We start from the raw sequence: 57025 nt of genomic DNA, 5'->3' as shown, positions 1-57025 counted from the left end.
ACCCAGATCACCAACCAGTTGCTGAATACGGCCCGTACCGACACGCTGGCCAACTATAGCGCCTCCGTCTATGGCAAGGGCGAGGCAAGCCTTTCGCGTGCCCTAGCTCCGCTGTCGATCAAGTAGCGGCACAGAATCGCAGGGTAACACTGGCATTCACCCAGCGGTTCTGGCCTACGTTTCAAGGGCCTCCGCGGCGCGCTTCATCAGCGCGTCGCGATCGGGCGCAAAACCCGCATCGATCCATTCCGCTTCGAGATTCTTGAGGATTTCGCCCAGCTTCGGCCCCGGCGTTGCGCCGAGCGCCGTTAGATCGGCCCCTTTCAGCGGAAACACCGGTTTTTCCCATTTGAGCGCAAAGGCAAGCAGGCGCGAAAAGCCGCCCGCTTGAAGCAATGCATCATTGTCCTCGACAGCGCGCACCCGCGCCGCGGCAAGCGAAAGCCGCAGGCGGTCGACAAACCCTTGCCGGTGGCCGCGATAGAGTTTTTTCGCCAGTTCGCCCTCGGTCGTCTTCGGCTCGACGGCCGTGGTGAGCGCCCAGTGGAGCATGCGATCGGCTTCGGCGGTCGAGAACCTGAGCCTCTCGGCCAGCGTCTTCATGCGCGCTGCATCCGGCGGCACGATCGCCTCCAGCCGCAGCATCGGATCCACCGCCCAGCCCAGGTCTTTCTCGGCCTTGGTCAACCCGTGGATCGCATCGATGCCCCATTTCTCGCTTTCCGGCAGCGCGGCGGTCAGGACACCGACCTGCCGCATCCAGAGCAGCGCCCGCGAGGGATCGGGCGCCGACAAAAGCTTCTTCAGCTCGGACCAGATGCGTTCCGCCGAGAGTTGGCCGAGACCCTCCTTCAGCCGGGCGCAGGCCTTCAGTCCCTCGGCATCCGGCCGGCCGTCGCCATACCAGGCAAAGAAACGGAAGAAGCGCAGGATGCGCAGATAATCCTCGCGGATGCGCGCCTCCGGGTCGCCGATGAAGCGCAGCCGGCGCGCCTTGATGTCGGCGATGCCGCCGACAAGGTCGACAACCCTGCCGTCGGCCTCCGCGTAGAGCGCGTTGATGGTGAAGTCGCGCCGCTCGGCGTCGAGCTTCCAGTCGCGCCCGAACGACACCCTTGCGCGGCGGCCATCGGTCTCGACATCGGCGCGCAAGGTGGTGATTTCGTAGGGTTTGCCGCCGGCGACCACCGTGATCGTGCCGTGCTCGATGCCGGTCGGCACCGCCTTGAAGCCTTCGGCCACGACGCGGCGAATGGTTTCCTGCGGCAGGCAAGACGTGGCGATGTCGATGTCGGTGACAGGCTGGCCCATCAGCACATTGCGCACCGCGCCGCCGGCGATACGCGCCTCTTCACCGCCTTCGGTGAGCACGGCAAGCAGTCGCTGCAAATGCTTGTCGGAGAGCCAGACAGCCCTGCCCGCGATCGAAACACTCACGCATAGAGCCTTTCATAGAGCGTACGGATGATACCGGCGGTGACGCCCCAGATGCGCCGGTCGCCATAGGGCATGTCGTAGAAGAACCATTCGAGATCGTTCCACATGCGGCTGTCGCGCTTGTGATTGGCGGAGTCCATCAGGAAGCGCAGCGGCACTTCGAAGGCGGCATCGACCTCGTCGACGTTCAGGGTCAGCTGGAAATGTGGCCGCACGATGCCCAGCACCGGCGCGATGCGGTAGCCGCTGCCAGCGACGTAATCGGGCATGCGGCCGATGATCTCGATGCGATCGGGGCTAAGGCCGATCTCCTCGAAGGTCTCGCGCAGCGCCGCCGCCTCCGGGCTCGCATCGGTCGCGTCGATCGTGCCGCCCGGGAAAGCCACTTGCCCGGAATGGTTGCGCAGTCTCTCGGCCCGTTTGGTCAGCAGAACCGTCGCCTCGCCGTCATGGTCGACCACCGGTATCAGCACCGCGGCGTTGCGCAGCGGCTTGCCCGGATTGAGGCGCGGATGGCCGGGATTGAAGCGGTGATCGCCATAGTCGTCGCCGGCATGCGCGTCCGGCTGCGCGGCGAAACGCGCGCGAAAATCCGCCGATGAGAACAGCGCCGGCGATATCTGGTCCATCACGCGCTCAACCGCTTCAACTGATCCGCCGGCATGATCGGAAACACGGCATTCTTCGAACGCACCGAAAACATCGTCCTGCCGTCGATCTCGATCTCCTCGCCGTGCCCGACCAGTTCGTACATGACCGGCCGCGCCACCAGCGCCTCCAGCCTGCCGCGCACCAGCAGATAAGGCTTCAAACCGCCGGTTCCGTTCTCGTCGACGAAGCGCAACGGCCGCTCCCGTCCGGCCTCGACCACGTCGCCGACATTGGTGCGGAAGGTGATAACCTGATCCTCGCCTTCGCCCGAAACATCCATTTCGACGGCGACGAACGGCGCATCGGCAACGCGAATGCCGACCTTTTCCGCCGGCGTCACCAGATAGGTCCTGCCGTCGGCGTCCTTGCGCAGCACGGACGAGAAAAGCTGCACCAGCGGCATGCGGCCGATCGGCGTGCCCAGGTAGAACCAGGTGCCGTCGGCCTTGATCTCCATATCGAGATCGCCGCAAAAGTCGGGATTCCAGCGTTCGACCGGCGCCGCGCCCTTGCCGGCGCGGGCCGCGCGCGAGATCAGCGCCTCGAGGCCTCGAGCCTCGGTGGCCTGCGTAAGGCTTTGTTGGCGATCTTCGTGGTGTTCCGTCATCGTCACGAAATAGTCACTGTTGTTCCGCTTGTCAGCCTAAGTCTGTGATTTAAGTTCAACCATAGGCGCTCCGCGAGGCCGAATCGCGGCAGTCTATGGTATGGTGCGAGCCAGTATTTCCAAACCATGGCATTCCAACCAAAGGGATCGATGCGGTATGAGCGTGATGGTCAAGGAAAGCCCGATCAGTGAAACGGACATGATCGCCGAGGCCGAGAAGGCGCTTGCCGACATCTCCAGGATCCGCGACGGGGTTGGCCGGGTGATCTTCGGCCAGGAGAACGTCGTCGAGCGGACGCTGGTGGCGCTGCTGGCCGGCGGCCACGCGCTGTTGGTCGGCGTGCCGGGCCTTGCCAAGACCAAGCTGGTCGAGACGCTGGGCGTCGTGCTCGGGCTCGATTCACGCCGCATCCAGTTCACGCCCGACCTGATGCCGTCCGACATCCTCGGCTCCGAGGTCATGGAGCAGGACGAGACCGGCAAGCGCTCCTTCCGTTTCATCTCCGGCCCGATCTTTGCCCAGTTGCTGATGGCCGACGAGATCAACCGCGCCTCGCCGCGCACGCAGTCGGCGCTGCTGCAGGCGATGCAGGAATACCATGTCACCATTGCCGGCGCGCGCTACGATCTGCCCTCGCCCTTCCATGTGCTGGCGACGCAGAACCCGCTTGAGCAGGAAGGCACCTACCCGCTGCCCGAAGCCCAGCTCGACCGCTTCCTGATGCAGGTCGACATCCTCTACCCCGAAATCGAGGCCGAGCGCCGCATCCTCCTGGAAACCACCGGCGTCGAGGACGCGAAGGCAACCAACGTGCTGCAGCCGGCGCGGCTGAAGGAGATCCAGACGCTGATCCGCCGCATGCCGGTGCCGGAAAGCGTCGTCGAGGCGATCCTTACCCTGGTGCGTTCGGCGCGTCCGGGCCAGGGCAATGCCGACACCGACAAGCATGTCGCCTGGGGTCCAGGCCCGCGCGCCAGCCAGGCGCTGATGCTGTGCACCAGGGCACGCGCGCTTTACGACGGACGGCTGGCGCCCTCGGTCGACGATGTCAGGGCGCTGGCCGAGCCGGTGCTGCAGCATCGCATGGCGCTGACCTTCGCCGCCCGCGCCGAAGGCACCAGCGTGCGAGACGTGGTGGCGAAGCTTGTGAAAGCTATTTGATGGCGCGTATCGGCGAAGTCCAGGGTCCGGCAGCGACGCGCGACGCGCTCGCCCGCGGCCGGTTGCGGGCTTCGCTTGTGCCCGACCTGCTGGTCGAGGCGCGCCGTATCGTCAACACCGTGATCGCCGGCTGGCATGGCCGCCGCAAGCGCGGCATCGGCGAGAATTTCTGGCAGTTCCGGCCCTATGTCGAAGGCGATTCCTCGCGTATCGACTGGCGCCGCTCGGCCCGCGACGACCACACCTATGTGCGCGACCGTGAATGGGAAGCCGCCCATACGGTCTGGCTGTGGGCCGACCCCTCGCCGTCCATGCTCTACAAATCGACGGGTGCCGGTGTTTCCAAGCAATCGCGCGCGCTGGTGCTGACGCTGGCGATGGCCGAGCTCCTGTCGCGCAGCGGCGAGCGCATCGCTTGGCCTGATCTGACCGATCCGTTCACCGCCCGCAACGGCGCCGAGCGTATCGCCGCCCAGCTCATGCATGCCGGCGATCTGCCGGCTAAACCCGATCTCTCCGATATCAGGCGCTTCTGCGACATCGTCATCGCCAGCGATTTCCTCGATCCCGTCGAAGAGACCATGGCCTGGCTCGACGTGCTCGCCCGACACGGCGTGCGCGCGCATCTGATCGAGGTCGCCGACCCGGCCGAGGAAACCTTCCCCTATGCCGGCCGCACCGAATTCACAGATCCCGAGACCGGCGACAAGCTGACCGCCGGCCGCGCCGAGATGCTGGCCGACGAATATCGCCTGCTCTACACCGCGCGCCGCCAGGAACTGGCCGGTTGGTGCAAGCGGCTCGGCTGGAGCTTTACCGTCAACCACACCGACCGGCTGGCTTCCGACGCGCTGGTACGCCTGCACATGGCGATGACCGCCGATGGCTCTTATGCCGGGCTGACCGCCGGTCATGCCGCCAAGGCCGCCGGTGGCGGCCTTGCCGAAAAGGTGGTCGGCGCATGAGCTGGCTGCCGCTCTCCTTCGGCGCCCCCATGGTGCTGTGGGGCCTGCTGGCGCTGCCGGTGATCTGGTGGCTGCTGAGGCTCACCCCGCCCAAGCCGCAGACCGAGGTGTTCCCGCCGCTGAAGATCCTGGCCCGTGTGCTGAGGCGTGAGGAAACCCCGCAGCGCAGCCCGTGGTGGCTGACGCTGCTCAGACTGCTGATGGCGGCCCTCGTCGTCGCGGCATTGGCCGAACCGGTCTTCAACCCGCGCGAAAAGCTGCCGGCCGAGGGCGCCGCACTTGCCCTGGTCATCGACAATGACTGGGCCAGTGCCGCCGACTGGAACAAGCGCGTCGCCACCGCCGAGCGGCTGATCAACGACGCCAGCTCGAGCGGCGTGCCTGTTATCATCGCCTTCACCGCGGAAAAGCCCAATGCGGAGATCGGTCCCTTCGATGCCGCCGCCGCACTCGACCGGCTGCGCGCCGCCAAGCCGCGGCCGATCCCGACCGACCGGCCCGCCGTCTATGCCCGCGTCGCCGGCGTGCTGGAGAGCTTGCCTGGCGCCAGCGTCGCCGTGCTGGCCGATGGCCTGGCGGCCAAGGGCGATGAGGCCGCCTTCAATACGTTGTTGTCGAAAAATGCCGCCCGCGTCGTCTGGGCGGTGGCCGACCGGCTTTCCCTGACCGGCCTGACATCAGCCGAAAACCAGATCGACGGCTTTGGTCTGACCGCCGTCCGCGCGCCCGGCGATCCCGCCCCGGCGCAGGTCACCGCCGGCGCCTTCGACGACAAGGGCCGCCGCATAGCCGATGCGACGCTGACCTTCGCCCCGGGCGAAGCCACGGCCACCGGCACCATGGCGGTGCCGTTCGAATTGCGCAACGACTTCGCCTCGATCGCGCTCGACGGCGAACGGCACGCGGGTGCCGTGCGCGTGCTCGACGAAAGCTCCAAGCGCCGCCGCGTCGGGCTGTTGTCGCAGGCCGAGGCCGACCAGGCGCAGCCGCTTCTGTCGCCGCTCTACTACATCAGGCGCGCGCTGCAGCCCTTCGCCGATCTGGTCGAACCCTCCAGCGCCGATCTCGCCGACGCTATCCCGCAGATCCTCGACCAGAAGCCGGCGATGATCGTCATGGCCGATATCGGCACCATTCCCAGACAGGTTCGGCAAAGACTGGTCGACTGGGTCGACAATGGCGGCACGCTGGTGCGTTTCGCCGGCTCGCGGCTGGCCGCCGCCGGCAATGACGACGATTTGCTGCCGGTCCGCCTGCGCACCGGCGAGCGTTCGCTCGGCGGCGCGCTGTCATGGACCTCGCCGCAGCCGGTCACCGAATTTCCCAAGGCCGGCCCGTTCGCCGACCTGGCGCCGCCGACCGAGGTCACGGTGACCAGGCAGGTGCTGGCCGAACCGACACCCGATATCGTCGAGCGCACCTGGGCGGCCCTCGCCGACGGCACGCCGCTGGTCACCGGGCTGAAGAAGGGCAAGGGCACGCTGGTGCTGTTCCACGTCACGCCCGAGGCGACATGGTCGAACCTGCCGATCTCGGGCAGTTTCGTCGAGATGCTGCGCCGCATCGTGCAGCTGTCGCGCAACCAGGGCGCGGCGATCGCCAATGCCGAAGCCGCCGCCACGTCGCTGGCGCCCTATCGCATGATCGCGGCCGACGGCTCGCTGGTGCCTCCGACACCGGATGCGCGACCGCTGGTGCCGGGTGCAGGCGCACTGCCGGTGACCTTCGAGAACCCGCCCGGGCTCTACGGCTCGGAAACCGGCGTCTTCGCCCACAATCTGCTCGACGCTGCAAGCACGTTCGAGCCGCTGGCGCGCCCGCAAGTGACGGTGCCGGTCACCACGGTCCAGTATGCCTTCGATGAATCGCACAACCTGAAGGGTACGCTGGTCGCGGCGGCTCTGTTGCTGATGCTGCTCGACACACTGGCGGTGTTGTGGATGGGCGGCCTGTTTTCGCGCCGGCCGCGCCGTGCTGGCGCCGCTGCAACCACCGCCGCCGTGCTGATCGCGCTTGGCGCCCTGTTCGGCCATGCCGATGTCGCGCGCGCCGACGATGCCAAGCCGGGTGACCAGGTCGCTATCGAGGCGATCTCAAAAACCCGCATCGCCTATGTGCTGACCGGCGTGCCGGGCGTCGATTCGATCAGCCGCGCCGGGCTCGAGGGCCTGACCCGCTTCCTGATCGAGAAGACGGCGCTCGAACCGGGCGCGCCGGCCGGCGTCGACATCTCGAAGGACGAGCTGTCCTTCTATCCCCTGATCTACTGGCCGATCGACCCGGCGGCACCGATGCCGAGCCAGGCCGCGATCGCCCGCATCGACGCCTACATGCAGCAGGGCGGCACCGTGCTGTTCGACACGCGCGACCAGTTCGCCAACGGCATCGGCGCCGATTCCACCAGCCCGGCGACCGAGCGGCTACGTGACATCCTCGGCAACCTCAACGTGCCGCCGCTGGAGCCGGTGCCGTCGGACCATGTGCTGACCAAGTCCTTCTTCATCCTGCCCGAGTTCCCGGGCCGTTTCGCCGGCAGCCCGCTCTGGGTCGAGGCGTCGCTCGATGCCAGCAATGCCGACAACCGGCCGGTGCGCACCGGCGACGGCGTGTCGCCGATCATGATCACCGCCAATGATTTCGCCGGCGCCTGGGCGGTCGACGAGAATGGCGATCCGCTGCTGCCGACCGTGCCGGCCGACCCGATGCAGCGGGTCTATGCGCTGCGCGCCGGCGTCAACATCATGATGTACATGCTGACCGGCAACTACAAATCCGACCAGGTGCATGTTCCCATCCTGCTCGAACGGTTGGGGCAGTAGGATGATGCTCTTTCTTGCACCGACGTCGATCGACGCTCCCCTGACGAGGGAGGATAAGGCATGAACTGGTCGATCTCCTTCGAACCGCTGATCTCCTGGCCGTTTTTGGCCCTGGTGCTGGTGCCGTTGGCACTGCTGGCGCTCGTCGGCCTGTGGTTTCGCCAGCGCGGCGCGGTCCTGCGCTTCGTCGCCCTGCTGGCGCTCGCCGCCGCCCTCTTCAATCCGGTGTTCCTCAATGAGGAGCGCGAGCCGCTGAAGAGCGTCGTCGCGCTGGTCGTCGACCGCAGCCAGAGCCAGGACATTGGCGACCGCACCAGGCAGACCGACGAGGCCGTGGCGGGGTTGCAGCAGCGTCTTGGCCGCTTCAAGCAGTTCGACGTCCGCGTCGTCGAGGCTGGCAAGTCCGACGCCGCCGAGGAGCGCACCGAAACGAGGTTGTTCGGCGCGCTGGAAGGCGCCTTCCGCGACGTGCCGCCCTCGCGCATCGGCGGCGCCATCATGATCACCGATGGCGAGGTGCATGACACGCCCTCGGGTGCGCCCGACTTCAACGCCCCGCTGCATGCCCTGATCACAGGCAACGACCACGAAAAAGATCGCCGCATTCGCTTCGAGAACGCGCCGCGCTTCGGCCTCGTCGGCAAGCCGCTCGACATGACCTATCGCGTCATCTCGACCGAAAACGAGACCGGACCGGTCGATGTGCGTGTCTCGGTCAACGGCGAGCAGGTTTCGGTCGAGCATGCCACCGTCGGCCAGGCCATGCCGCTGCAGGTGACCATTCCGAGCGCCGGCCGCAACATCATCGAACTTGCCATCGACCGCGAACCGGGCGAACTGACCGATACCAACAACCGCGCCATCGCGCTGGTCGACGGCATCCGCGAGAACCTGCGCGTGCTGCTCGTTTCGGGCGAACCGCATGCGGGCGAGCGCACCTGGCGCAATCTGTTGAAATCCGACGCCTCGGTCGATCTCGTGCATTTCACCATCCTGCGGCCGCCGGAGAAGCAGGACGGCACGCCGATCAATGAATTGTCCCTGATCGCCTTCCCGACCCGCGAGCTGTTCGTCGAGAAGATCAAGGATTTCGACCTCATCATCTTCGACCGCTACCAGCACCGCGACGTGCTGCCGATCCTCTATTACGACTACATCTCCGAATATGTCGAAAAGGGCGGCGCGCTGCTGATCGCCGCCGGTCCCGAATATGCCGGCGAGGCTTCGATCGCGCGCACGCCGCTGATGTCTGCCCTGCCGGCCATGCCGACCGGCGAAGTGGTCGACAAGGCGTTCTACCCGCGCCTGACCGAACTCGGCCAGCGTCACCCGGTGACGCGCGGCCTCGACGGTTCGGCCACCGAGCCGCCGCACTGGAGCCGCTGGTTCCGCACCATCGGCGTGCAGAATCCGCAAGGCGAAGTGGTGATGAAGGGCGCCGACAACCGGCCGCTGCTGCTGCTCGACCGCAAGGGCGAAGGCCGCGTCGGCATGCTTTTGTCCGATCAGGGCTGGCTGTGGGCGCGCGGCTTCGAGGGCGGCGGCCCGCATGTCCAGCTCTACCGGCGCATCGCCCACTGGCTGATGAAGGAACCCGAGCTCGAGGAAGAGCGGCTGACCGCCGAGGGACGCGGCATGGTGCTGGAGATCCGCCGCCAGACGATGGCCGACGATCCCGGCCCGGCGCAGATCATCACCCCGTCCGGCAAGACGCTCTCCGTCAAGCTCGACAAATCCGAACCCGGCGTCTTCCTCGGCAGCGTCCAGACCAGCGAGATCGGCCTCTTCCAGGTCGCCAATGGCGATCTCACCGCGCTCGCCCATGTCGGACCGGTCAACGCGCCGGAATTCGCTGACGTCGTGTCCACGCAGGAGCGTCTGAAGGCGCCGGCGGAAGCCACCGGCGGCAGCGTGCGCCGGCTGGCCTCGTCCACGGGCAGCGACGTGACGCTGCCTTCCGTCGTGCCGGTGCGCTCGGCCGGCGAAGCGTCGGGCAGCGACTGGATCGGCCTGCGCACCACCGACGACAGCGTCCTGAAGGCCGTGTCGCGCGTACCGCTGTTCGGCGGCTTCCTCGGCCTCGGCCTGCTGCTTCTGGCAATGGGCTCGATGTGGTACCGCGAGGGACGGTAGAGCGGGGCGCTACTCTTCCGGTTCCGTCGTGAACAGCAGCGGATAGCCCTTGGCCTTGCCGGCGTCGGTGGCCCGTGTCGCCTTGGTCTCGGCGACATCCCTGGTGAAGACCGCGACCACGCAGACGCCGTGCCGGTGCGCGGTGATCATGACCCGGTGCGCCTGGTCCTCGCTGAGCTTGAACTCGCCCTTCAGCACCGTCACCACGAATTCGCGCGGCGTGAAATCATCGTTGACGAGGATGACCTTGTAGAGCTTCGGCCGCTCGGTCTGCGGCTTGACCTTGACGCGCGGCTTTGTGGTGATTTCAGGCATTCGAACTGACTGTTTTGCGATCGAGCTTAAGTCCGCATTTTGCCACGGGCGGCAGCGATCGTCCACTTGCGGGCCGTCGGCGGCCGCGCCCGGTCCTTGACGATCATGTGGGGGATGGTCGGTAGCGGTTCAACGGCCCTGACGGCCGAAGATGCGGCGACTTGCGTCGGCATCCGCCCGGCGTTCCAGCCATGCCGCGATCGGCCATCCGGCAACGCAGATCAGCGTCACGCCCGCGAGCACGATCAAAAGCCACGCCTGCACGGGCGTGATGTAATCCCAGTTGCTGGAAATCGCCGGCGCGAACAACGAGGGCTCGGTGCGCCCGCTAGCAGGATCCGGTACGGGGCTCGCGGTGAGCAGAATCAACACCCTGGCGACGCCGGTGGCAACGAGGCCGCCGATCACCATGGAGCGAAAAATGGACGACGGCCGCCTCTTCATGCGGATTGTCCTACAGGACCGGCATTGCAAACGGGTTAAGCACGATCGAGATGCATGGCTGGAAGCCGCCGGTGTTCAGCTCATCGACCATGCCCTTGGCAGAAGGCCGCCCCAGCCGGTTTGCGGCTGGAGCGGCCTTGCCAGAACTGACCTCGAAGCTGATCAGGGCTTCTTCGGAGCGGCCTTCGCGGGGGCCATTTTCGCGGGAGCCATCTTCGCGGGGGCCTTCTTGACCGGGCACTTGTGCTTCTTGGTCACCTTGCAGGCGGTCTTCTTGGCGACCTTCTTCGGAGCAGCCTTGGCCGGAGCGGTGGTCGTGGCGGCAGCAGCCGGAGCGGTGGTCGTGGTGGCGGCAGCCGGGGCAGCGGTCGTGGTGGTGGCTGCGTTGCCGAGAACCGGCATCGAGAAGGCGAGAGCGACGGCGAGACCAAGGGCGGACAGGATGGACTTGTTCATGGCTTCATTTCCTTTTTATGCGGGTCGTTTTTGAGTGTCACTGGACCGGGTCGTTCGGTGTCACTCCAAGCAGCTTCAAAGCATTGGCGAGCATCCGGATGCCCTGCGCCTGTTTCTTGGCGGCGCAGTACCGGTTGCCCTTTCTCTGAAGTGCCTTTGCCGCGGTGACCTGCGTTGCCGTGGCATGGGTTTCGAGGGCTTCATCAAATTGGTGGCTGAGATTGGCGCACCGTTCGCTCCGGGTGAGCGGCGCCTTTGCATCCGACTGGTCGACAGCGGCAGTGAGCAGGCCAAGGCCCAGCAAAACTCCCAACAAACTGACCGACAATCTTGGCATTGGTTTATCCGTGAACCCCGGAGACTAGCGTCGCAGCCGATGACCTGACCGCCACGGCACCGTTATGCCGGCCTACCTTTTCAGGAGTTTTTCCCGATTGTAGAATTTTGTTTCTGGATTGTGTCTGGCCAGGCCGGGGCCAGGCTGGGCGTCGCTTTCCATGTGGAGAAGGCGGAATTCATTCTCCCTTGAAAAGCAAGGCACTGGCCAACATATGGCCCGAATTCTATCGTGTGGCTCACCAGCCAAGAATGGCTTGGCCGGCAAACCAGACAGGGCAGCTGTGAAATCCGATGCGCATATACTGATCGTCGACGACGACAAGGGCATCCGCGACCTGCTTCAGGAGTTCTTCCAGAAGCGGGGGCTGCACACCTCGGTCGCCGCCGATGGCACCGAGATGGAGGCCATCCTGCGTCGCTCGCAGGTGGACCTCATCGTGCTCGACGTGATGCTGCCCGGCAGGAGCGGGCTGGAACTGTGCCGCGATCTGCGCGCCCAGTATACGACGCCTATCATCATGCTGACCGCCGTCACCGACACGACGGACCGTGTCGTCGGCCTCGAGATGGGCGCCGACGACTATGTGCCCAAACCTTTCGACCCGCGCGAATTGCTGGCCCGCATCCGCGCCGTGTTGCGGCGCAATGGCGCCGCCGAGCCCAAGCGCGCCACCACCAAGCAGATATACCACTTCGCCGGCTGGACGATGGACTGCTCGCGGCGCCGGCTGACCGCGCCCGACGACGTCAGGGTCGAACTGACCATGGCCGAGTTCAACCTCTTGCAGACCTTCGTCAAGAGCGCTCAGCGCGTGCTGACCCGCGACCAGCTCATCGAACTGTCCGGCGGCGACAGCGACTATTCCTTCGACCGCAGCATCGACATCCTGGTCAGCCGGTTGCGGCGCAAGATGGAAGACGATCCCAAGACACCCAAGCTGATCCTTACCGTGCGCAGCGGCGGCTACCAGTTCCTGCCCGAGACGACCTCCGAATGAGACGCTTCCTGCCGCAGACCTTGCCTGTCTGGGTGCTGCTGATCGTCATCGCCGGCCTGTTGATCAGCCAGGTCGCGACGCTTTACATCGTGTCGCGCGACCGCGCCGCCACCAACGACGTGGTCGACCTCTACCGCCTCAACGACCGCGCCTTCTCGCTTGTGCAGTTGATGAGCGGCGCCACGCCGGAGGAGCGCAAGGCGACCGCCGCCGGCCTGTTCAACTCGACATATGCGCTCACCGTCTCGGACACGCCCGCCGTCACCTCTTCGATCGCCGGCGACGACGAACTGGCCGAGCTCGAGGACATCCTTGTCGGCCGGCTGTCGAAGTTCGGCATCACCGACGCGCGCGTGCGCCGCGATCCGGCGACGCGCGAAGCCGACGATGCCACCGGCGCGGCGCCGGGACCCGATATCGGCCAGGTCGAGCGGGACCTTCTGGTGCTGGCCGCCGATTTCGCCCAGAGCGAGAAGCTGACGGCCTCGCTGCGTTTTGCCGACGGCCAATGGCTGAACTTCACCGAACCGATCACGCCCGTCGGCCCGATACTGAGCGTCGACAGCCTGCCGCTCTATGCGCTGATCGCCGGGCTGGTGGTGATCATGTCGATCTGGTCGCTGCGCCGGCTGACCGCGCCCTACCGGATGATGGAAACCGCCGTCAACCGGATCGGCAATGACCTCAAGAGCCCGCCGGTCACCGAGAGCGGCAGCCGCGAGGTGCGCGCCGCCGCCAAGGCGATCAATGCCATGCAGGCAAGGCTGCGCGAGTATGTGGAGGACCGTGAGCACCTGGCGGCAGCGCTCGCGCACGACCTGCGCACGCCGATCACCAGGATGCGGCTGCGCCTGGAGCTGCTGCGCAGATCACCGGCGCGCCAGGCGCTCGCCCATGATCTCGCCGACATCGAAAGCATCGCGAGTTCCGTGATAGACTTCGCCAAATTCGAGGTCACGGAGGAAAAGCCCGAGCGTATCGATTTCTGGTCGCTCGTGGAATCGGTCGCCGACAGTTACGAGACCGTCTCCTTCGACAATGACGACGCCCGCCCCCGCGGCCTGATCTGCATGGCGCGGCCGGTGGCCCTTAAGCGCTGCGTCACCAATCTGGTGGAGAACGCCGTTACCTACGGCACGAAGGCGCATCTCGGCCTCAGCCGCTCGGAAGGCACGATCACGCTCGCCATCCGTGACGAGGGGCCGGGCATACCCCAGGCCCAGATCGACGCCGTGTTCGGCTCCTTCGTGCGCCTCGAACAGTCCCGCAACCGCCAAACCGGCGGCCTCGGGCTCGGACTGACCATCGCCCGCAACATCGCGCGCGCGGCGGGCGGCGAAGTGCGCCTGTCCAACCATCCCGACGGCGGCCTGCTGACGGAGTTGCGCCTGCCGCTGGCAGCTTGAGCCTTATCAGGCCGCGTCAAACGTCAACTTGTCGCGGTGATCTTCCAAGCCAGCAGCGCGACGATGACCGCCGCCGTGAGCATTGTCGCCCAGCGGTGCCGCCCGAACGCATGCAGAACGAGAACGGCCAGAGCCGCGATCGACGCGGCAAGTGCCCCTTCGACATAGAAGAGCTGTCCATCGCCGACCGGTCCGCCGCTTGCGCCTCCGACACGGAAGAACTCCAGGATCGACCGGATCGCGATCACGATCAGCAACCCGAGCGCCGCTTGCGCCGCGCGCGCCGTCGACAGCCAGTTCAAGATCCGTTTCAAGGCGCCTCCCGATGCGACCCGAAAGCCCCCGGTTGACGTCGCCGGCTACCGCCGCAGTACCGCGCTCAACACGTCGCGAATACCGATTGCGCCGACGAAGCGCGACTGGTCGTCGAACAGCGCCACGGGTGCGGTCTGCGAGCGGTGCATGGCCAGCATCACGGTCTTCAGCGAGGTGCCGGGATTGGCCCAGAACACCTGCGCCAACTCTTCCGGCTGGCCCTCGACATCCGCGCAGGACACCCATACGGCCGGCTTGCCGTCGCGCTCGGCCGCCGCCACCAGCCCGTGCTCGTCGATCTTGAAGCGCGTCGTCTTGCGCCGGTCGAGCCACACCCAGCCATTGTCGCCATGCTCAAGGTCGCGACGGTCGCGCATCACGTTCCAGGCGGTCAGCACCGACAGCGGGTTCACATTGGCGATGAAGTCGCGGACATAGTCGTTGGCGGGCCGCAGCACGATGTCTTCCGGCGCGCCGGTCTGGACGATGCGGCCGCCCTCCATGATGGTGATGTGGCTGCCGATCTTCAGCGCCTCCTCGAGATCGTGGCTGACGAAGATGATGGTTTTCTTCAGCTCCGCCTGCAGTTGCAGAAGCTCGTCCTGCAGCTTGGTGCGGATCAGCGGGTCGAGGGCCGAGAACGGCTCGTCCATCAACAGGATAGGCGCCTCGGTGGCGAAGGCACGCGCCAGGCCGACGCGCTGCTGCATGCCGCCCGAGAGCTCATGCGCGTATTTGTTCGACCATTGGTCGAGGTTGACCAGCTTGAGCTGGCGGTGCACCCGCTCCTTGCGCTCGGCATCCGGCACACCGGCGAGTTCGAGGCCGAGGCCGACATTCTCCTCCACCGTGCGCCATGGCAAGAGGCCGAACTGCTGGAACACCATCGCCACCTGCTTCTGCCGCAGCCGCCGCAAGGTCGGCTCGTCGCAGGTGACGACATCGACCGTGCGGTCGCCGTCCTTGACCAGCACCTGGCCGCGCGACACGACGTTGAGCCGGTTGACCGCCCGAAGCAACGTCGACTTGCCCGAACCCGACAGGCCCATGAGGACGGAAATCTCGCCTTCATGCACGGTCAGGCTGGCTCCGGCGCAACCCAGCACATTGCCGGTCTTCTCGAGGATTTCGGCCCGGGTCGCGCCCTTGTCGATCATCGCCAGCGAACCCGCCTGGTCGGCGCCGAAGACGATATCGACATTCCTGAAATCGACGGCGACGGTCATTTCTTGCCTCCAACGCCAATGCGGGTCATCCGGTCGAGCACGATGGCGAGCACGACGATGGCGAGACCGGCCTCAAGGCCAAGGTCGATGCGGCGCGAACCGAGCGCCCGGTTGATTTCCGTGCCGAGCCCGCCGGCGCCGATCAGCGCGGCGAACACCACCATCGACAGCGACAGCATGATCGACTGCGTCAGGCCCGCCATGATGGTGGGCAGCGCCGAGGGCAGCTCGACCTTCCACAACAGCTGGCTCTTGGTGGCGCCGAAGGCCTCGCCGGCCTCGATGATCGACTTCGGCACCGAGACGACGCCGAGATGGGTCAGCCGGACCGCGGTCGGGATGACGAAGATGATGGTGACGATCAGGCCGGGCGCGTTGCCGAGGCCGAACAGCGTCAGCACCGGGATCAGGTAGACGAAGGTCGGCAGCGTCTGCATCAGGTCGAGCACCGGCAGCATGATGCGGTAGACCTTCGGCTTGTGCGCGGCCCAGATGCCGAGCGGCACGCCGATGGCCATCGCCGCCGCGGCGGCCGCGACAACCAGCACCAGCGTCTGCACGGTCTGTTTCCAGAGATTCTGGTTGATGATGAAGATCAGGCCGAGGAAGACGCCGATGGCGAGCGGCCGCGAACGCTGCAGCAGCCAGGCGATCACGGCGACCACCAGGGCGAGCAGCACCGGCGGCACCATCAGCAGGATATTGACCAGCCCGTCGAGCAGGAAATTGAGGCCATTCGAAAAAGCCCTGAAGACGGTGTCGAAATTGTCGGTGAGGAAGCCGAAGAACGCCTTTCCCCAGGCGCCGATCGGGATCTTGTGATCGACCATGAATTTGGAAATCGGATCCATCTCACCCCTCGTTTGCCAGAGCTCTGCCTTCGGCCCCGTATTGTCGCAACGTCATCTTGTCACAGGATATGGAAAAGGGCAGCCTTTTCCAGCGGCTGCCCTTCTATTTCGGTCACGCCGAAATCAAAGTCGGCTCAGCTCCCGAGCGCGGTCTTGACCGCCGCCGCCGCGTCGCCGCCGTCGAAGGTGGTCACGCCGGCGATCCAGGGCTTGACCGCGTCCGGATTTTTCTTCAGCCAGTCGGTTGCCACCTTATTGGCATCGCTGCCCTTCAGGATGGCGTCCATCATCTGGCCTTCCATATCCAGATTGAACTTCAGGTTGGCGATGAACTTGCCGGCGTTCGGGCACTCGGTCATGTAGCCCTTGCGCACATTGGTCGAGACGGTGGCCGCGCCGAAACCGCTATCGCCCATGCCGTCGAGATAGGTGATCTTCATGGCGCCCATCACCGGATGCGGCGTCCAGCCGAGGAAGGCGATCCACTCATTGTTCTTCATCGACTGCTCGGCCTGCGTCAGCATGCCGGCCTCCGAGGATTCGACCAGTTCGAACCCGTCGAGATTGTCCTTCGGGTTCTTGATCATGTCGAGGATGATGCGATTGCCGTCATTGCCGGCCTCGATGCCGTAGATCTTGCCGTTGAACTTGTCCTTGAACTTGCCGAGGTCGGTAAGCGACTTGACGCCGGCATCCGCCACATAGGTCGGCACGACGATGCCGTAACCGGCGCCGGCCAGGTTCTGGCTGACGGTCTCGACCGAACCGTCGGCCGTGTAATCCTTGATGTCATTGGTCATCGACGGCATCCAGTTGCCGAGGAAAACGTCGAGGTCCTTGTTCTTCAGCGACGCATAGGTCACCGGAACCGACAGCTGGATCACCTGCGGCTCGTAGCCGAGCGCCGTGAGCAGCACGGAGGCCAGCCCGGTGGTGGCCTGGATGTCGGTCCAGCCGACATCGGAAAGACGCACCGCCTTGCAGCTTGCCGGATCGCCGGCGAAGGCGGCACTCGTAGACAGGAAAGCCGCCAAGCCTAGGCCGGCGACGAAGGAATTCATACGCGACATCTGTATTCTCCCATTTCGATTCTTTGGCGAAGCGAAGTTACGGTCTTGTGTCCGCCTTGTTTCGTCAGCCAAACACCATTCTGGAGTGGTTTCAAGCACTAAGACAATCACGATCAACGGCGCAGGCTGGCCAATCAGCGACACCGCTGACGCTTTCCGTGCCAAACCCAAGCGCAATCCGCCTCGGCAACGGCGGCTTTTTCAGGGGAATGCGGCGGCGGCCCCTCCCCGCGCGGCGGCAAGTCGGCTTAAGGTCAGTTTAGATTCAGGTCAGGCCGTGCCGAAAATGGTGGGCACCGAGAACCGGAGCGGAGCGTACTTTGAGTACGCGAGCACCGGAAGCGCAGGAACCGCCTTTTGCAGGCCGGCCTCACCTGAATATGAACAGACCTTAAAGGGCGGCATGGCCAAGCTTTACTTCCACTACGCGACGATGAACGCCGGCAAGACGACCATGCTGTTGCAGGCATCGTACAATTACCGCGAGCGCGGCATGACGACGATGCTGTTCGTCGCCGGCCATTACCGCAAAGGCGACACCGGCCTGATTTCGTCGCGCATCGGGCTGGAGACCGAAGCCGAGATGTTTCGCGACGGCGACGACCTGTTCGCCCGCGTCACCGAGCGTCACCAGCACACGGCGGTGCATTGCATTTTCGTCGACGAGGCGCAATTCCTGGAGGAAGAACAGGTCTGGCAGCTTGCTCGCATCGCCGACCGGCTGAACATCCCTGTCATGTGCTACGGCCTGCGCACCGATTTCCAGGGCAAGCTGTTTCCCGGCTCGCGCGCGCTGCTGGCGATCGCCGACGATCTGCGCGAAGTGCGCACCATCTGCCGCTGCGGCCGCAAGGCGACGATGGTCGTGCGCCTCGGTCCCGACGGCAAGGTGGCCCGCCAGGGCGAACAGGTGGCGATCGGCAAGGACGTCTATGTCTCGCTCTGCCGCCGCCACTGGGAAGAGGAGATGGGCCGCGCGACAGCCGACGACTTCATCGGCTTTGTCGGCGGCTGAAACGAAGGCCCGCTGAACGTCGGCGGAGCAGCCGGCTGCCACCTCTTGCAGTCGCGCCATTCCATGTTGCCTTTGTTAAGGTCGGCGCCCTATTTTCCCGCCCTCAGCCAGAACTCTCCGGGGTCAGCCATGCTTCGAGCCGTCTTGTCCGCCAGCCTTGTTTTGCTTGCTACTTCCGTTGCCGCCCGGGCCGGTGGCGATCCTGTGCTGGGCAAACATGTTTTCAACCGGTGCATGGCCTGCCATGAGGCGGCGACGGACCGCGACAAGGTCGGCCCGCATCTGATGGGCCTCATCGGTCGCACCGCGGGAACCGCCGAAAGCTTCCTCGGCCATTATTCGGATGCCATGAAGAGCGCGGGTGCTGCCGGTCTCGTCTGGGACGAGGCAAATCTTGCCGAATACCTCAGATCGCCCAAGCTGAAAGTGCCGGGCAACAGGATGGCCTTCAGCGGCCTGGGCAATGACGACGACATCGCCAATGTCATTGCGTATCTGAAGGCCGATCCCAAGCCCTGAGCAGACGCCGTCCGGAGTGCGGCGGACCGGCTTGCCCCGCCTGTGGGGCGGCAAGGATCAGTTGTTGTCGAGTTTTCGGAGCCATCCGCCTCGGCGTCGACTGATTGCTTTGCCGGCATGAAAGTTCAAAATCAGTTGAACCAGGCTTGGCCGGCCAATTGATCGCGCCATGACCACGGCTCCATTGCCTTTCAAGGGTTCGGCCGGATATTTGTTTTCGCGACGCGCACTGTCTTCACGTCTTTCAATCCCCTGGTACCCCACATATATTCGCCGCTGTTCGCAACCAGCGAGCGGAAGCCGAAGCGGGAGGGCCCTATGGCGACATTGCAGAATTTCGATGCCGAAATTGCCAGGACCAGGCAGGTCGTCCAGGACATGCGCACCAAGATCGAGCAGTCCGGCACCGTGCTCGACACGCTCGCAACCGCCGACAAGAAGATCGGCGACGCCAATTTCGACATCGAGAACGCCCGCATCGAGGATGTGCTGAAGCAGCAGAAGGTGATGGAAGGCAACATCGCCGACCTGATCATCGGGCTCGAGGACGCCACCAATGTCTTCGGCGCCGAGTTCGAGAGCATGAAGAACTACACCGGCTGGGAAAATTTCGTCGGCGTCTTTTCAGCGCAGCGCAAGCAGCGCATGCGCACCGACCGCGTGCGCAACATGTCGCTCGCCGGCAACCTGCAGGAACTGCTGGCCAAGTCCGACACCATCGTCGGCATATTGAAGGCGCAGAAGGAGGTCCTAGATCAGCGCTACAAGACCTCCGAGGCCAGCCTGTCGCAGGTTATCGAGCGCCGCAAGACCACCATGATCAACCTCGAAACCGTGCAGAAGCGCATCGAGGAGCTCAATCCGATGCTGCTCGACATCGAAAACAGGATCGCCGCGTCGACCAGCCAGAAGGACCGCACGCAGCTCGAGGGCGAACGTTCCAAGCTGGCCACCGAATACAATGAAAAACAGGCCAAGGAGCAGGAACTGCTGGCCGAAAGCCAGACGCTGGAGCGCTACACCTCGATGTTCCAGACCTTTGTCGATTCGCTCAACAACCAGATCGCGGCGCAGTCGACGCTGATCAACAAGCTGACCATCGATACCGAACAGCGTATCGTGCTTTACAAGGCTTTGGAAGATTCCTTGAAGACCGCCGCGCAGCAGGACGTCGCCCACAAGATCAACACGCTGGGCAGCCAGGTCGACAACACGGCCGAGGAAACCATGGCCGGCATCGGCGCCGCCTCGCAAAAGCACATCGGCGACCTCTTGGAGATGCACGAGAAGAACATGGTGGCCAGCGCCGACATCCAGCGCCGCAAGAAGCTCGCCGACGACGCCTTCGCCCGCCGCTTCGACGAGGTGCTGAAGAAGCACAATTCGGCCAACTACGTGCAGTCGTAATTGCCGCGCGCACCGGTGCGACAATAGCAGAGCTGAAAGCATGACCCCCGAAAACGACGCGGCGGCACGGTATTTCTCGGCAATCACGGCCGCGCTCGGCGGCCTTGAAGTGTTCATGCGCGACGACCGCTCGCCGCTTTACCGACACGGCATCGTCGCCAAGATCGTTGCCGAATACATCGCCCGACTCGACAAGTCCTTCTCCTGCTGGCGCAACCGGCTGGGCTTCATGGACACGTTCCGCATTTCGCGCGCCGACAGCGGCTACCCGGTGTTCCAGAACTTGCTCGAACTGGAAAACGACCGCCGCCAGGCAGACAGCCGGCTCGCCAACATTCCCCAGGCCGGCGAACTGCGCGAGGAGATGGCCGACTTCATCCTGCGCCACAAGCAGTTTCCCGAGGCGCTGCAGAAATCGATGGCCGAGCGGCTCTATCTCGAGGACGTCAAGAGCGAGCAGACCTTCGGTCCGTTCACGCTGGCGCAGACTGCCAAGGTGTCGGTCAATCCGAAGACGGCGCGGCCCTATTATCTGGTCCACTGGGCGACCTTCGACGGCAGCGCCAACCTGCCGCTGGTCTACATGGTGACGGTGGAGGATTCCTCGGCAAGCATGGTCAGCCAGCTCGTCGACAAGGACAAGCTCAACGACAAGGTCGATGTTCCCTTGCCTGTCGACGGACTGCTCAATCCGGAGCTGGCCCACCGCTTCGATGATTTCACCGAGAAGAACTCGGCCTATACACTGTCGCCGGCAACGATTGCCGTCAACCTCGACAAGGATTTCCCCGACCTGCATCCAAAGCAGCTGAGGCGCGTGGTGCTCGGTCCTTTCTACTCGGCCGGCGTCACCGAAAACAATTCCGTCGTCGCCGAGGTGCTGGCCAAGGTGCGCAAGCCCGACAATGCCTGGCTGCTGACCTGGACCATTCAAGAGGTTTACTCGAAAGGGGAGAAACCAGGCCGCAAGGGCCTGTGGTCGAGCGAACCGTCGTCCGAGGAATTCTTCATCAACACCGATGATCTCGAGGCCGCGCGCCAGGGCGTGTCGAGCTACGAAAACCACGCGCTGATCCCGCACGAAGCCTACCAGGCGCTCTACGCAGCCGGGGAAGCGCAAAAGATCTTTGCCGGCTACAAGGTTCACATCCTGTCGAATGGGCAGGTGATATCGGATGTCTGACCGCCACACCACGGAGCACCCTTCATGGACACTGGCCTGACCACCATCCCGGAAGCGGCTATCGAAAAGCACCGTGCCACCGCGCAGAGCTTCATCACCCGTATCGTGGTGCTGGAGGATCCCTCGCACGAATCCGGCACGGCGCTTGCCGGCACCAACCGGCGCTTCGTCTCCACCGTCTCGGTCGGCTCGGTGCGCCGCACGCGCGAAGTCGAGCTGTCGAAGACGGTTGCCGCTGTCCATCCCGACGACCAGTTGCTCTCCATCCCGCAGCACACGCTGCTTTTCCGCGCCCGGCGCGGCGCGGCCATTGCGCTTGCCATATCCGACATATTCGCCGAGGGCTCCGATCTCGAAAGCCTGCAGGCGCGGAATGTGCGCGCGCCGCTCGAAGGCGATGACGCCGCGACTTTCAAGAAGCTTCTGTCGGCCTCGGCCTATATCTCGGCCTTCAGCCTTGCCTCCTATGTGTTCCAACTCATCGACAGCGACGGCGAGGCGCCGAACGACATCCCCGAGCCGGACTTCCTCTTCGACACACCCCAGGATGCGGTGAAATCGATCCTGGCCGGCCTCGACAAGGCGATATCGGGCTCGACGGACGATACCGATCTGATGACCCGTGCGCGCGCCTTCGCCCGCGTCGCCATCGACGGCCTCCTAGCGCGAAAAGCCCGCTTCGACGGCATCGGCCCGTTCGAGAACGCCCATATCCGCATCGACGCCGACGACTTCACCCTCGACGGCTTCGACGTCGCGCCGGGCAAGCGCTCCAAGCCGCTGGTGATGACCTTCAAGACGCCGGAAGAGGTCGTCGGCAACCACATCGCCAAATACCAGTCGGTCAAGCTCGCCAAGATGCTGATGGCCTATGATTTCGAGCGTGAGCTGAACCCATTCGTGGAACTCGGCGGCTTCCTGTTCACCTTCATCGGCGACGGCGCGCCCGGCACCGGCAAGACGACACTGATCCAGATGATCGCCGGTCTCGTCAACGGCTATTGCCAGGTCGCCGGCTATCCCTTCGCCTATGAGAATTTCGGCGTCGACCAGATTTCCTCCTACCAGGGCAAGTCGGGCCAGAACTGCCGCCAGTTCATCAACAATGTCTTGAACCCGCGCGTCATCGGCTTCGGCACCATCGACGACATCGACCAGGTGGCCGCTAGACGCTCCGACGATCGCGCCTCGGCGGGCCAGCAGGAGATCACCGGCGTGCTGATGGATGCCTTCGCCGGTGCCGCCACCGTGGTGCGCGGCAATTGCTCGTTCGGCATGTTTTCCAATTATCCCGAGAATGTCGACGACGCGCTGCGCCAGCGCGCCGGCGCCCGCTGGCTGGTCGACGGGCCGCAGACGCGTGACGACTATATCGACATCTTCGTGCTGCTCGCCGGCAAGAACCACGGGATCCCTCTGGGCAAGCACGAGCTCTACGCCGCGCAGGAAATCCAGCGCGCCGTGACCGAAGCCTATGAGGCGCACGAAGAGCCGCAGGAGGACGGGCTGATGCGTGTCTATGAACGCTACATGAAGGAAAACGGCGCGCCCAGGACCATGGCCGACATCGGCACCTACCTGCACCTGATCAAGGACGCCGAACCGCGCTTCACCGGCCGCGCCATCAAGAACGTCACCGACGCCATCAAGATGCGCGCCATGGACATCGAGCTTCCCGACGACTGGTTCGAAAAGCCGGAAGCCTTCATGCACAAGAGCTACGACGACAAGAAAGCGATGATCGAGGAACTGCGCGGCCCGTTCTCGATGGACATGGTCATGCAGGAGATCAACCGTTACGCCGATTCCGAGTTCCGCTATTCCGACAAGTCCGACGACGCCGCGGTCGAAAAACTGCTGCGTGACGCAAGGCTGCGCGAACGCGCTGCGCGTGAGATGGAGGAGATGAAGAAGAAGGGTATGTGGAATGCGTGAGGGGCGCTCTTCTTCCTTCTCCCCGTTCACGGGGAGAAGGTGCCCGAAGGGCGGATGAGGGGCAGCGCCATGCGTGGTGGAAACGAGCCCAAGGTGGCAAGAGCCCGCGAGCTTCGAAAAGTCGACAACGATGCCGAGGAAAAACTGTGGCATGAACTGCGTGGGCGAAGATTGAACGGCCACAAATTCATTCGCCAACTGCCGATCGGTCCATATTTTGCCGACTTCGCCTGCCGCGAAGCCAACCTCGTTGTGGAAGTCGATGGAAGCCAGCATGCAAATCGATCCTCTGATCGATACAGGGATGAGACGATGAACAGGAATGGTTGGTCGGTATTAAGGGTTTGGCACACTGATGTTTTGACCGGCCGTAGGAGCGTACTGGATACGATCGTTGCGGCACTCGATGGTCGGCTGCACAAGAAGATGATTGGCACCGACGTGACGTTTCTGCCCTCGATCTCGGAGACGAGATGATGAGCGTTTGCGCCGCCCCTCATCCGCCCTTCGGGCACCTTCTCCCCGTGAACGGGGAGAAGGCAAGATGAGCAAAAAACCCGACCTCCTTCGCGACAACGAACTCATCTACCGTCGTTTGCTCACCGTCGACGAGGCGCATCTCATCCAGCGTTACAACAAGGCGCTGGCCGCTTTCGGCCTCGAGCCCACCAAGCTGAAGAGCTTCCAGATCGACCGCACCGGCTTTTCGCCCGAAGTGGCCGAGGAGTGTGGCGACTATGACTATCTCGATCCCAATGAGGTCAACCGCCGTTTCATCATCCTGACGCCCTCGCAGATCGACCTGCCGGTGGTGCACACCGCCTTCTCCAACACCTCGCAGTTGATGTTCGAGTTCATGTCCAGGAACCAGCGCGCCATCGACGCGCTGACCATCAAGGACGTCATCTACGGCGAGATCGAGGATTCCGTTCCCAAGGTCAACGACATCGAGGATCTGCTGTCGATCAACCAGGTCGAGTTCAAGGTGCTGTCGGCGGAGGACGTGCTGGGCAAGGCCGCCGAACTCGGCAAGCTCGTCGACCGGCTGAAGCAGGAGCCCGACGCCTGGCGCGACAATGCCATGCTGACCCGCATGGTCGAGCTCGCCAAGGTCTGCGGCGATATCCGCGAGAACGCGCTGGTGCCGGACCAGGTGATCTTCCGCCACAACGCCTATTGGACCAGCCATTTCGGCGGGCTCTACGTCTTTGTCGATCCCGACATGACGACGGTGATCAGCGATCCGGCCGCCCCCGGCTTCCGCCGCTCGCGGCCCTGGCAGGTGAGCTATCTCTCGATCAGGGACGCCGACAAGGTGTTTAAATTCCTGGCCGCCACCGGCCGCGTCGAACTCCCGCGCGCCTCCTGGATCGAGACCTCTGGCTATCTCGAGCACCGTGCCGAAATGGTGGTGCGCGCGCTGATCCGCGACGCCGAGCCGGACCGCAATTTGACAGATGTCGACAAGGTCTGGCTGCAGACCTGGATCCAGAGCCACGCCGACCTGATCACCTCGGACGGGAATTTCCCGTTCCTCAATGCCGCCAAGCGCGAGATCGCCCAGCTCGGCCACCTCAAGATCGACGATGTCATCCCGCAGCAGCGCTTTCTGGTGGTCCGCGCCAGGCCCGACCATCCCGACGCTTGGCTGACCAACCGGCTGATCTCGGATTTCGTGCCGTCGGACTTCGTCTCGCGCTACATCTTCAACAAGGACGGCTTCTACAAGGACTATGACGGCTTCAGCGACGCCTGGCGATCGCATGTTGTGGACGTTCTGAAAACCACATATTTGAAGGACAAGGTGGCGTTTCGCACACGCCTCTACGGCCTGACCGACTAGAACGAAATGAACCGCCATTCCGTTCTAACTTGTTGTTTTGGTGCACGATGTTATCCAAAAAGTCCGCAACTTTTTGGCATCATGTTGAGGGGGTGATACAGCCATGCTCGATCCGATCGTGAATTTCTTCACCCGGATTTTCCAGTGGATCGGCCGCGGCATCGGCCTTGTGATCGGCGTGATCCTGTGGCCCTTCATGTGGGCCGGCCGGTGGTACACACAGCGCGGCTGGATCCTCAAGGCGATAGTCGGCCTTGCCGTCCTGGTGCTCATCGGCCTCTACGCCAACTTCTTCTACGCCACCCAGTGGTGGAACAAGTTCAACCCGAACTACCCGGATACCTATACTTTCGAGAAGCGCAACGTTTCCGCCGGTGAGCAGGTCGCCGCCGGCGCCGGCACCGACACGGCAAAGACCTGCGGCAATTCCGGCATCGCCCAGGTGGCGGCCGACCTGATCGACTTCAACGTCAACCAGAATGCCTGGGTGTCGTCGATGGTCCTCTACAAGCTCGGCCTGTTCGGCATCGACTGGGACAACACGCCATGGATGGACAACAAGGCTTCGTTCCAGCGCGGCATCAATCAGGCGGTGCGGCGCACAGCCACCGAGCTTGCAGACAACCTCGGCCGTGTGCGCACCACCTCGCAGATCGATACCAATCTCCAGGATGCTCGTGGTCAGCTGCAGTACGACGAGTCCATCTGGTATATCAGCCGCAACGGCATGACCGCGACCACGCCCAGCATGTATCGGCGCGCGATGAGCAATCTGCGTTCTTTCAACGCTCGTCTCGCCACCTGCCAGGCGACTTTCGATGCGCGCGCGGACAATCTGAAGCAATATATAGATCGCATCGCCAGCGACATCGGTTCGACATCGGCCATCCTCAAGGAACGCGCCGAGAACCACAACAATGGCTGGTTCGATTTCCGTGCCGACGACCGCTACTGGTTCGCCTATGGCCAGCTCTATGCCTATTACGGCCTGATGAAGGGCGCCCAGGCCGATTTCGAGGACGTCATCAAGGAAAAGCACCTGCAGAGCCTGTGGGACACGATGGACGCGCAGTTCGTGTCGGCCCTGCGTATCCAGCCCTTCATCATCGCCAACGGTCGCGAGGACGGCTGGCTGCTGCCGACCCATCTGACGACGATGGGCTTCTACATCCTGCGGGTGCGCTCCAATATGGTCGAAATCAGCAACGTGCTGACGCAGTAGCGCTGTTCAGTGGCAACCCATGCGATGGCGAATTTGCGCCGTCGCGTCTGTCGCATTCCGTGCATTGTGCGGCTGTTTTGAGACGGCGGAAGCGCCCCTGCTCTGGCTTCTATACGGCGCGGCAAGCGGAGCCAAAAGAACCGGGAACAGGTCGGTCCGCCGCAGAGGAATTTTCTCTATAGGAAACATAGTTGCATGAAAGTTGACGCCGCCGCAGCGACAGGGTTAGATGCCCGCGCGTCCGGCTCCAGCCTTCTTGCGAGTGAGATCAACCCCGTCCCCTCCACCGTCCAATCCAGAGGAACGCCGTCATGGCCGAAGTGAAGTCCGACATCGAGATCGCGCGTGGCGCCAGGAAAAAGCAGATCCAGGAGATCGGCCAGAAGATCGGCATCCCGACCGAGCATCTGCTGCCCTACGGCCACGACAAGGCCAAGATCTCGGCCGAGTTCATCAAGTCGGTGAAGGGAAACAAGGACGGCAAGCTGATCCTGGTCACCGCCATCAACCCGACCCCGGCCGGCGAAGGCAAGACCACCACCACCGTCGGCCTCGGCGACGGTCTCAACCGCATCGGCAAGAAGGCGATCGTCTGCATCCGCGAGGCTTCGCTCGGCCCGAATTTCGGCGTCAAGGGCGGTGCCGCCGGCGGCGGTTACGCACAGGTCGTGCCGATGGAGGACATGAACCTCCATTTCACTGGCGACTTCCACGCCATCACCACCGCCCACAACCTTCTGTCGGCGCTGATCGACAACCACATCTACTGGGGCAATGAGCTCGGCATCGACACCCGCCGCGTCGTGTGGCGCCGCGTCATGGACATGAACGACCGGGCGTTGCGCGAAATCATCAGCTCGCTCGGCGGCGTCGCCAACGGTTTTCCGCGCGAAGCCGGCTTCGACATCACCGTCGCCTCGGAAGTGATGGCGATCCTGTGCCTGTCCACCGACCTGAAGGACCTGGAAAAGCGCCTCGGCGACATCATCGTCGCCTATCGCCGCGACAAGACACCGGTCTTTGCCCGCGACCTCAAGGCCGATGGCGCCATGGCCGTGCTTTTGAAGGACGCCATGCAGCCCAACCTGGTGCAGACGCTGGAGAACAACCCGGCCTTCGTGCATGGCGGTCCGTTCGCCAACATCGCGCATGGCTGCAACTCGGTCGTCGCCACCACGACGGCGCTGAAGCTCGCCGACTATGTCGTCACCGAAGCCGGCTTCGGCGCTGATCTGGGCGCTGAGAAGTTCTTCGACATCAAGTGCCGCAAAGCGGGTCTGAAGCCGGCGGCGGCCGTCATCGTCGCCACCGTTCGGGCCATGAAAATGAATGGCGGCGTCAAGAAGGAAGACCTCGGCAAGGAAAACGTCGAGGCGGTGAAGAAGGGCTGCGCCAATCTCGGCCGCCACATCGAGAACATCCGCCAGTTCGGCGTGCCGGCGGTGGTTGCCATCAACCACTTCTATTCCGACACGGACGCCGAGATCCAGGCGATGAAGGACTATGTCGCCTCGATGGGCGAGGAGGCTATCCTGTGCAAGCACTGGGCCAATGGCTCGGCGGGCATCGAGGAGCTCGCCAACAAGGTGGTGGCGCTTGCCGAATCCGGCGCGTCGCAGTTCGCGCCGCTCTATCCCGACGCGATGCCGCTGTTCGAGAAGATCAACACCATCGTCCAGCGCATCTATCGCGGCTCCGAAGCGATCGCCGACAAGTCGGTGCGCGACCAGTTGCACGCCTGGGAGCAGGCCGGCTACGGCAACCTCCCGGTCTGCATGGCCAAGACCCAGTATTCCTTCTCGACCGATCCGAACCTGCGCGGCGCGCCGACCGGCCACACCGTGCCGGTGCGCGAGGTCAGGCTTTCGGCCGGCGCGGGCTTCGTCGTCATCATCTGCGGCGAGGTCATGACCATGCCTGGCCTGCCAAGCAAGCCGTCGTCGGAGAAGATCTTCCTCAACGAGGCCGGCCAGATCGAAGGCCTGTTCTGATCTTTTGTCCCAACAATCAAGAAAGGGCGCCGCATCGCCGCGGCGCCCTTTCTGTTTGCGGGTCGTCCTACGCAGCGCTGCGCGCCAGCGCCCGCTGGTTGGATGCATGGATCGTGTCGCGTTGCGGCAGTGCGCCGGTCTTCAGACAGTCGACCCACTCGGCGGTCTTGAGCACGGCGGCGAAGCGCGACTGCAGGATTATGCTCACCACGCGATGGATCTCCTCGGCCGAGGCGTAGCCGGCGCTGTTGGCGTAGGGCACCGAACCGGTCGCGTCGGACAGGAACTCGACGGCAAAACCCATATGCACGGCGTGGATGATGGTCGACAGGTCGCAATTATGCGTCATGTAACCGACGACCGCGATCGTATCGACGGCATTGGCGCGCAGCCAGGCCTCCAGATCGGAGCCGGTAAAGGCGCTCGGCAAATTTTTCTCGACATAATGGTCGCGACGACGCCTAGCGATCTCGGGATGCAGTTCGCCGCCATGGCTGCCCTTGGCGAAGATCGGCGAGGTCTCGGGCGCCATCTGCTTGACGACCACCACCTTGATGCCGGCAGCGGCGGCTGCGTCCATGGCGCGCGCCACGTTGACGACGCTGTCGCGGAACGGCGGATACTGGATGGCCAAATTGCCACCGTCATAGTCGTTCTGGACGTCGATGACGACGAGCGCGCGGCGCGGCGCGGTGTTGGCTGGGTCAGACATGATGTTTCCTTTCAGGCTTGAATGCGATGGGCCGAAAATAACGTGGTGGCTTAGGTGCCAACAGTGGCCCGATTGACATCATCCGAAAGAATTGGGACAATCCACCTTCACAGTGGAAACGTCCCATGAGTGCTCCCATCATCGCCGTCCTCGCCTTCGACGGCATCAGCCCGTTCCATCTCTCCGTGCCTTGCCTGGTGTTCGGCGCGGACCGCAGCAACCTCGGCCTGCCACGCTTCGACTTCCGTGTCTGCGGGGTCGAGGAAGGGCTGATCCGGACCGATGCCGGGCTGAGCATCCTGGTCTCGCACGGGCTTGCCGCGCTCGAAGACGCCGATATCGTCATCATCCCGAGTTGGAAGGACCTCGAAGCACCTCTGGCCAAACCGCTCGAGCAAGCGCTCGGTCGCGCCCATCGGCGCGGCGCGCTGATCGTGGGCCTGTGTCTCGGCACCTTTGCCATCGCCGCCGCCGGCCTGCTCTCTGAACGGAAGGCGACCACGCATTGGGCCTATACCGACCGGTTGCGGGCCCTTCATCCCGACATTTCAGTCGACGCGGACGTGCTCTATGTCGATGATGGCGACATCGTCACCTCCGCCGGCGTCGCCGCCGGGCTCGACTGCTGCCTGCACATCGTGCGCGCCCGCTATGGCGCGGAGGCGGCGCTGCGGCTCGCCCGGCACGTCGTGCTTTCGCCGCACCGGCAGGGCGGACAGGCGCAGTTCATCGAGCGCCCGGTGGCAAAAAGCGCCAATGCCGACCGTTTCACCGAGGCGCTCGACGCGGTTCGCGCGGCGCTTGGCGAAACGCACAGCCTCGACAGCGTCGCCGAAGCCGCCGGCCTGACACGGCGCACTTTCACCCGCCGCTTCCAGAAATCGATCGGCACCAGTTTTGGCGACTGGCTGACCAGCCAGCGCATCGAATTGGCGCAGCGGTTGCTGGAAGCCACGGAAAAATCGATGGACGTCGTGGCTTTCGAGGCCGGCTTCGGCAGCGCCACGTCTTTGCGCCAGCACTTTTCCGCGAGACTGAAAACGTCGCCGGCGCAATATCGGCGTGAATTTTCCAGGCGGGCCGATGTCGGCGAGCGCGTGCCACACCTCCCGGCTGCATCGATTGGGCACGCAAGCGCACTCAGCCCCGACTGAGCACCCGCGCCGGATTGCCGACCACGGTCGTGTTCGCCGCCACGTCGCGCGTCACCACGGTCCCGGCGCCGACGATGGCGCCTTCGCCGATGCTGACACCGCCAAGGATGGTCGCGCCGCCGCCGATCCAGGCATTCTCACCGATCGTGACCGGCCTGGCGATCTCCAGTCCCGCCTGCCGCCCTGCCGGCTCCTTGTGGTGTTCGGCGCAATAAATCTGCACATTGGGGCCAAGCAGCGTCCCTTTGCCGATGCGCACCGGCGCGGTGTCGAGAATGGTACAGCCGGCATTGAGAAAGACGCCGTCGCCGAGGAAGAGATTGAAACCGTAGGCACAATGAAACGGCGCCTCGATGCGGACCTCCTCGCCCACGCCGCCCAGCAGTGTCCGCAGGGCTGGCCCGAGGTTCCCGCGTTGACGGGGCGGGAGCGTATTGTGCTCGAACACGGCATCCGCGGCCAAGCCGCGCAACGCGCCAAGATCGTTATCCAGGCATGTATACCATTCGCCGGCCGCCATCTTCGCACGTTCGCTCTGAACCATGGCAGTGCCTCCGTTTGACATCATCGCGAAACAGCGCCGAGGCAAGGACTGACGTGAACCTATAGACCAGGATACGCGGCTTCACGGAATTGGCCACCGTGCCGTCACGACCTTGATCGCAAGCGGGCATTCGCGATCCGCGCCCGGCAACGAAAAAGTTCAAGACCGCTGTCGATTTCCGGGTAACTCATTCGTCCTCGATACGAAGCCGAAGAAATTCGCCCAAGAAGGGAAACGACCGATGACCATCACCATCACGGCATTTGAACGATCGCCCGATGGCGGCAAGGGGCTGGCGCGCGATACCCGCGTTCGCTGGGCGCTCGAAGAGGTGGGCAGCCCTATGAGGTTCGTTTTGTTTCCTTCGCAGGGATGAAAGCGCCCGAACATCTGGCCATCCAACCCTTCGGGCAGATCCCCACCTATGAGGACGGTTCTCTCTCGCTGTTCGAGACCGGCTCGATCGTCTTTCATCTTGCCGAACAGCATGCGGGCCTGCTGCCGAAGGGTCGCAATGCCCGCGCCCGCGCGATCACGTGGATGTTTGCCGCACTGAACACCGTCGAGCCGCCGATCCTCGAATTGACCACGGCAAGGATATTCGAAGTTGACAAGCCCTGGAGCGAGGCGCGCTTGCCGCTGGTAAAGGACCGTGTTCGCGCCCGGCTGGACAGTCTCTCGGCTCACCTGGGTGTCGCCGACTGGCTCGATGGTGCGTTCAGCGCCGGCGATTTCCTGATGGTGTCGGTACTGCTGCGACTGAGAATGTCAGGCATTCTGGACGAATACCAAAACCTGGCCGCCTATGTGGCGCGCGGGGAAGCTCGGCCCGCTTATATCAGGGCTTTCGCCGCGCAATTTGCTGTCAACGCTCCAGCCAACTGAAGCATTGGCTCTTACTCGCCTCAATCCCCTGTGCGTGAGTCTACGGCCTAGCCAAATATCCGGCCTATGGTAGCCTGCCGTTTCAGGGCTGTTCCGGCTCGGGATCGAGGGGGCGACCATGCTCTACATTCTTGCACTCCTGATCGGCGTCATAGCCGGCCTGCGCGCCATGACGGCACCTGCCGCCGTCGCCTGGGGTGCCTATCTCGGCTGGCTGCCGGTTGCCGGCACCTGGGCGAGCTTCATGAGCCATTGGGCCGCTGTCGGCATCTTCACCATCCTGGCCATCGTCGAACTGGTCACCGACCAGCTGCCGTCGACGCCAAGCCGTAAAGTGCCGCAGCAGTTCGGCGGCCGCATCCTGCTCGGCGCGTTCTCTGGCGCGGTGCTCGGCGCGGCCGGCGGCGCCACCATCGTCTGCCTGATCGCCGGCGCCATCGGCGCGGTCATCGGCACGTTGGGTGGTGCCGAAGCGCGCAGCCGGCTGGCGGCAGCTTTCGGCAAGGACCCGCCCGCTGCCTTCATCGAGGACGCGGTGGCGATCGTCGGCGGCCTGCTGATCGTGGCGGCGACGGCATGACTGCGAAAACCTTCGACGCCATCATCATCGGCGCTGGTCAGGCAGGGCCGCCCTTGGCGGGCCGCCTGACGGCCGCGGGCATGAGCGTGGCGCTGATCGAGCGCAAGCTGGTCGGCGGCACCTGCGTCAACACCGGCTGCATGCCGACCAAGGCCATGGTCGCCAGCGCCTATGCCGCGCATCTGGCGCGGCGCGCCGCCGACTATGGCGTGACGCTCCCAGGCCCCGTGGGGGTCGATTATCCCCGGATCAAAGCGCGCAAGGACAAGGTTACCAACGACGCCCGTGGCAATCTGGAGACATGGATCGCCGGTATGAAAGGCTGCACGCTCTATCGCGGCCATGCACGCTTCGTATCCGCCAATACGGTGCGCGTCGGCGACGACCTTTTGACCGCCGAAAAGATCTTCCTCAATACGGGCGGCCGCGCCTCGGTGCCGGATCTGCCCGGCATCCGCGACATCGACTATCTGACCAATTCCTCGATGATGGATCTCGACGTTTTGCCGCGCCACCTCGTCGTCGTCGGCGGCAGCTACGTCTCGCTCGAATTCGCGCAGATGTTCCGCCGCTTCGGCTCGGAAGTCACCGTCATCGAAAAGGGCCCGCGCCTGACCGGCCGTGAGGACGAGGACGTCTCGGCCGCCATCCTGTCGATCCTCGAAAACGAAGGCATCGCGGTCCATGTCGGCGCCGACAACATCGGCTTCGCCAAACACGGTGGGGATATTGCCGTGACCTTCTCCGTCGGCAAGCCGCCCGCGATCGGATCGCATGTGCTGCTGGCGCTGGGCCGAACGCTCAACACCGATGATCTCGGTCTCGACAAGGCGGGCGTCGAGGTCGACGGACGCGGCGCGATTGTCGTCGACGACCAGTTGCGCACAAGCGTGCCAGGCATCTGGGCGATGGGCGACTGCAACGGCAAGGGCGCCTTCACCCACACCTCCTACAACGACTATGAGATCGTCGCCGCCAATCTGCTCGACAATGATCCGCGCAAGGTCAGCGACCGCATCGAGGCCTACGCGCTCTACATCGACCCGCCACTCGGCCGTTGCGGCATGACCGAGGCCGCTGTGAGGAAATCCGGACGTCGCGCCCTGGTCGGCCAGCGACCGATGACCCGCGTCGGCCGCGCCGTCGAAAAGGGCGAGACGCAGGGTTTCATGAAGATCCTCGTCGATGCCGACAGCAGGGAAATCCTCGGCTGCTCGGTGCTCGGCCCCAGCGGCGACGAGGCAGTGCATTGCGTGCTCGACCTGATGTACGCCAAGGCGCCGGTCGACACGCTGGCGCGCGCGATGCACATCCATCCGACGGTTTCTGAGCTGCTGCCGACGATAGCCCAGGAAGTGAAGCCGCTGGCCTGAGACAGGAGTGGTTCGGCGTTGGTAGAATCGCCGAGCCGCCCTACGGACGCCCCGGCGCTCGTTTCCAATGCGCTCCACGATTTCTGCATTGCTGCATTGCGGCAATGTCTGTTGCGCCCAGCAGCGATCCTCGCGCAGTCTCCAGATTGAACCGATTCAGTCTGGACCTCCCATGCCTTTGCCGATCCTTGCGCTTGCCATTGCGTCCTTCTGCATCGGCACTACCGAATTCGTCATCATGGGCCTGCTGCCGGAGGTCGCGGCCGATCTCGGCGTGACGATCCCCGCCGCCGGCCTGCTGGTCACCGGCTACGCACTGGGCGTCGTCTTCGGCGCGCCCATCGTTGCGATGGCCACCGCGCATTTGCCGCGCAAGCCCGTGCTGGTCGGGCTTGCCGCGCTCTTCGTCGTTGGCAATCTCTTCTGCGCCATCGCGCCCAATTACTGGCTGCTGATGGCTGCGCGCGTCTTCACCGCTTTCGGCCACGGCGCCTTTTTCGGCATCGGCTCGGTCGTCGCCGCAAGCCTGGTGCCCCGCAACAAGCGCGCCAGTGCCATCGCGCTGATGTTCGCCGGCCTGACGCTCGCCAACATTCTCGGCGTTCCGGCCGGCACCGCACTCGGCGAAGCCTTCGGCTGGCGGGCCACCTTCCTGGCCGTGGTCGGCATCGGCCTGATCTCGGTCGCGGCCATCGCCTGGCTGGTGCCGTCGGATGTGACCGAGCCGAGCGGCGGCGGTCTGCGCGCCGAAGTCCGCGTGCTCGGCAAGTTGCAGGTGTGGCTGGCGATGCTGATCGCTGCGCTGACCTCGGCCAGTCTGTTCGCCGTTTTCACCTATATCAAACCCTACCTCACCGACGTGTCGGGCCTGTCGACCGCGGCGGTCACCTGGGTGCTTTTGCTGTTCGGCGCCGGCATGACCATCGGCAACATCATCGGCGGTAGGCTGGCGGACTGGAAACTGATGCCGACAGTGATAGCCACCTTGCTGCTGATGGCCCTGCTGTTCGTCGGCTTCATGCAGTTCGGCGCGATCGCCAGCGTTGCCATCGGCATCGTCTTCCTGTGGGGTCTGCTCATCTTCGTCGTCGTGCCGCCGCTGCAGATCCGTGTCGTCGAGGCGGCTTCCGAAGGACCGAACCTTGCCGCCACGCTGAACCAGGGCGCCTTCAACGTCGGCAATGCCGGCGGCGCCTGGATCGGCGGCGTGGCGCTGTCATCAGGCGTTTCCTATGCCAATTTGCCGCTGGTCGGCGCGGTGCTCGCCCTGATTGCGGTTACTGTTGCGGTGCTGTCGCAGGCGCTGGACCGGCGCGCGCCCATCGCCGCCCTCCAGCCTGCCGCCGAGTAGCTGCCTGTCGCCCAAAAGCATGCCCACGGGCTTGACCCGAGGCTGCGCAGCGGCTTTGGGACAACGACATGCACCAAGGCAAAAGACTGTTATTGCGCCCATGGCGCGGCGGGCTGGACCAATCGACATCGGCACCCTCCAATGGGCATGTCTTCTCGGTCTTGAAGGAGGACGTCATGCAGAAATCGATTGAACGCATCGCCGGGGACAGCGAAGGCGTTTCCTACGAATTCCCGGTGTTCCGCTTCGCCGGTGCCGACAAGGCAGCGCCTTCGGCCTATCTGCAGGCGGCACTCCATGCCGGCGAATTGCCTGGCGTCGTCGCCATCGATGCATTGATGCCGAGGCTGAACAAGGCCGAGGCCGAAGGCCGCATCAGGGGCAACCTCACCATCGTGCCCTGGGTCAACCCGATCGGCCGCGCGCAATATCATTTCGGCGAGCACCAGGGCCGCTTTCATCTGGGCACCCGCACCAACTTCAATCGCGGCTTTCCGCTGCTTGCCGCGCCCGATACCAGGCTTCTGCCGGACGCCACTTTTGGCGGCGCCGACCAGCGGCTGAAGTCGCTGCTGGTGCATCTCTCGCTCGGCCATGACATCGTGCTCGATCTGCATTGCGACGACGAGGGCCTTGCCTATCTCTACGTCCACACCAGCCTGTGGCCTGGAATGGCCGATTGCGCCGCCGCCATGGGCGTCGATGCCGTGGTGCTGTGGAGCGAGGACACCGACGGCACCTTCGAGGGCGCCTCGATCATGCCCTACCAGAACGCCGCCGCCGACATCGCGAAGTTCGACAGGCGCGTCGCCACCACGGTCGAATATCGCGGCATCCTCGATGTCGACGGCGCGCTTGCCTCGGCCGACGCGGCAGGCCTCTACCGGCTGCTGGCGGCGCGGGGCGTGATATCCGACAGCGCCCTGCCCGCACCCGGCCCGTTCAAGGGTGTCGCGGCACCTCTGGAAAACATCGATATGATGCCGGCACCACGGGGCGGCGCGGTCCTTTACGACGTCAAGCCCGGCGACCGCGTCACCCGGGGCGCTCGTCTCGCCACCATTGTCCACGCTCCGGGCGAAGCCGATGGCCGCACCGAAGTGTTCGCGCCGCAGGACGGCATCATCCTGACCCGCCGCTCGCGCCGCATCATCCGCGCCGGCGAAGACCTGTTGAAACTGGTCGGCGACCGGAAGAGCAGCGATGCCAGGTCGGGCACGCTGGAGGATTAGACTCCGTCGAATCCAGTTGCGCGGCCGCCCGATCGCCGCTAAGGGAATCGCCATGAACATGCGTTCGACCAAGACCATTTGGTGGTGGGCCTGCTGACAGCGGCCTGTTCGAACGCGTGCGCGTGAAAATAGAGGGTGGCCGCAACGGAATGTCCGGGCGGCCATTTGTTTTTCAAAGCCATTCCCGGGTCCGTTGCCCAAGTAGCTGGTGGAGACGGCAATGACGTTGAAGGTTCTGGAAAACGGCGCTGAAAGCTTCGTGACGGCGGGTGGCATCACCATCACCCGCGAACGCCACGACCGGCCCTATGAAGGTGCGATCGACACCTATGTCGACGGGCTGAATTCGCGGCGCGGCGCGGTGTTTTCCTCCAACTACGAATATCCCGGCCGCTATACGCGCTGGGATACGGCCATCATCGATCCGCCGCTGGTCATCTCGGCACGCGGCCGCGCCATGCGCATCGAGGCGCTGAACGGCCGTGGCGAGGCGCTGTTGCCTGTCATCGGCAGGGCACTGGATGGTCTCGCCGAGGTCACGATCGCCGAGACTACGAAAAAGCTGATCCGCCTCGACGTCGCCAAGCCCGGCCGTGTCTTCACCGAGGAGGAGCGCAGCCGCGTTCCCTCCGTCTTCACCGTGCTGCGCGCCATCACCGCTCTGTTCAAGACGGCCGAGGACGCCAATCTCGGCCTTTATGGCGCCTTCGGCTACGACCTTGCCTTCCAGTTCGACCCGGTCGACCACACGCTGGTTCGCAAGGAAAGCCAGCGCGACCTGGTGCTGTTCCTGCCCGACGAGATCCTGGTCGTCGACCACTATTCGGCCAAGGCCTGGACTGACCGTTACGATTATGCGGGCGAGGGTTTTTCGACCGAAGGCCTGCCGCGCGACCAGGTCGCCGAGCCGTTCAAGACCGCAGACCGCATCCCGCCGCGCGGCGACCATGAGCCGGGCGAATACGCCAATCTGGTGCGCCGGGCGATGGACAGCTTCAAGCGCGGCGACCTGTTCGAGGTCGTCCCCGGCCAGATGTTCTACGAACGCTGCGAGACGCAGCCATCCGAGATTTCGCGAAAGCTGAAGTCGATCAACCCGTCGCCCTATTCCTTCTTCATCAATCTGGGCGAAAACGAATACCTGATCGGCGCTTCGCCGGAGATGTTCGTGCGCGTCAATGGCCGCCGCGTCGAGACCTGCCCGATCTCCGGCACCATCAAGCGCGGCGACGACGCCATTTCGGATAGCGAGCAGATCATCAAGCTGCTCAACTCCAAGAAGGACGAGTCCGAACTCACAATGTGCTCGGACGTAGACCGCAACGACAAGTCGCGGGTCTGCGATCCAGGTTCGGTGCGCGTCATCGGCCGCCGCCAGATCGAGATGTATTCGCGCCTGATCCACACTGTCGACCACATCGAGGGGCGGCTGCGCGAAGGCATGGACGCTTTCGACGCGTTTCTCTCGCATGCCTGGGCCGTCACCGTCACCGGCGCGCCGAAACTGTGGGCCATGCGCTTCATCGAGCAGAACGAGAAGAGTCCGCGCGCTTGGTATGGCGGCGCCATCGGCATGGTCAACTTCAACGGCGACATGAACACCGGGCTTACCTTGCGCACCATCCGCATTAAGGACGGCATCGCCGAGGTGCGCGCCGGCGCTACATTGCTCTTCGACAGCATTCCCGAGGAAGAAGAAGCCGAAACCGAACTGAAGGCATCCGCCATGCTCTCCGCCATCCGCGACGCCAAGATGGGCAATTCGACCAGCACCGAGCGCACCACGGCGCGCGTCGGCGACGGCGTCAACATCCTGCTGGTCGACCATGAGGACAGCTTCGTGCATACGCTGGCGAACTACTTCCGCCAGACCGGCGCCAATGTCTCGACCGTGCGCACGCCGGTGCCGGAGGAAGTCTTCGAGCGGCTGAAGCCCGACCTCGTCGTGCTGTCGCCCGGACCCGGCACGCCCAAGGATTTCGACTGCGCGGCGACCATCAGACGCGCGCGCGCCCGCGACCTGCCGATCTTCGGCGTCTGCCTCGGCCTGCAGGCACTAGCCGAAGCCTATGGCGGCGAGCTCAGGCAGTTGCACATTCCCATGCACGGCAAGCCGTCGCGGATTCGCGTCTCGAAGCCGGGCATCATCTTCTCCGGCCTGCCCAAGGAAGTTACCGTCGGCCGTTACCACTCGATCTTCGCCGATCCGGTGCGCCTGCCGGACGATTTCCTGGTGACCGCCGAGACAGAGGACGGCGTCATCATGGCCTTCGAGCACCGCAAGGAACCGATCGCCGCGGTGCAGTTCCACCCGGAATCGATCATGACGCTCGGCCACAATGCCGGCATGCGCATCATCGAGAACATCGTCGCGCATTTGCCGCGCAAGGCCAAGGAAAAGGCAGCCTGACGGTAATGGCCGAAGCCGAGAACAGCATGGCGATCGCGGCGAAAGCCGCCGCGAAGCGCAAGGTCGCCAACCTTGCCTTCTGGTCGATCGTGGTCGCCTTTGTCGTGCTCGCGCTCAAAGCCACCGCCTGGTACCTGACCGGATCCGTCGCGCTCTATTCGGACGCGCTGGAATCGATCGTCAATGTCATTGCCTCGATGGCGGCCTTCTGGGCGATCCAGGTCAGCTACAAGCCGGCCGACCAGGATCATCCCTTCGGCCATCACAAGGCCGAGTATTTCTCGGCCGTGCTCGAAGGCGTGCTGATCGTCGTCGCCGCGCTTCTGATCCTGAGCGAGGTCTGGCGCTCCTGGCAGACGCCGGCGCCGCTCGAACAGCCCTGGGAAGGCCTTGCGATCAACGGCATCGCCACCGTCATCAATGCTTTCTGGGCCTGGACGCTGATCCGCACAGGCCGGGCCGAGAAATCGCCGGCGCTGGTCGCCGACGGCAACCACATCATGACCGATGTGGTGACCTCGGTCGGCGTCTTCGGCGGCCTGGTCGGAGCAATCCTGACCGGCTGGCAGATCCTCGACCCGGCATTGGCCGTCATCGTCGCGCTCAACATCCTGTGGCAGGGCTGGCATGTCATCGGCTCGTCGATGAACGGCCTGATGGACCGGGCCGTCGGCACGGCGGAGCACATGCGCATCCGCGACATCATTTCGGCCAATTGCAAGGGCGCGATGGAGGTGCACGACCTCAAGACCCGCATCGCCGGCCGCGCCACCTTCATCGAGTTCCATCTGGTCGTCGATGCCGACATGTCGGTCGGCGCCAGCCATATCATCTGCGACCGTATCGAGGACGCGCTGAAGGCCGACATTCCTTCGGTGCGCGTGACAATCCATGTCGAGCCCGACGACGAGGCCAAGCTGCCGAAGGGCACGACCGCCGTGCCGTTTGCGTGAGGAGAGCTGCAGCGGAGCAGAATTCTGTACCGTTGCGGCGCCTCCAGGGCGCGGCATGGATCCTATGGTCTGCGCCGCGTCGCTTCACTCCTTGCTCCGCCATAGGATGACGAAGCGGTGTTCAAGGCGCGCAGGCCGATTGCGGCATGGCCTCCAGCCGATAGACCTTATCGTCCGACTTGGTCTTGCCGTCTGCGGCTTTCGAACACAGGTCGACAACCGCCAGGCTGCTGTTGGGATTGGCCAGCATGATGGTGCCGTGGGCGCCGCGCTTTAGGAAGATTTCCTTTTGCGCGATATCGCAGGAAAAATTGCTCATCTTCGACCTCGCAGCACAACGCCACTGGTCGGCTTCGCCCTGGCACGAATAGGTCTGCGTGATCTTGGCCCCCTTCTGCCGTGTGGCGATCGAGACGGCGATGTCGGCGCCGTCGGGCCAGTTCGTGACATCGCCCCCGGAGGCGAAGGAGGCCAGTTCCACCGGCCCGCGGAACACCCGGATCGACTGCGTCAGTTGGCCGGGATGCGAACTCATATGCGCCGCATCATAGTCGCGCCCGTAACAGAAGGCCTGATCGGGTTTGAACCGCTCGCGCAACGGCGCCCCGAGCGCCGGATCGATCGGATCGATGCGTGCGAACTCGGCCTTGCAGGTGGCAGCCGGCATTGGGTCGAGGCGGAAATTGTCGTCCTCCGACCCGAGCGCTTGCCTGTCGTATTCAGCCGTGCCGAGTTCCTCTTCCGAACCGGCATCGAGGTAGATATCAGGCGACAGATCGGACAGGATCAGCCTGCCCTTGTCGTCGACCTTCAGCGACGCCAGCGTGCGATCGCAATCCATGCCGCAGCGGATCGGGGCCGATTTGCCGTCCTCGGACTGGTGATTGCACCAGCCGCCGGCCCATTCCGGCGCCTTGGCACCGCGCACCGTGGTGGTGAGGAAGCCATTGTAGGACGTATCGGAATTCGCGCTCGGTTCCTCATTCGGACGTCTGACCGGATCACGGCCGTAGTAGAAGAAAATCCGCGCCACTTTCTGCTTCGGATGCGCCTTGAGGTGCGCCGCGTCATAGACCCGGCCGAAGCAGGCGTCCGCCCCTTTAGGGCTGAGTTCGGTGAGCTTGAGCGCATCATCGGCAAAAGCAGAACCCACAACTCCGCCAAACAGTGCGACGCCGAATCCGGCGCTGGCGAGCGTCTTCCATTCCCTGAACGCCACGTGCCCCTCCTCCGCATCGACAGGCGTAACGTCAATTTATGCTAGTATTGCGGCTTGAGCCACGCAAATCGCGGGGAGCCGGCAAGCCAGGAAGGGGACGCCATGCGCCGACGTGACATGTTCCACGCGGTTCTCGCCGGAGCCGGAACCCTTCTCGGCCTGCGGGCGGTACAGGCAGCGACCACCGAGCCAGCCAGGCTGAAGGTCGCCTATCACCTCAGCGACCTCGACAAGGTCAATTTCGTGCTCGGCAACATCAAGAACCACTATGAGGGCACCGGCGGCGACGTCGAGATCGCTCTGGTCGTGCATGGTCCGGCCCTTGCCGCCTTCAAGTCGAAGGGCATATCGGCCGCGATTTCGGGGCGCTTTACCGGTCTTGTCCAGCAAGGGCTCGACCCGCACGCTTGCGGCAACACCATGCACGGCATGGACGTTACGCTCGCCGATCTGCTCGACGGATTCCATGCCGCCGACAAGGGCGGCGTCGTCAAGCTCGCCGAATTGCAAAGCCAGGGCTATCTCTATCTCAGGCCTTGAAGCGGCGCTGACTTGAATGCAAGGGTGGCAAGACCCGCCAAGAATCTTGAAGATCCCCGGAGGAACAGCCGTGCCAGAGACAGCCCTTGGTCTTGTCATCCCCGATCTCGCCGGCAAGGCGGTACTGGTCACCGGCGCCTCGACCGGCATCGGCGCAGCCCTCGCGCTCGCCTATGCCGAGCAGAAATGCAAAGTGGCGCTGCACTATAATTCCAGCCGCGACGCCGCCGAAAAACTCGGCCGGATCATTCGCGACGGCGGCGGCGAGGTCTTCCTCGTCCAGGGCGATTTTTCTCTTCCCGCCGATGTCGGACGCGTCGTCGAGGACACCGCGCGACATTTCGGCCGCCTCGACGGGCTCGTCAACAATGCCGGCGGCATGCTCGGCCGCGTGCCCTATGCCGAGCAGACCGAGGCGCATTACGACGCGGTGATGGATCTCAACGCACGCTCGGTGCTGACCGCCTCGCGTAAGGCGATCCCGTGGCTGAAAAAACAGGGCGGCTTCATCGTCAACACCTCGTCCATCGCCGCGCGCAATGGTGCAGGCGGCGGCGCTGGCCTTTATGGCTCGGCCAAGGCCTTCGTCTCCAACGTCACACGCGGCATGGCCAAGGAACTGATCGGCTTCGGCATCCGCGTCAACGCCGTGGCGCCAGGTACCATCCTCACCCCCTTCCACGAACGCTATTCGACCGACGAGCAGATCAAGGGCATGGTCGCCACCATTCCGCAGGGCCGCGCCGGCACGGCGCAAGATTGCGTCGGCGCCTATCTGTTCCTCTCATCGGACCTGTTGAGCGGCTACATCACCGGCCAGGTGATCGAGGTCAATGGCGGCCAGTTGATGCCTTGACCGGCGATCGGCATACTAAACACACTCCTTTCGCGCCAACCCAGGGGACGAGGACATGTACGGACTGATCGGCAAGATGCGGGCGGCGCGCGGCCAACGCGACGCTGTCATGACTGTGCTGCGCGAGAGCACCGGCGCCCTGCCCGGCTGCCTGAGCTATATCATCGCCACCGACCCGGCCGACGCCGACGCGATCTGGGTGACCGAAGTGTGGACCGATCAGGCAAGCCACAAGGCATCCCTGCAGCTACCGGAAGTCCAGGCGGCCATCGCCAAGGCACGCCCCTTCATCGGCGGCTTCGAGTTCCAGGTGGAGACCCACCCGGTCGGCGGCTTCGGCTTGGCTGAAGCCAAAACGGGCTGAGGTGGGCGGGCGGCGCGATGCAGACCGTTAACATTAGCGATGCGAAGGCCAATCTTTCACGTCTCGTTGACCTGGCCGCCAAAGGCGAGCCATTCATCATCGCCAGGGCTGGCAAACCATTGGTCAAAGTCATGCCTCTCGATCCATCGCCCCCGGCACAGGCGCGACGGGTTGGCTTTATGGCTGGCCAGTTTTCCGTACCCGACCATTTCGATCGCATAGGCGGTGGAGAGATCGAGCACTTGTTCGGCACGGATACCTAGAAGCTGTCGCATTTTTTGACGCGAGCGGGTTCGCATTCCTTGCCGCCCGGTCTAAGACCAGAGCATGGATTCCGAGGCCGAGCAGCCATATCCCGACCAGCCCGCCATCGAGCGCATGGAGCGGCTGAGCAAGCCATGGCAATGGTTGATCCTGCTGGTCATCTCCACCCTGTTTGCCGGTGCGCTGGAACTCGCGGCCCTGCCGGCGGCACTGCTGATCGGACCAATGCTGGCAGCCATCATCGCCGGCACCAATGGCGCCACTGTGCGGGTGCCGCGCCTTCTGTTCGGCTCCGCCCAGGCTGTCGTCGGCTGCCTCGTCGCGGCTTCGATCTCGGCCGATATCTTTCCGGTCTTCTACAAGGAATGGCCGCTGTTCCTCGGCGTGGTGATCGCCACCGTCGCGGCCTCGAGCCTGCTTGGCTGGCTGATCAGCCGCTGGCGCATCCTGCCCGGCACTACCGCCGTCTGGGGCTCTTCGCCGGGGGCCGCTACTGCCATGGTGCTGATGGCCGGCGCCTTTGGCGCCGACCAGCGCCTTGTCGCCTTCATGCAGTATCTGCGCGTCATCTTCGTTTCGATGACGGCGGCCCTCGTTGCCAAGATGTGGGTCGACACCTCGGGCATCGAGGTCCCGCCCATCGACTGGTTCCCGGCGATCGATCCGCAGCCCTTCGCCGCCACCATCGGCATGGCAATCGTCGGCGGCCTGGCGGGTAGGCTTTGCCGGCTGCCCTCGCCTTTCTTCCTTGGCAGCTTCATCTTCGGCACCGTGATCCATCTTGGCCTCGGGGTGCCGATGCAATTGCCGCAATGGCTGCTGGCGATCAGTTACGCTATGGTCGGCTGGTCGATCGGCCTGAACTTCACCAGACCGATCCTGCGCCATGCGGCACGCGCCCTGCCGCAGATCATCGCCTCGATCGTCGCGTTGATCGCCTTTTGCGGCGGCCTGGCCTTCCTCATCAGCCATCTCGCCGGCGTCGACCCTCTGACCGCCTATCTGGCGACCAGCCCCGGCGGCATGGACAGCGTCGCCATCATCGCCGCCGCCGCGCAGAACGTCGACATCTCCTTCGTCATGGCGCTCCAGTCGGCGCGTTTCCTGATCGTGCTGCTTGTCGGCCCGAGCATCGCGCGGCTGGTGGCCAGAAGCATCAGGGAGTGAAAGCGCGGCAGCGTGCGATCCTATCGCGCCGCCGCAAGGCGTTCGGGCAGGAAATCGACGAAGACGCGCACCTTTGGCGACAGATGGCGATTGGAGGGCCACAGCATCCGGAACTGGCCACGGCCATCGACATGATCGTCCAGTACGGTGCGCAGCCTGTCCTCGCGCAGTGCCTCCCGCACCAGGAAATCGGGCATGCAGGCGATGCCGAGGCCGGCGATCGCGGCGCCTTTCAAGGCTTCCATGTTGTTGCACGTCAGCATCGAACGGATCTGCGGTTGGGCGCTCCCGGTAATGAACGGCCAGTCCAGCAGCCTGCCGCTGTTGAGATAGCGGAAGTTTATGCCGAAATGCCGGATGAGATCCGCCGGCACGCGGGGTATGCCATGGCGTTCGAGATAGGAAGGCGCCGCGCACAGCAGCATGCGAAACGGCGCAATGGGTCTGGACACCAATCGTGAATCGGGCAGCTCGCCGCTGCGGATCGCGACGTCGATGCCTTCCTCGATGAGGTCGACGATCCGGTCGTTGAAATCGATGTCGAGCTCGATCTCGGGATAGCGCGCCATGAACTCCGACAGCACCGGCAGCAAAAGGTGATAGGTGACGATCGGGGTCGAGACGCGCAGCCGCCCACGCGGCGTCTCGCGTGTCCGCGACAGCATCGCCTCGGCATCGCCGATGTCGTCGAGGATACGTCGCACGCGCTCGTTGAACAGCTTGCCTTCCTCCGTCAGGCCGATCCGCCGCGTGGAGCGCTGCAGCAGCCGCACACCGAGTTCCTGTTCGAGCCGCGCGACACTTTTTCCGACTGCGGAAGCGGAGATGCCGAGCGCCCGGCCGGCGGCGACGAAGCTGCCGAATTCGGCGGTACGGGCGAAGGCCAGAAGGCCGCTGAGGCGATCCATCAAACTGCTCCATTCGAGCGTTTCAGTCCGTTATGTCGAGATATTTAATACCATTTTTCCGGAGCCGTCGCCGACCTATCTTGGTCCGCATGACCGGCGCCGCGATAGCGCAGCATGCCGGCGCAGACTGCTCAGACAGGAAAACCCATGACTTTGAAGATCACCGTCGGCCCGGCCGAGAGATGGCTCGTGCTCTTGTCCGTATGCCTTGCCGCCATGACGATGCCCCTGACCTTCACCGGGCCGGCCGTCGCGCTTTCCCGCATCGCGGCCGATCTCGGCGGCAGCCCGATCGCGCTCAATTGGGTGACCAACGCTTTCATGCTGACCTTCGCCGCCAGCCTGATGGCGGCGGGCGCTCTGGCTGACAATCATGGCCGCAAGCGGATCTTCCTCGTCGGTCTCGCCCTCTACATCCTCGCTTCGCTCGCCGCGATGCTGGCGCCCGACATCGCCTGGTTCGACATATTCAGGGCCGCGCAAGGGCTCGGCAGTGCCCTGGCCTTCGCCGGCGGCGCCTCCGCACTTGCCCAGGAATTCGAGGGACCATTGCGGCTACGCGCCTTCTCCTTCCTCGGCACCAGTTTCGGCATCGGGCTGGCCTTCGGCCCGATCGCCTCCGGCCTGCTCATCGCCGCATTCGGCTGGCGCTCGATCTTTGTTCTGGTCGTGGCACTCGCGGTTGCCTCGGCAATCCTCAGCCTGCGCACGATCAGGGAATCGCGTGACCCGGATGCGACCGGCCTCGACTGGGCGGGCGCCGGCACGTTCACCGTCGCGCTGGCCTCGCTTACCTATGGCGTGTTGCAGGCGCCGCAGAGCGGCTGGGCCGATCCTCTTGTGGTAACGCTTCTCGGCGTGGCCTTCCTTTGCTTTGTGCTGTTCGTCGTCGTCGAGCGGCGCGTGCGCCGGCCGATGCTCGATCTTACCCTGTTTCGCTTTCCGCGCTTCGTCGGCGTCCAGTTTCTTGCGGCGGCGCCCGCCTATGGCTTCGTCGTCCTGCTCGTGCTTTTGCCGATCCGCTTCATCGGCATCGAAGGAATGAGCGAGATCAAGGCCGGGCAATTGATGATCTGCCTCTCCGGGCCGCTGCTGGTCCTGCCCCTGCTCGCCGGCCAATTGGCGCGCTGGATCGCTCCGGCCACGATCTGCGGCGTCGGACTGCTCGTCGCGGCAGCCGGTTTGGTCTGGCTGAGCCTGACGCCATCGGTCGCCGTCGCGCTGGTCGCGCCGCTGATCCTGATCGGCGCCGGCATCGCCTTGCCCTGGGGATTGATGGACGGGCTCGCCGTCAGCGTCGTGCCGACGGAGCGCGCCGGCATGGCCGTCGGCATCTTCAACACCACCCGTGTCGCTTGCGAGGGTGTGGCGCTGGCCATAGTCATGGCAAGCCTGTCAGGCTTCACCGCCACGCAGCTCGCCGCTCGAGGCGCTGCGTCTTCCAGCGATGCGGCCGCCGCGGCGCAGTTGCTGGTAACTGGAAATGTCGGCGCAACCGCACAACATTTACCGGAGGCCGCCGCCACCGTTCTGGTCGAGGCCTACGAAGCGGCGTTCGACAGGCTGTTGATCGTGCTGGCGGCTATCACCATCGTCACCGCCCTGGTCGTCTTCCTCGGCCTGCGTCGCGGATCGGCGGCGGAACGTGAGGTCGTCCCGCTGCCGGCCTGCCAGGAAGGGTAGGCATCAGCCATTTGCGGGCCAGCTGGATATCAACGCACCTCAGTCCAATCTGTGCATCAGATCGTCATCCAACCAGCGGCCGAAGAAATACGCCAGTTGCTTGTGCCACCACGGCCAATCATGGCTGACGTCGCCACCCCAATAATCGACCCAGGCGGGAATGGATTTGTCGCGCAGGATCTGTTCCAGCTGGCGCGTCTCGACCAGCATGCGCTCCTCCCAGGCGCCCTGCCCGCAGCAGAAGATCAGCCTGAGCGTCTTCAGCCGCGCCAGCAGCTTCGGGTCGACGATCCCTGGCAGATAATCGAGCGGCGAGTTGTAGAAGATGTCGCCGTCGAGCGCCTTGCCGAAGAAATCGCGGGCCGAATAGACCCCCGACAGCGAAATGACGCCGCTGGCGAGTTCGGGAAAACGGAAGACGAAGTTCGAGGAATGGTAGCCTCCCATCGAACAGCCTGAAAACAGCGGCTTCAGCTTGCGCCCGCCATTGGCCTGCGCGGCGGTGGACAGGAATTCCGGCAGCGCCTCCTCGCGCACATAGCGGAAATAGGCCTCGTGACGGGCGATACGGTGCGCGGCATCGACATCCCTGGCGAAGAAGGATTCCGAATCGATGCCGTCGACGGTGAACAACTGGATGCGGCCGGTGTCGATGAACTCGGCCAGCGCCCCCACCCCGCCGGAATCCTCGAACTGGTAGAACCGGCCCTGCGAGGTCGGGAACACCACGACAGGCCGGCCGGCATGGCCGTAGCGCTTGTACTCCATGTCGCGGCCGAGATTGCGGGCGAAAGCCTTGTGATAGGAAATGTCCATGCCCTCAAGCCTTTTCCGCATGGATATAGGCCACCGCCTCGCGCAGCTCCGCCTGGTCCTTAGAGCGCATCTGGTAGGCGTAATTCCCCATGGCGCGGCTGAAAACCTCTTCTATTGGCTGATGATGGACGATCTTGTCGCCGTGCGCGGCTAGCACGTCCGCATGGCTGTGCAAATAGTCGAGATGGCGCTTGCGGCTGGCATAGGCGGTGAAATACTTGCCCTCATAAGGGCCGCCGGCGGCGTCCTTGACCACCATGTCCGCCCATGCCGCGTAGACATCGATGTCGAACGTGTAGTTGATCGCGTCGGTCATCCAGGCGCCGGGCGGCCGCATGTTGACCTCCAGCGCGATGATGCGGTCGTCCCTGGTCTCGAACAGTTCGATGTGGAAAAAGCGCTCGCGCACGTCGAACGCCTTCAGGATCTTGCGGCCGGCCTCCTCGACGACAGGCCTGATCCGGGGAAAGCAGGTGTAGCTCATGTGGCGGTCCTTGTTGACCACATCCATGACGCTCTGGTCGTAGCGGTGGCTGGCCGCCAGCACCACCTCGCCGTCGCGGTTGACCAGCCCGTCATAAGTCACCACCAGCCCCTCGATGAACTGCTCCATGACGAAGGTCACGTCCTCCGGCTTGTCCCGGAAGAATTGGTCGAGCTCTTTCGCATTGGAGATCTTGAACGTGTTCGAAGCGCCGGAGCCTGAATCCGGTTTCACCACGACGGGATAGCCGACGCGGCGGACGAAGGTCATGGCGCCGGCCCGGTCGGAACATTTGCGCTGCGCGATGGTCTCGACGCCGCTCTTGCGGAAGAAGGCGCGCATGCGGCTCTTGCGCTTCAGGTTCTTCACGAAATCGAGCTTGGTGCCGTAGATGTTGAAGTCGGTGCGAATGTTGGCTTCCAGTTCCAGCCAGTGCTCGTTGAGCGATTCGAAGCGGTCGATACGGCCCCATTTGTGGATGAAATGGCCGATCGCCCGGAACACCGGCTCATAGTCCTCCATGTCGGCGACGCGGTAGTATTCCGAAAGCGCAGCTTTCAGCTTGCTGTCCAGAGCGTCGAAAGGCGCATCGCCAATGCCGAGCACAGTGGCGCCGGCCTTCTTCAGCCGGTCGCAGAAATCGGCGCCATTGGCGGGAAAATGCGGCGAGAAGAACACGAAATTCATGGACGACCCCCTGCCGGCGGCACCCCGCCACCGTTCAACTCTGGCCCATTTGCAGCGTATGGGGAAGAGCACCCGCCCAGGGATAAAATTCGACGGGGCCGGCCCCGCTTGCCTCAAACAGGCCGCTCCTGTATGAGAGCGGCCATGAACATGCGCGCCACCATTGCTTCCCGTCAGACCGGTTTTGCCGGCAAGACCGTGCGCGCGCTTGCCTCGACCCTGCTTCTTCTCGGCCTTATCGGCGATCGCCGGGTTCGCTGAAGGAGCGCCCGGCGGTCGAACCGCCGCGCAAGCGCATGCTCCTTGGCAATTCACATCAAGCGAACGAAATTCTGGTATAGGCGCCGCTTGGCACCACATCCGCCTGAAGGGCGGACCCGCCGGCCGCCGGGAGAAACGACGATGAACGCACGAGAAGAAATCCGCCATGATGCCGCGGTAGCCGGCAAGGAAATGGAACCAATCCGGGGCATGCCGGACGCGGCCCGAAAATATCAGCCCTACCCTACCGTCGGCCTCACCGACCGGACCTGGCCCTCGAAGGTCATCGACAAGGCGCCCATCTGGTGCTCGGTCGACCTGCGCGACGGCAACCAGGCGCTGATCGATCCGATGGGCCACGAGCGCAAGGCGCGCATGTTCGGCCTGCTGCTCGACATGGGCTTCAAGGAGATCGAGATCGGCTTCCCGTCGGCTTCGCAGACCGACTTCGATTTCGCCCGCTGGTGCATCGAGGAAGGCAATGTGGCGGCCGACGTGTCGTTGCAGGTGCTGGTGCAGTGCCGACCCGAACTGATCAGCCGCACCTTCGAGGCCCTGAAGGGCGCCACCAATCCGATCGTGCATTTCTACAACTCGACCAGCGAGTTGCAGCGCCGCGTCGTCTTCGAGAAGGATGTCGGCGGCATCAAGCGCATCGCCACCGACGCCGCCAAGATGATCACCGACATGGCGGCCAAGGCCGGCGGCGGCTATCGCTTCGAATATTCGCCGGAGAGCTTCACCGGCACCGAACTCGAGGTCGCTCTGGAGATTTGCAACGCCGTCACCGAGATCGTCAGGCCGACCCCTGACAACAAGCTGATCATCAACCTGCCGTCGACGGTCGAGATGTCGACGCCCAACATCTATGCCGACCGCATCGAATGGATGTGCCGCAACCTCGACAACCGCGAAAACCTGATCATCTCGCTGCATCCACACAATGATCGCGGCACCGGCATCGCCACCACCGAACTCGGCCTGATGGCCGGGGCCGACCGCGTCGAAGGCACGCTGTTCGGCAATGGCGAGCGCACCGGCAATGTCGACATCGTCACGCTGGCGCTCAACATGTACACGCAAGGCGTCGATCCGGGCATCGACTGCTCCGACATCAACCGGATGAAGGACGTCTACGAATATTCGAACCAGCTGAAGATTCCCGAGCGCCATCCCTATGTCGGCGAACTCGTCTACACCGCCTTTTCCGGCTCGCACCAGGACGCCATCAACAAGGGCATGAAGGCCTTGAAGAAGGCCAACACGCCGCACTGGGAAGTGCCCTACCTGCCGATCGATCCCGCCGATGTCGGCCGCAGCTACGAGGCCATCATCCGCATCAACTCGCAATCGGGCAAGGGCGGCATCGCCTATGTGCTGCAGGCCGATTACGGCCTCAATCTGCCGCGCAACCTGCAGATCGAGTTCAGCCAGGCGATCCAGGCGATCACCGACGCCGAAGGCAAGGAAGTACCGGCAAAACGTATTCATGACCGCTTCCTCGAAACCTATGTCGACCAGCCGGGCGCCCGGCTGAAGTTCCTCGACCATCACACCTATCCCGACACCGAGGTGAAGGGCCGGCGCGTGGTCGAGGCGGTCATCCTCGACAATGGCAAGGAAATGACGATCTCCGGCACCGGCACCGGCCCGATCGACGGCTTCGTCGACGCGCTGTCGCGCCATGTCGGCGTCGAGATGTCGGTGCTCGATTATTCCGAGCATTCGATGCAGCGCGGTTCGAATGCGTCGGCCATCTCCTATGTCGAGATGGAGTATCCCGGCGGCAAGCTGTTCGGCGCCGGCATCAACACCAACATCGTCGCTGCCTCGCTGGAAGCGGTGACGTCAGCGGCCAACCGTATCGTCGGTCACAAGGCGCGATAACATCGGCGGTCGGCGGCGCGAAGGCAGAAGTAGCTTCCTCGCGCCGCCATTTTTCAAGCCCGAACAAGGCTTTGGCCTCGACTGGCTGATGATGACTCCCAAGACCATTGCGTGGCCGACACCGACCGTGTCGTTAACCACCGGAAAAATATCCAGTGAGGTACGCGATCACATAATGCGTGTATACTTGTATGGCGGTGTGGGCATTATATGATCCGTGCCTTAACCTGTGCCGACTTCGAGAGGATCGACACTTGCAGCATGCCACGCCTGCCGCCCCCGCAGTGCGCGAAACATTGGAGCGACTGCTTGCCAGCGAAACGTTCGGAAGATCCGAACGGGCACGCAAGCTGCTGCGTTATCTTGTCGAGCGCGAACAGGCAGGCGAAGCCGACAGGCTCAAGGGCTTTTCCATCGCCATGGATGTCTTCGGCAAGGATGGCGATTTCGATCCTTCGACCGACGCGGTGGTGCGGGTTCAGGCCGGCCGGCTGCGTGACTTGCTGCAGCAATATTTCGCCAATGAAGGTGTTGCCGAGCCTGTCCGCATAGCCATTCCGCGCGGCGGCTATGTCCCGGCCTATGAGCTCAACGCAATCCGCTTGCCGGAGACGTCCCAACCCGCCATCCAGAACGGAGCGGCGGCGGCTCCATCGGCGCAACGCGGCACCGCCGAAAGTGCCATTCCGGCCGCTACTTTGCCGGCACCGATGGTCGCGCCGGCGCCGTCGGTGGCACGTCACCTCGGATTCTTCTGGATGGCGATCGCCGTCGTCATCGCCATGCTCGGCGTTTTGATCCTGCGTCAGGGCGGCGGTGCGCTGTTGGCAGGCGGCGACCTTGCGGCCACGCTCGAGACCGCGGGCCTGACCGACAGCGTCGCGTCGTCCCCCGCCAGCGAGGCCTTGCCGCTCGTCTACATCGCCGTCAAGGCCAGTGGCACGGATGCCAGCCGTGTCGCCGCATCGCTGCGCGCCGGCTTGAGCAGCTTCGATACGATCGACTTCATCGGTCGCAACACGGTCGACACGACCGATCCGGCCACCAATGCCACGAGCTTCATCTTCGATATTCTGCCTGGGCCGGATACCGGTGACATCACGATCGAACTGCAGAGCGTGGCGACCGGACGGGTGCTTTTGTCGCGCAATCTGACCGCCGCCGACAGCGCACCGACCGCCGTCGAGAACAGTATAGCCGGCATCTTGACGTCCGCTCTCCCTGCTTCCGGCACGATCTACGGCTATCTCGAACAAAGCGGCATTCAGACCGCCCTCACGCAGTGCCTGACGCTCAACGACAAATATTATCTCGACCAGAACGCGAGGACCCACGAGGACGCCTATCGCTGCCTCGAAACCCTCGCCGAAAACGGTGCCAAGTCACCGCTGGTCTATTCGGAACTCGCCTCGCTCCACCTGGAGGCCGTGAATGACCACTACGCCTATCCGCCGGATGCCACCATCGAGAAGGCGATGACATTCGCCCACCGCGCCGTTCAGATGGGACCGACCAGCCCTTATGCGCATCGCTCTTACGGCTACATCAATTCCCGTCTTGGCAATGCCGACGAGGCGCTGCGCTGGATGCGCAAGGCCTATGACCTCAATCGCTACGATCTCGCCATGGCCGCCGCTTATGGCTACGGTCTGATTTTCGCCGGCCGGTATGCCGAGGGGACGCCGATCCTGGCCCAGGCGGTGGATGCCTCCAGCGGCCATCCGACATGGTGGGATTTTGGACTTTTCGCCGGCGAACTTATGCTTGGCGACACGAACAAGGCCGCGATCGCCAGTTCTTCTCTCAGAACAACCGCAACGAAGTCGCACTATCTTGCCGCCCGGCTGATCGGCGCCAAGATCGCCGGTCGGGACAATCTGGCGCGCAGGCTGCTCGACGAACTGACCGCCAAATTTCCGAAATTCGCCGCCAACCCGCGCGCGACCTTCATAGACCGAAAATATCCGGCCGATCTGACCGAGCGCTTGGTCGGCGCGTTACGCGCCGCCGGACTCGGCAGCGCAGGCTAACGCCCAGCAATATCGACGGCGCTGAGCATTGTCGATTTCGTACGCACCGATCATCGAATATCGGTTAGCCGGCGAGTTCTGTCATCAACCGTACAAATCGCGAAAATTTTACTGGCCATCCCACTAGACGAGGCGCAATCCAGCCGCAATTGACGGTGATCTCGCGTTTCTCATAGCCCTGCAACAAGTCCCAGCTTCATGATTTCATCGCTTCATGCCACCGAACGAGGTGCCGGTTCGAAGACCATCGTTCTGCTGCATGGTTTCGGCGGCTGCCATGATATTTGGCACGAAGTGGTCCCGTCGCTGTCGCCTGCCGCGCGCACACTCGCTTATGATTTGCCCGGACACGGGCTGTCGCTCGATTTCCCCGGCGCCGGCCCGGCCAAGGTGGCGGCGAAGGCCGTCCTCGCCGATCTCACCGCACGATCGGTAAGGCGCGTTCATCTGGTGGGCCACTCGATGGGCGGCGCGGTGGCGACGCTGATGGCGCTGGCCGAGCCCGAGAGGGTGGCATCGCTGACACTTTTGGCGCCTGGCGGCTTCGGCGCCGAGATCAACGGCCCGCTGTTGCGCCGCTTTGCCGCCGCGAGGCACCCATCCGACATCCGGGCGTGCCTCGTCGCGATGTCGGGGCCACTGACGCGGCCCATCGATCACACCGTGGACGCCCTTGGGGACATGCGCAGGCGACCCGGCCAGGTGGAGAAACTCATCGAGATTGCTGCCGCCATGACCAGCGACGACCGGCAGGGCGTCATCCCGCGCGACCGGTTGGACACACTGACCATGCCGGTGATGGTGGTATGGGGCAGCGACGACTCCGTGCTGCCCTCTACCCACACGGATAATCTGCCCGCGCGATTTCATGTGCACCACGTGCTGGGGGCTGGCCATATGCTGATCGAGGAGGCGCCCGATCTGGTCGCCACGATCATCCGGCGCAACATGAACCGCCGCGCCAGGCCCTTGCGCCCGAAACTCGCCGCGACCGGCTGACACTTCCCGCGCGACGCCGCCTTGGCGCCTCGCCGCCTTGATAGCGCCAGTGCATTTTGCCGGCGGCTGTGTTAACTGCGTGTTAACCAACCCCGCGAGGCAGACGCCGATGAAGGACGCAGGCGAGAAGATCGATCCGTCAAGCAAACTGTCCGATGCCATCCGTGACGTGAAGAACGCCTTCGCTGACCGCGACGATGTCGTGGTCGACATGCGCGAGGCGCACCGCATGCGCCTCGACCTCCTGGCCGCGGACCTCGCGCCCGTCTTTGCCGATGTTCCAGCCGACATGGACAATTTCGACTTTGTGGTCTCCTCGGGGCTACAGCCGCGCCTGTGGATCGACGCCGTCAGCCATGTCGCGATGGGGCGCGACCGCCGCACCTACCGCTTCCTCAAGGACACCCGTGTTGGCCGTGTCGTGCTTGCCGAATCGACCGAGATGAAGCCGGTCGCCGATTCCGTGACACGTTATGTCGCCGAGCGCATCGTCGAGCGCCAGAGGATGATGGAAGGTGGCGTCGAGCCGGCGGTCGCCGGCATGAGACGCGCCGAGGTCGCGGAAGCCGAGCCGCCGCTGCGAGCGTCGACGCAAGGCAAGGGCTGGTCGGCCTTCCTGTCCGGCCTTGGGCTGATCGCCGCCGGCGGACTGGTTGGCCTCGCGGTGTCCGCCGCGGTCTTTTGGGACCGCCTCGCCGCCATGGTTCTCAACTGGCGGCCATAGCCTCGCCGGCTTCGACACCGAGTTCCAGGGTCTGCAGGTCGGAAGGCGGTATGGACGGTCCGGTCAGGCCGCGCCGCGTCAGGCGGATGCGCCAGTCCCCCTTTTCGCCGTCAATCTCGAACAGATTGTACTGCGCGGCGGGTTGTTTGCCGCCCGGCGCCTGGCCGGCGGCGGCGACACCGACGACTGGGACCTTTACACCGCGAAGCCCGATCTGGAATAGCGACGGCAGATGCGAATGGCCGTGCAGCACAAGCTCGGCGCCATGGCGACGGATGATCTTGTGGAAGCGGGCGATGCCGAACAGCCGCTTGTGCTGGGAAACGGCGCCCCGCACCGGCGGGTGATGGATCATGATCACGCGGAACAGCCCTTGCTTCGCCGTGCTCTCGAGGATCTTGCCGAGCCGCTCCGCCTGCCCCTCCATGAAGAAACCATTGGCCATGAAGGGCGCCGTGGCGCGCGCCGTCGAGACGCCGATCAGCGCGACATTGCCGCGCACGCGCACATACGGAAAGGCATTGCGATCGACCGGCGTGTTGGCACCGTCGCCGCTCATCCACGCCGCCCACGACCGGCAGATCTTGTCGAAGGCACCGGGCACATAGGCATCATGGTTTCCCGGTACGACCGAAACGTCATGCGGTGGCCCCAGCGTCTCGAGCCAGTGTTTGGCCATCTCGATCTCGCCATCGAGTGCCAGGTTGACGAGGTCGCCGGTGACGGCGAGATGGTCCGGGTTTTGCGCCTTGATGTCGGCGACGATGGCGTCGATGACGGCATCGTGCATGTGGCGGCGGCGATTGCGCTGCCAGTTGACGTAGCCGAGCACGCGCTTGGACGCGAGATCGCGATAGGATACATCGGGGAGCGGCCCCAGATGGACATCGGAAATATGCGCGAGCCTGAACATTCCTCCTTCATAGGCGACGCGCGCGCCCCTTTCCACCCACGGTTTCGCGACTGATGGCGAGCGACGACGAGGTTCCGTTCCGCCAGACTGGCTGGCCGGGTTTGAGGGCCCGCCTGTTCCATCTCTATTTCGTGCTGCGGCGGCCGATGACGCTCGGTGTGCGCGGCCTGATCCACGATGCCGCCACCAATTCCGTCTTCCTCATTCGCCACACCTATGTGCCCGGCTGGCAGATCCCCGGCGGCGGTGTCGAGGCTGGCGAGACAATGGCCGACGCGCTGGCGCGCGAACTGGCCGAGGAAGGCAACATCGCGCTGACCACGCCGCCGGTTTTCAAATCGATGCATTTGAACCGCCGCTCCAGCCGGCGCGACCATGTCGGCTTCTATCTCGTCGAAAATTTCAGCCAGATCGCGCCGAAACTGCCCGACCGTGAAATCGCCGAGGCCGGCTTCTTCCCGCTCGATCGCTTGCCGGAAGGCACGACACCGGCAACGCTGCGACGGATTGCCGAGGTCTTCGGCAACATGCCAGCGTCGCCCTATTGGTAATCAGGCAGCCGCCTTCCCGAACCGCGCTCGATCGTGCGGCGCGCCATAGTCGAGTTCCGGTCCCACCGGCACGATCCGTTTCGGATTGATCGTTTCGTGACTGCGATAATAATGCGCCTTGATGTGGTGCAGGCTGACCGTGTCGGCGACACCAGGCACGGAATAGAGATCGCGCAGATAATTCGATAGGTTCGGATAGTCGGCGATACGGCGCATATTGCACTTGAAGTGGCCGACATAGACCGGGTCGAAGCGCACCAGAGTGGTGAACAGCCGCCAGTCGGCCTCGGTAATGCGGTCACCAACCAGATAGCGTTGCCTGGAAAGGCGATCTTCCAGCGCATCGAGCGTCGAAAACAACTCGCCGAACGCTTCCTCATAGGCGGTTTGCGTGGTGGCGAAGCCGGCGCGATAGACGCCGTTGTTGACGTTTGAATAAACCGGCGTGTTGACCGCGTCGATCTCGCCACGCAGGGCATGCGGATAGAAATCGAGGCTTGCGTCGCCCCATTCGTCGAAGGCGGAATTGAGCATCCGGATGATCTCGGAGGATTCGTTGGAGACGATGGTCCGCTCTTTTTTGTCCCACAGCACCGGCACGCTTACCCGGCCGGAATAGGCGGGATCGGCCTTGGTGTAGATCTGATGCAGGAAATCGAGGCCATAGAGCGCGTCGCCGGTGCCGCCATCCTGCGCCAGGAAGGTCCAACCATCGGCGCCCAGGAAGTGATGGACCACGGACACCGAAATGACGTCTTCGAGCTTTTTCAGCGCCCGAAAGATCAGCGTCCGGTGCGCCCACGGACACGCAAGCGAGACATAGAGGTGATAGCGGCCGGGCTCCGCCTTGAAGCCGCGGCTGCGGCCCTCGGCCGGCGTTCCGTCGCGGGTGATCCAGTCGCGCCATTGCGATTGCGCCCGCACGAATTTGCCGCCGCTGTTCTTGGTTGTGGACGGACGCTCCTGCCATTTGCCATCGACCAGCAATCCCATGGGGTCTCCTTTTCGCGCTCGAACTTCATGTAGGGCGCGAGGCGGCAGGGTGGAAATCCTTCGCGGCTGAACAGATCGTCAATCGGCAGGGCCAGCGAACAGGGCTGCGAATCCAGGTTAACGGGGAAGTTGACCGAGGATTGAGGCGAGGTAGTCGGGGCTCCATCCGGCCTTTT

General features: G+C 64.0%; 53 protein-coding genes and 1 pseudogene (1 of these 54 cut by a window edge). 35 read left to right on the top strand and 19 right to left on the bottom strand.

The window, feature by feature from the left end; genetic code table 11:
• A protein-coding gene (locus LB543_RS16535) for a S8 family serine peptidase (RefSeq protein WP_140758491.1) crosses the window boundary here: on the top strand, positions 1-126 show its 3' end. 861 nt of this gene lie to the left of the window's left edge; 126 of the gene's 987 nt are visible here — the last part of the coding sequence; its start codon lies off the left edge, out of view; it ends in the stop codon at positions 124-126.
• Positions 127-174: 48 nt separating this feature from the next.
• Here the strand turns inward: LB543_RS16535 and LB543_RS16530 are convergent, their stop codons facing one another.
• From LB543_RS16530 to LB543_RS16520, 3 genes are read right to left on the bottom strand one after another with little or no spacing between them, the layout of a single operon-like run.
• Positions 175-1437, bottom strand: coding sequence for a CCA tRNA nucleotidyltransferase (locus LB543_RS16530; protein ID WP_224614806.1), 1263 nt, complete (start codon positions 1435-1437; stop codon positions 175-177).
• Positions 1434-2066, bottom strand: coding sequence for a CoA pyrophosphatase (locus LB543_RS16525; protein WP_224614805.1), 633 nt, complete (start codon positions 2064-2066; stop codon positions 1434-1436). The genes LB543_RS16530 and LB543_RS16525 overlap by 4 nt, the downstream gene beginning before the upstream one ends.
• Positions 2066-2695, bottom strand: coding sequence for a DUF1285 domain-containing protein (locus tag LB543_RS16520; protein WP_224614849.1), 630 nt, complete (start codon positions 2693-2695; stop codon positions 2066-2068). Before LB543_RS16520 ends, LB543_RS16525 begins: the two co-directional genes overlap by 1 nt.
• A gap of 157 nt (positions 2696-2852) precedes the next feature.
• Between LB543_RS16520 and LB543_RS16515 the strand changes: the two genes are divergently transcribed.
• The 4 genes from LB543_RS16515 to LB543_RS16500 are packed head-to-tail and all read left to right on the top strand — an operon-like array spanning position 2853 to position 9774.
• Positions 2853-3857 carry an AAA family ATPase gene (locus LB543_RS16515; protein ID WP_140810413.1) on the top strand — a complete coding sequence of 335 codons (1005 nt, stop codon included), beginning with the start codon at positions 2853-2855 and terminating at the stop codon, positions 3855-3857.
• The gene (locus tag LB543_RS16510; RefSeq protein WP_224614804.1) at positions 3857-4822 is read left to right on the top strand and encodes a DUF58 domain-containing protein; all 966 of its coding nucleotides are present in this window, start codon (positions 3857-3859) and stop codon (positions 4820-4822) included. The genes LB543_RS16515 and LB543_RS16510 overlap by 1 nt, the downstream gene beginning before the upstream one ends.
• Positions 4819-7641: a DUF4159 domain-containing protein gene (locus LB543_RS16505; protein ID WP_224614803.1), complete on the top strand. Its 2823-nt coding sequence runs from the start codon at positions 4819-4821 to the stop codon at positions 7639-7641. The genes LB543_RS16510 and LB543_RS16505 overlap by 4 nt, the downstream gene beginning before the upstream one ends.
• A gap of 60 nt (positions 7642-7701) precedes the next feature.
• Positions 7702-9774 carry a hypothetical protein gene (locus LB543_RS16500; RefSeq protein WP_224614802.1) on the top strand — a complete coding sequence of 691 codons (2073 nt, stop codon included), beginning with the start codon at positions 7702-7704 and terminating at the stop codon, positions 9772-9774.
• A 9-nt stretch (positions 9775-9783) separates the two neighbouring features.
• On the opposite strand, the gene clpS is transcribed toward LB543_RS16500, so the two are convergent.
• The 4 genes from clpS to LB543_RS16480 all read right to left on the bottom strand — a co-directional run bounded on the left by clpS (position 9784) and on the right by LB543_RS16480 (position 11326).
• Positions 9784-10089 (bottom strand): ATP-dependent Clp protease adapter ClpS, encoded by a 306-nt coding sequence (gene clpS, locus LB543_RS16495; protein WP_140734332.1) that lies wholly within the window; start codon positions 10087-10089, stop codon positions 9784-9786.
• Between the two features lie 129 nt (positions 10090-10218).
• Entirely contained in the window at positions 10219-10533 is a 315-nt protein-coding gene (locus tag LB543_RS16490; RefSeq protein WP_224614801.1) for a hypothetical protein, read from the bottom strand.
• Positions 10534-10695: 162 nt separating this feature from the next.
• Entirely contained in the window at positions 10696-10989 is a 294-nt protein-coding gene (locus LB543_RS16485) for a hypothetical protein (protein ID WP_140758499.1), read from the bottom strand.
• A gap of 37 nt (positions 10990-11026) precedes the next feature.
• Complete coding sequence (locus tag LB543_RS16480; protein ID WP_224614800.1) at positions 11027-11326, bottom strand: hypothetical protein; 300 nt, start codon at positions 11324-11326, stop codon at positions 11027-11029.
• A 283-nt stretch (positions 11327-11609) separates the two neighbouring features.
• Between LB543_RS16480 and LB543_RS16475 the strand changes: the two genes are divergently transcribed.
• Together LB543_RS16475 and LB543_RS16470 are read left to right on the top strand one after the other, a co-directional pair.
• Positions 11610-12326, top strand: a complete 717-nt coding sequence (locus LB543_RS16475; RefSeq protein ID WP_224614848.1) for a response regulator — start codon at positions 11610-11612, stop codon at positions 12324-12326.
• Positions 12323-13732 carry an ATP-binding protein gene (locus LB543_RS16470; protein ID WP_140758501.1) on the top strand — a complete coding sequence of 470 codons (1410 nt, stop codon included), beginning with the start codon at positions 12323-12325 and terminating at the stop codon, positions 13730-13732. Before LB543_RS16475 ends, LB543_RS16470 begins: the two co-directional genes overlap by 4 nt.
• Before the next feature lie 23 nt (positions 13733-13755).
• Here the strand turns inward: LB543_RS16470 and LB543_RS16465 are convergent, their stop codons facing one another.
• From LB543_RS16465 to LB543_RS16450, 4 genes are all read right to left on the bottom strand, one after another.
• A complete protein-coding gene (locus LB543_RS16465; protein ID WP_224595687.1) occupies positions 13756-14046 on the bottom strand; it encodes a hypothetical protein in 291 nt (96 codons plus the stop codon).
• A 45-nt stretch (positions 14047-14091) separates the two neighbouring features.
• On the bottom strand, positions 14092-15273 hold the full coding sequence (gene choV, locus LB543_RS16460) for a choline ABC transporter ATP-binding protein (protein ID WP_027143396.1): 1182 nt from the start codon (positions 15271-15273) through the stop codon (positions 14092-14094).
• Positions 15270-16124, bottom strand: coding sequence for a choline ABC transporter permease subunit (gene choW, locus LB543_RS16455; RefSeq protein ID WP_224595685.1), 855 nt, complete (start codon positions 16122-16124; stop codon positions 15270-15272). Before choW ends, choV begins: the two co-directional genes overlap by 4 nt.
• A 134-nt stretch (positions 16125-16258) precedes the next feature.
• A complete protein-coding gene (locus LB543_RS16450) occupies positions 16259-17194 on the bottom strand; it encodes a choline ABC transporter substrate-binding protein (RefSeq protein ID WP_140810420.1) in 936 nt (311 codons plus the stop codon).
• 403 nt (positions 17195-17597) lie between these two features.
• On the opposite strand from LB543_RS16450, the gene LB543_RS16445 reads away from it, so the two are divergent.
• The 9 genes from LB543_RS16445 to LB543_RS16405 all read left to right on the top strand — a co-directional run bounded on the left by LB543_RS16445 (position 17598) and on the right by LB543_RS16405 (position 28309).
• On the top strand, positions 17598-18209 hold the full coding sequence (locus LB543_RS16445) for a thymidine kinase (protein ID WP_140758506.1): 612 nt from the start codon (positions 17598-17600) through the stop codon (positions 18207-18209).
• A gap of 129 nt (positions 18210-18338) precedes the next feature.
• Entirely contained in the window at positions 18339-18728 is a 390-nt protein-coding gene (locus LB543_RS16440; protein ID WP_224614799.1) for a c-type cytochrome, read from the top strand.
• Positions 18729-19046: 318 nt separating this feature from the next.
• Positions 19047-20135: a hypothetical protein gene (locus LB543_RS16435; RefSeq protein ID WP_224614798.1), complete on the top strand. Its 1089-nt coding sequence runs from the start codon at positions 19047-19049 to the stop codon at positions 20133-20135.
• A 40-nt stretch (positions 20136-20175) separates the two neighbouring features.
• Positions 20176-21318 carry a hypothetical protein gene (locus LB543_RS16430; RefSeq protein ID WP_140810425.1) on the top strand — a complete coding sequence of 381 codons (1143 nt, stop codon included), beginning with the start codon at positions 20176-20178 and terminating at the stop codon, positions 21316-21318.
• Positions 21319-21342: 24 nt separating this feature from the next.
• On the top strand, positions 21343-23253 hold the full coding sequence (locus LB543_RS16425; RefSeq protein WP_224614797.1) for an AAA family ATPase: 1911 nt from the start codon (positions 21343-21345) through the stop codon (positions 23251-23253).
• A gap of 69 nt (positions 23254-23322) precedes the next feature.
• Positions 23323-23730 carry an endonuclease domain-containing protein gene (locus LB543_RS16420; protein WP_140758511.1) on the top strand — a complete coding sequence of 136 codons (408 nt, stop codon included), beginning with the start codon at positions 23323-23325 and terminating at the stop codon, positions 23728-23730.
• Between the two features lie 67 nt (positions 23731-23797).
• Complete coding sequence (locus tag LB543_RS16415) at positions 23798-25096, top strand: DUF6638 family protein (protein ID WP_224614796.1); 1299 nt, start codon at positions 23798-23800, stop codon at positions 25094-25096.
• A 103-nt stretch (positions 25097-25199) separates the two neighbouring features.
• Positions 25200-26318, top strand: coding sequence for a DUF2333 family protein (locus LB543_RS16410; protein ID WP_140758513.1), 1119 nt, complete (start codon positions 25200-25202; stop codon positions 26316-26318).
• A gap of 311 nt (positions 26319-26629) precedes the next feature.
• A complete protein-coding gene (locus tag LB543_RS16405) occupies positions 26630-28309 on the top strand; it encodes a formate--tetrahydrofolate ligase (protein WP_140758514.1) in 1680 nt (559 codons plus the stop codon).
• Positions 28310-28376: 67 nt separating this feature from the next.
• Here LB543_RS16405 and LB543_RS16400 read toward each other — a convergent pair whose 3' ends face one another.
• Positions 28377-29021 carry a cysteine hydrolase family protein gene (locus LB543_RS16400; protein ID WP_224614795.1) on the bottom strand — a complete coding sequence of 215 codons (645 nt, stop codon included), beginning with the start codon at positions 29019-29021 and terminating at the stop codon, positions 28377-28379.
• 125 nt (positions 29022-29146) lie between these two features.
• On the opposite strand from LB543_RS16400, the gene LB543_RS16395 reads away from it, so the two are divergent.
• Positions 29147-30175, top strand: coding sequence for a GlxA family transcriptional regulator (locus LB543_RS16395; protein ID WP_224614794.1), 1029 nt, complete (start codon positions 29147-29149; stop codon positions 30173-30175).
• On the opposite strand, the gene LB543_RS16390 is transcribed toward LB543_RS16395, so the two are convergent.
• On the bottom strand, positions 30162-30719 hold the full coding sequence (locus tag LB543_RS16390) for a sugar O-acetyltransferase (protein WP_224614793.1): 558 nt from the start codon (positions 30717-30719) through the stop codon (positions 30162-30164). The two genes, LB543_RS16395 and LB543_RS16390, sit on opposite strands and share 14 nt — an antisense overlap.
• A 241-nt stretch (positions 30720-30960) precedes the next feature.
• On the opposite strand from LB543_RS16390, the pseudogene LB543_RS16385 reads away from it, so the two are divergent.
• The 7 genes and pseudogenes from LB543_RS16385 to LB543_RS16355 all read left to right on the top strand — a co-directional run bounded on the left by LB543_RS16385 (position 30961) and on the right by LB543_RS16355 (position 39503).
• A pseudogene (locus LB543_RS16385) lies at positions 30961-31604 on the top strand (glutathione S-transferase family protein).
• Between the two features lie 118 nt (positions 31605-31722).
• Positions 31723-32184 carry a DUF4126 domain-containing protein gene (locus LB543_RS16380; protein ID WP_224614792.1) on the top strand — a complete coding sequence of 154 codons (462 nt, stop codon included), beginning with the start codon at positions 31723-31725 and terminating at the stop codon, positions 32182-32184.
• Complete coding sequence (locus tag LB543_RS16375; RefSeq protein WP_224614791.1) at positions 32181-33557, top strand: FAD-containing oxidoreductase; 1377 nt, start codon at positions 32181-32183, stop codon at positions 33555-33557. The genes LB543_RS16380 and LB543_RS16375 overlap by 4 nt, the downstream gene beginning before the upstream one ends.
• Positions 33558-33729: 172 nt before the next feature.
• Positions 33730-34908, top strand: coding sequence for an MFS transporter (locus LB543_RS16370; protein WP_224614790.1), 1179 nt, complete (start codon positions 33730-33732; stop codon positions 34906-34908).
• A gap of 176 nt (positions 34909-35084) precedes the next feature.
• On the top strand, positions 35085-36140 hold the full coding sequence (locus LB543_RS16365) for a succinylglutamate desuccinylase/aspartoacylase family protein (RefSeq protein WP_224614789.1): 1056 nt from the start codon (positions 35085-35087) through the stop codon (positions 36138-36140).
• Positions 36141-36360: 220 nt separating this feature from the next.
• Positions 36361-38550 (top strand): anthranilate synthase, encoded by a 2190-nt coding sequence (locus tag LB543_RS16360; RefSeq protein WP_224614788.1) that lies wholly within the window; start codon positions 36361-36363, stop codon positions 38548-38550.
• Between the two features lie 5 nt (positions 38551-38555).
• Positions 38556-39503, top strand: a complete 948-nt coding sequence (locus LB543_RS16355; protein ID WP_318012966.1) for a cation diffusion facilitator family transporter — start codon at positions 38556-38558, stop codon at positions 39501-39503.
• Positions 39504-39624: 121 nt separating this feature from the next.
• On the opposite strand, the gene LB543_RS16350 is transcribed toward LB543_RS16355, so the two are convergent.
• Complete coding sequence (locus tag LB543_RS16350) at positions 39625-40722, bottom strand: hypothetical protein (protein WP_224614787.1); 1098 nt, start codon at positions 40720-40722, stop codon at positions 39625-39627.
• Between the two features lie 102 nt (positions 40723-40824).
• Here LB543_RS16350 and LB543_RS16345 point away from each other — a divergent pair, with 102 nt between their 5' ends.
• The 5 genes from LB543_RS16345 to LB543_RS16325 all read left to right on the top strand — a co-directional run bounded on the left by LB543_RS16345 (position 40825) and on the right by LB543_RS16325 (position 43913).
• Positions 40825-41262 (top strand): DsrE family protein, encoded by a 438-nt coding sequence (locus tag LB543_RS16345; RefSeq protein WP_224614786.1) that lies wholly within the window; start codon positions 40825-40827, stop codon positions 41260-41262.
• A 70-nt stretch (positions 41263-41332) separates the two neighbouring features.
• Positions 41333-42118, top strand: a complete 786-nt coding sequence (locus LB543_RS16340; protein WP_224614785.1) for an SDR family NAD(P)-dependent oxidoreductase — start codon at positions 41333-41335, stop codon at positions 42116-42118.
• Between the two features lie 55 nt (positions 42119-42173).
• Entirely contained in the window at positions 42174-42482 is a 309-nt protein-coding gene (locus LB543_RS16335) for a putative quinol monooxygenase (protein ID WP_023770344.1), read from the top strand.
• A 17-nt stretch (positions 42483-42499) separates the two neighbouring features.
• A complete protein-coding gene (locus tag LB543_RS16330) occupies positions 42500-42745 on the top strand; it encodes a type II toxin-antitoxin system Phd/YefM family antitoxin (protein WP_140813589.1) in 246 nt (81 codons plus the stop codon).
• A 64-nt stretch (positions 42746-42809) separates the two neighbouring features.
• Positions 42810-43913, top strand: coding sequence for an AbrB family transcriptional regulator (locus LB543_RS16325; protein ID WP_224614784.1), 1104 nt, complete (start codon positions 42810-42812; stop codon positions 43911-43913).
• 20 nt (positions 43914-43933) lie between these two features.
• On the opposite strand, the gene LB543_RS16320 is transcribed toward LB543_RS16325, so the two are convergent.
• Positions 43934-44821, bottom strand: coding sequence for a LysR family transcriptional regulator (locus LB543_RS16320; RefSeq protein WP_224614783.1), 888 nt, complete (start codon positions 44819-44821; stop codon positions 43934-43936).
• Positions 44822-44968: 147 nt separating this feature from the next.
• Between LB543_RS16320 and LB543_RS16315 the strand changes: the two genes are divergently transcribed.
• Positions 44969-46504: an MFS transporter gene (locus LB543_RS16315; protein WP_224614782.1), complete on the top strand. Its 1536-nt coding sequence runs from the start codon at positions 44969-44971 to the stop codon at positions 46502-46504.
• Positions 46505-46543: 39 nt separating this feature from the next.
• Here the strand turns inward: LB543_RS16315 and LB543_RS16310 are convergent, their stop codons facing one another.
• Entirely contained in the window at positions 46544-47320 is a 777-nt protein-coding gene (locus tag LB543_RS16310) for an esterase family protein (RefSeq protein WP_224614781.1), read from the bottom strand.
• Positions 47321-47324: 4 nt separating this feature from the next.
• A complete protein-coding gene (locus LB543_RS16305; RefSeq protein WP_224614780.1) occupies positions 47325-48491 on the bottom strand; it encodes an ATP-grasp domain-containing protein in 1167 nt (388 codons plus the stop codon).
• A 402-nt stretch (positions 48492-48893) separates the two neighbouring features.
• Here LB543_RS16305 and leuA point away from each other — a divergent pair, with 402 nt between their 5' ends.
• The 4 genes from leuA to LB543_RS16285 all read left to right on the top strand — a co-directional run bounded on the left by leuA (position 48894) and on the right by LB543_RS16285 (position 54392).
• Positions 48894-50639, top strand: a complete 1746-nt coding sequence (gene leuA, locus LB543_RS16300) for a 2-isopropylmalate synthase (RefSeq protein ID WP_224614779.1) — start codon at positions 48894-48896, stop codon at positions 50637-50639.
• A 254-nt stretch (positions 50640-50893) separates the two neighbouring features.
• Entirely contained in the window at positions 50894-52669 is a 1776-nt protein-coding gene (locus tag LB543_RS16295) for a tetratricopeptide repeat protein (protein ID WP_140758536.1), read from the top strand.
• 198 nt (positions 52670-52867) lie between these two features.
• Entirely contained in the window at positions 52868-53668 is an 801-nt protein-coding gene (locus LB543_RS16290; protein ID WP_224614778.1) for an alpha/beta fold hydrolase, read from the top strand.
• A gap of 109 nt (positions 53669-53777) precedes the next feature.
• Entirely contained in the window at positions 53778-54392 is a 615-nt protein-coding gene (locus LB543_RS16285) for a hypothetical protein (protein WP_140758538.1), read from the top strand.
• On the opposite strand, the gene LB543_RS16280 is transcribed toward LB543_RS16285, so the two are convergent.
• On the bottom strand, positions 54376-55305 hold the full coding sequence (locus LB543_RS16280) for a metallophosphoesterase family protein (RefSeq protein ID WP_224614777.1): 930 nt from the start codon (positions 55303-55305) through the stop codon (positions 54376-54378). The genes LB543_RS16285 and LB543_RS16280 overlap by 17 nt on opposite strands.
• Positions 55306-55358: 53 nt before the next feature.
• Between LB543_RS16280 and LB543_RS16275 the strand changes: the two genes are divergently transcribed.
• Entirely contained in the window at positions 55359-55856 is a 498-nt protein-coding gene (locus tag LB543_RS16275) for an NUDIX domain-containing protein (RefSeq protein ID WP_224614776.1), read from the top strand.
• On the opposite strand, the gene LB543_RS16270 is transcribed toward LB543_RS16275, so the two are convergent.
• Complete coding sequence (locus LB543_RS16270) at positions 55857-56849, bottom strand: glutathione S-transferase family protein (protein WP_140813600.1); 993 nt, start codon at positions 56847-56849, stop codon at positions 55857-55859.
• Between the last annotated feature and the right edge of the window lie 176 nt (positions 56850-57025).

This window comes from Mesorhizobium sp. ESP7-2, from assembly GCF_020164715.1.
Lineage (GTDB): Bacteria > Pseudomonadota > Alphaproteobacteria > Rhizobiales > Rhizobiaceae > Mesorhizobium.
This window is presented reverse-complemented; position numbering and strand designations above follow the sequence as displayed.

What these genes read in the sequence shown, in the direction of transcription:
- LB543_RS16525 (WP_224614805.1), bottom strand. Translation starts at nt 2,066, where the DNA reads ATGGACCAGATATCGCCGGCGCTGTTCTCATCGGCGGATTTTCGCGCG.
- LB543_RS16520 (WP_224614849.1), bottom strand. Translation starts at nt 2,695, where the DNA reads ATGACGGAACACCACGAAGATCGCCAACAAAGCCTTACGCAGGCCACC.
- LB543_RS16515 (WP_140810413.1), top strand. Translation starts at nt 2,853, where the DNA reads ATGAGCGTGATGGTCAAGGAAAGCCCGATCAGTGAAACGGACATGATC.
- LB543_RS16510 (WP_224614804.1), top strand. Translation starts at nt 3,857, where the DNA reads ATGGCGCGTATCGGCGAAGTCCAGGGTCCGGCAGCGACGCGCGACGCG.
- LB543_RS16505 (WP_224614803.1), top strand. Translation starts at nt 4,819, where the DNA reads ATGAGCTGGCTGCCGCTCTCCTTCGGCGCCCCCATGGTGCTGTGGGGC.
- LB543_RS16500 (WP_224614802.1), top strand. Translation starts at nt 7,702, where the DNA reads ATGAACTGGTCGATCTCCTTCGAACCGCTGATCTCCTGGCCGTTTTTG.
- clpS (WP_140734332.1), bottom strand. Translation starts at nt 10,089, where the DNA reads ATGCCTGAAATCACCACAAAGCCGCGCGTCAAGGTCAAGCCGCAGACC.
- LB543_RS16490 (WP_224614801.1), bottom strand. Translation starts at nt 10,533, where the DNA reads ATGAAGAGGCGGCCGTCGTCCATTTTTCGCTCCATGGTGATCGGCGGC.
- LB543_RS16485 (WP_140758499.1), bottom strand. Translation starts at nt 10,989, where the DNA reads ATGAACAAGTCCATCCTGTCCGCCCTTGGTCTCGCCGTCGCTCTCGCC.
- LB543_RS16480 (WP_224614800.1), bottom strand. Translation starts at nt 11,326, where the DNA reads ATGCCAAGATTGTCGGTCAGTTTGTTGGGAGTTTTGCTGGGCCTTGGC.
- LB543_RS16470 (WP_140758501.1), top strand. Translation starts at nt 12,323, where the DNA reads ATGAGACGCTTCCTGCCGCAGACCTTGCCTGTCTGGGTGCTGCTGATC.
- choV (WP_027143396.1), bottom strand. Translation starts at nt 15,273, where the DNA reads ATGACCGTCGCCGTCGATTTCAGGAATGTCGATATCGTCTTCGGCGCC.
- choW (WP_224595685.1), bottom strand. Translation starts at nt 16,124, where the DNA reads ATGGATCCGATTTCCAAATTCATGGTCGATCACAAGATCCCGATCGGC.
- LB543_RS16450 (WP_140810420.1), bottom strand. Translation starts at nt 17,194, where the DNA reads ATGTCGCGTATGAATTCCTTCGTCGCCGGCCTAGGCTTGGCGGCTTTC.
- LB543_RS16445 (WP_140758506.1), top strand. Translation starts at nt 17,598, where the DNA reads ATGGCCAAGCTTTACTTCCACTACGCGACGATGAACGCCGGCAAGACG.
- LB543_RS16440 (WP_224614799.1), top strand. Translation starts at nt 18,339, where the DNA reads ATGCTTCGAGCCGTCTTGTCCGCCAGCCTTGTTTTGCTTGCTACTTCC.
- LB543_RS16435 (WP_224614798.1), top strand. Translation starts at nt 19,047, where the DNA reads ATGGCGACATTGCAGAATTTCGATGCCGAAATTGCCAGGACCAGGCAG.
- LB543_RS16430 (WP_140810425.1), top strand. Translation starts at nt 20,176, where the DNA reads ATGACCCCCGAAAACGACGCGGCGGCACGGTATTTCTCGGCAATCACG.
- LB543_RS16425 (WP_224614797.1), top strand. Translation starts at nt 21,343, where the DNA reads ATGGACACTGGCCTGACCACCATCCCGGAAGCGGCTATCGAAAAGCAC.
- LB543_RS16420 (WP_140758511.1), top strand. Translation starts at nt 23,323, where the DNA reads ATGCGTGGTGGAAACGAGCCCAAGGTGGCAAGAGCCCGCGAGCTTCGA.
- LB543_RS16415 (WP_224614796.1), top strand. Translation starts at nt 23,798, where the DNA reads ATGAGCAAAAAACCCGACCTCCTTCGCGACAACGAACTCATCTACCGT.
- LB543_RS16410 (WP_140758513.1), top strand. Translation starts at nt 25,200, where the DNA reads ATGCTCGATCCGATCGTGAATTTCTTCACCCGGATTTTCCAGTGGATC.
- LB543_RS16405 (WP_140758514.1), top strand. Translation starts at nt 26,630, where the DNA reads ATGGCCGAAGTGAAGTCCGACATCGAGATCGCGCGTGGCGCCAGGAAA.
- LB543_RS16400 (WP_224614795.1), bottom strand. Translation starts at nt 29,021, where the DNA reads ATGTCTGACCCAGCCAACACCGCGCCGCGCCGCGCGCTCGTCGTCATC.
- LB543_RS16395 (WP_224614794.1), top strand. Translation starts at nt 29,147, where the DNA reads ATGAGTGCTCCCATCATCGCCGTCCTCGCCTTCGACGGCATCAGCCCG.
- LB543_RS16390 (WP_224614793.1), bottom strand. Translation starts at nt 30,719, where the DNA reads ATGGTTCAGAGCGAACGTGCGAAGATGGCGGCCGGCGAATGGTATACA.
- LB543_RS16380 (WP_224614792.1), top strand. Translation starts at nt 31,723, where the DNA reads ATGCTCTACATTCTTGCACTCCTGATCGGCGTCATAGCCGGCCTGCGC.
- LB543_RS16375 (WP_224614791.1), top strand. Translation starts at nt 32,181, where the DNA reads ATGACTGCGAAAACCTTCGACGCCATCATCATCGGCGCTGGTCAGGCA.
- LB543_RS16370 (WP_224614790.1), top strand. Translation starts at nt 33,730, where the DNA reads ATGCCTTTGCCGATCCTTGCGCTTGCCATTGCGTCCTTCTGCATCGGC.
- LB543_RS16365 (WP_224614789.1), top strand. Translation starts at nt 35,085, where the DNA reads ATGCAGAAATCGATTGAACGCATCGCCGGGGACAGCGAAGGCGTTTCC.
- LB543_RS16360 (WP_224614788.1), top strand. Translation starts at nt 36,361, where the DNA reads ATGACGTTGAAGGTTCTGGAAAACGGCGCTGAAAGCTTCGTGACGGCG.
- LB543_RS16355 (WP_318012966.1), top strand. Translation starts at nt 38,556, where the DNA reads ATGGCCGAAGCCGAGAACAGCATGGCGATCGCGGCGAAAGCCGCCGCG.
- LB543_RS16345 (WP_224614786.1), top strand. Translation starts at nt 40,825, where the DNA reads ATGCGCCGACGTGACATGTTCCACGCGGTTCTCGCCGGAGCCGGAACC.
- LB543_RS16335 (WP_023770344.1), top strand. Translation starts at nt 42,174, where the DNA reads ATGTACGGACTGATCGGCAAGATGCGGGCGGCGCGCGGCCAACGCGAC.
- LB543_RS16330 (WP_140813589.1), top strand. Translation starts at nt 42,500, where the DNA reads ATGCAGACCGTTAACATTAGCGATGCGAAGGCCAATCTTTCACGTCTC.
- LB543_RS16325 (WP_224614784.1), top strand. Translation starts at nt 42,810, where the DNA reads ATGGATTCCGAGGCCGAGCAGCCATATCCCGACCAGCCCGCCATCGAG.
- LB543_RS16320 (WP_224614783.1), bottom strand. Translation starts at nt 44,821, where the DNA reads ATGGATCGCCTCAGCGGCCTTCTGGCCTTCGCCCGTACCGCCGAATTC.
- LB543_RS16315 (WP_224614782.1), top strand. Translation starts at nt 44,969, where the DNA reads ATGACTTTGAAGATCACCGTCGGCCCGGCCGAGAGATGGCTCGTGCTC.
- LB543_RS16310 (WP_224614781.1), bottom strand. Translation starts at nt 47,320, where the DNA reads ATGGACATTTCCTATCACAAGGCTTTCGCCCGCAATCTCGGCCGCGAC.
- LB543_RS16305 (WP_224614780.1), bottom strand. Translation starts at nt 48,491, where the DNA reads ATGAATTTCGTGTTCTTCTCGCCGCATTTTCCCGCCAATGGCGCCGAT.
- leuA (WP_224614779.1), top strand. Translation starts at nt 48,894, where the DNA reads ATGAACGCACGAGAAGAAATCCGCCATGATGCCGCGGTAGCCGGCAAG.
- LB543_RS16290 (WP_224614778.1), top strand. Translation starts at nt 52,868, where the DNA reads ATGATTTCATCGCTTCATGCCACCGAACGAGGTGCCGGTTCGAAGACC.
- LB543_RS16285 (WP_140758538.1), top strand. Translation starts at nt 53,778, where the DNA reads ATGAAGGACGCAGGCGAGAAGATCGATCCGTCAAGCAAACTGTCCGAT.
- LB543_RS16280 (WP_224614777.1), bottom strand. Translation starts at nt 55,305, where the DNA reads ATGTTCAGGCTCGCGCATATTTCCGATGTCCATCTGGGGCCGCTCCCC.
- LB543_RS16275 (WP_224614776.1), top strand. Translation starts at nt 55,359, where the DNA reads ATGGCGAGCGACGACGAGGTTCCGTTCCGCCAGACTGGCTGGCCGGGT.
- LB543_RS16270 (WP_140813600.1), bottom strand. Translation starts at nt 56,849, where the DNA reads ATGGGATTGCTGGTCGATGGCAAATGGCAGGAGCGTCCGTCCACAACC.